The 55,411-nt window shown below is 66.1% G+C and carries 54 protein-coding genes (1 of these 54 cut by a window edge); 16 read left to right on the top strand and 38 right to left on the bottom strand.

The genetic code is table 11. The features are described from left to right. Both AC1D14_RS06625 and truB read right to left on the bottom strand, forming a co-directional pair. Nucleotides 1-180 carry the 5' portion of a hypothetical protein gene (locus AC1D14_RS06625; protein ID WP_230121431.1) on the bottom strand. 174 nt of this gene lie to the left of the window's left edge, so only the first 180 of its 354 coding nucleotides appear in the window; its start codon is at nucleotides 178-180; its stop codon lies beyond the left edge, outside the window. Nucleotides 181-182: 2 nt separating this feature from the next. Further along, nucleotides 183-1,118 carry a tRNA pseudouridine(55) synthase TruB gene (truB, locus tag AC1D14_RS06620; protein ID WP_230121432.1) on the bottom strand — a complete coding sequence of 312 codons (936 nt, stop codon included), beginning with the start codon at nucleotides 1,116-1,118 and terminating at the stop codon, nucleotides 183-185. 138 nt (nucleotides 1,119-1,256) lie between these two features. Here truB and AC1D14_RS06615 point away from each other — a divergent pair, with 138 nt between their 5' ends. Beyond that, nucleotides 1,257-2,462, top strand: a complete 1,206-nt coding sequence (locus tag AC1D14_RS06615; protein WP_230121433.1) for a pyridoxal phosphate-dependent aminotransferase — start codon at nucleotides 1,257-1,259, stop codon at nucleotides 2,460-2,462. A 14-nt stretch (nucleotides 2,463-2,476) separates the two neighbouring features. Here AC1D14_RS06615 and AC1D14_RS06610 read toward each other — a convergent pair whose 3' ends face one another. Continuing rightward, nucleotides 2,477-2,962 carry a nucleoside deaminase gene (locus AC1D14_RS06610; RefSeq protein ID WP_230121434.1) on the bottom strand — a complete coding sequence of 162 codons (486 nt, stop codon included), beginning with the start codon at nucleotides 2,960-2,962 and terminating at the stop codon, nucleotides 2,477-2,479. A 175-nt stretch (nucleotides 2,963-3,137) separates the two neighbouring features. Here AC1D14_RS06610 and AC1D14_RS06605 point away from each other — a divergent pair, with 175 nt between their 5' ends. Further along, nucleotides 3,138-4,259 carry a ScyD/ScyE family protein gene (locus tag AC1D14_RS06605; RefSeq protein ID WP_230121435.1) on the top strand — a complete coding sequence of 374 codons (1,122 nt, stop codon included), beginning with the start codon at nucleotides 3,138-3,140 and terminating at the stop codon, nucleotides 4,257-4,259. Nucleotides 4,260-4,371: 112 nt separating this feature from the next. Here AC1D14_RS06605 and rbfA read toward each other — a convergent pair whose 3' ends face one another. From rbfA to rimP, 5 genes are all read right to left on the bottom strand, one after another. Beyond that, the gene (rbfA, locus tag AC1D14_RS06600; protein WP_230121436.1) at nucleotides 4,372-4,881 is read right to left on the bottom strand and encodes a 30S ribosome-binding factor RbfA; all 510 of its coding nucleotides are present in this window, start codon (nucleotides 4,879-4,881) and stop codon (nucleotides 4,372-4,374) included. Between the two features lie 310 nt (nucleotides 4,882-5,191). Then, a complete protein-coding gene (infB, locus tag AC1D14_RS06595; RefSeq protein WP_476880891.1) occupies nucleotides 5,192-8,092 on the bottom strand; it encodes a translation initiation factor IF-2 in 2,901 nt (966 codons plus the stop codon). 152 nt (nucleotides 8,093-8,244) lie between these two features. Continuing rightward, nucleotides 8,245-8,577, bottom strand: a complete 333-nt coding sequence (locus AC1D14_RS06590) for a YlxR family protein (RefSeq protein ID WP_230120616.1) — start codon at nucleotides 8,575-8,577, stop codon at nucleotides 8,245-8,247. 227 nt (nucleotides 8,578-8,804) lie between these two features. Then, entirely contained in the window at nucleotides 8,805-9,782 is a 978-nt protein-coding gene (gene nusA / locus AC1D14_RS06585) for a transcription termination factor NusA (RefSeq protein WP_230120574.1), read from the bottom strand. After that, entirely contained in the window at nucleotides 9,782-10,399 is a 618-nt protein-coding gene (gene rimP, locus AC1D14_RS06580) for a ribosome maturation factor RimP (RefSeq protein ID WP_230120576.1), read from the bottom strand. The genes nusA and rimP overlap by 1 nt, the downstream gene beginning before the upstream one ends. Nucleotides 10,400-10,486: 87 nt before the next feature. On the opposite strand from rimP, the gene AC1D14_RS06575 reads away from it, so the two are divergent. The 3 genes from AC1D14_RS06575 to AC1D14_RS06565 are packed head-to-tail and all read left to right on the top strand — an operon-like array spanning nucleotide 10,487 to nucleotide 13,593. Further along, nucleotides 10,487-11,713 (top strand): ferritin-like domain-containing protein, encoded by a 1,227-nt coding sequence (locus AC1D14_RS06575; protein ID WP_230120578.1) that lies wholly within the window; start codon nucleotides 10,487-10,489, stop codon nucleotides 11,711-11,713. Between the two features lie 50 nt (nucleotides 11,714-11,763). Then, a complete protein-coding gene (locus tag AC1D14_RS06570) occupies nucleotides 11,764-12,507 on the top strand; it encodes a VIT1/CCC1 transporter family protein (RefSeq protein ID WP_230120580.1) in 744 nt (247 codons plus the stop codon). A gap of 45 nt (nucleotides 12,508-12,552) precedes the next feature. After that, nucleotides 12,553-13,593, top strand: a complete 1,041-nt coding sequence (locus AC1D14_RS06565) for an aminoglycoside phosphotransferase family protein (protein ID WP_230120582.1) — start codon at nucleotides 12,553-12,555, stop codon at nucleotides 13,591-13,593. A gap of 18 nt (nucleotides 13,594-13,611) precedes the next feature. Here the strand turns inward: AC1D14_RS06565 and AC1D14_RS06560 are convergent, their stop codons facing one another. The 11 genes from AC1D14_RS06560 to AC1D14_RS06510 all read right to left on the bottom strand — a co-directional run bounded on the left by AC1D14_RS06560 (nucleotide 13,612) and on the right by AC1D14_RS06510 (nucleotide 25,174). After that, on the bottom strand, nucleotides 13,612-15,021 hold the full coding sequence (locus AC1D14_RS06560; protein WP_230120584.1) for a pyridoxal phosphate-dependent decarboxylase family protein: 1,410 nt from the start codon (nucleotides 15,019-15,021) through the stop codon (nucleotides 13,612-13,614). Between the two features lie 88 nt (nucleotides 15,022-15,109). Next, on the bottom strand, nucleotides 15,110-15,904 hold the full coding sequence (locus tag AC1D14_RS06555; protein ID WP_230120586.1) for a sulfite exporter TauE/SafE family protein: 795 nt from the start codon (nucleotides 15,902-15,904) through the stop codon (nucleotides 15,110-15,112). An 18-nt stretch (nucleotides 15,905-15,922) separates the two neighbouring features. Further along, entirely contained in the window at nucleotides 15,923-17,734 is a 1,812-nt protein-coding gene (locus tag AC1D14_RS06550; RefSeq protein WP_476968205.1) for a proline--tRNA ligase, read from the bottom strand. Nucleotides 17,735-18,073: 339 nt separating this feature from the next. Next, nucleotides 18,074-18,961, bottom strand: coding sequence for a GNAT family N-acetyltransferase (locus tag AC1D14_RS06545; protein WP_230120618.1), 888 nt, complete (start codon nucleotides 18,959-18,961; stop codon nucleotides 18,074-18,076). After that, on the bottom strand, nucleotides 18,924-20,090 hold the full coding sequence (gene ispG / locus AC1D14_RS06540; protein WP_230120589.1) for a flavodoxin-dependent (E)-4-hydroxy-3-methylbut-2-enyl-diphosphate synthase: 1,167 nt from the start codon (nucleotides 20,088-20,090) through the stop codon (nucleotides 18,924-18,926). Before ispG ends, AC1D14_RS06545 begins: the two co-directional genes overlap by 38 nt. A 37-nt stretch (nucleotides 20,091-20,127) precedes the next feature. Continuing rightward, nucleotides 20,128-20,418, bottom strand: a complete 291-nt coding sequence (locus tag AC1D14_RS06535; RefSeq protein ID WP_230120591.1) for a YciI family protein — start codon at nucleotides 20,416-20,418, stop codon at nucleotides 20,128-20,130. A 25-nt stretch (nucleotides 20,419-20,443) separates the two neighbouring features. Continuing rightward, nucleotides 20,444-20,998, bottom strand: coding sequence for a hypothetical protein (locus AC1D14_RS06530; RefSeq protein WP_230120593.1), 555 nt, complete (start codon nucleotides 20,996-20,998; stop codon nucleotides 20,444-20,446). Further along, nucleotides 20,995-21,693, bottom strand: coding sequence for a MarR family transcriptional regulator (locus tag AC1D14_RS06525; RefSeq protein ID WP_230120595.1), 699 nt, complete (start codon nucleotides 21,691-21,693; stop codon nucleotides 20,995-20,997). The genes AC1D14_RS06530 and AC1D14_RS06525 overlap by 4 nt, the downstream gene beginning before the upstream one ends. A 101-nt stretch (nucleotides 21,694-21,794) precedes the next feature. Next, nucleotides 21,795-23,126 (bottom strand): M50 family metallopeptidase, encoded by a 1,332-nt coding sequence (locus AC1D14_RS06520; RefSeq protein WP_230120597.1) that lies wholly within the window; start codon nucleotides 23,124-23,126, stop codon nucleotides 21,795-21,797. 19 nt (nucleotides 23,127-23,145) lie between these two features. After that, the gene (dxr, locus tag AC1D14_RS06515; RefSeq protein WP_230120599.1) at nucleotides 23,146-24,375 is read right to left on the bottom strand and encodes a 1-deoxy-D-xylulose-5-phosphate reductoisomerase; all 1,230 of its coding nucleotides are present in this window, start codon (nucleotides 24,373-24,375) and stop codon (nucleotides 23,146-23,148) included. 55 nt (nucleotides 24,376-24,430) lie between these two features. Beyond that, nucleotides 24,431-25,174 carry a TSUP family transporter gene (locus AC1D14_RS06510; RefSeq protein WP_476968204.1) on the bottom strand — a complete coding sequence of 248 codons (744 nt, stop codon included), beginning with the start codon at nucleotides 25,172-25,174 and terminating at the stop codon, nucleotides 24,431-24,433. A 113-nt stretch (nucleotides 25,175-25,287) separates the two neighbouring features. Here AC1D14_RS06510 and AC1D14_RS06505 point away from each other — a divergent pair, with 113 nt between their 5' ends. Continuing rightward, nucleotides 25,288-26,751 (top strand): lipase maturation factor family protein, encoded by a 1,464-nt coding sequence (locus AC1D14_RS06505; protein ID WP_476968203.1) that lies wholly within the window; start codon nucleotides 25,288-25,290, stop codon nucleotides 26,749-26,751. Between the two features lie 25 nt (nucleotides 26,752-26,776). On the opposite strand, the gene AC1D14_RS06500 is transcribed toward AC1D14_RS06505, so the two are convergent. From AC1D14_RS06500 to AC1D14_RS06470, 7 genes are all read right to left on the bottom strand, one after another. After that, nucleotides 26,777-27,616 (bottom strand): HpcH/HpaI aldolase/citrate lyase family protein, encoded by an 840-nt coding sequence (locus AC1D14_RS06500; protein WP_476880897.1) that lies wholly within the window; start codon nucleotides 27,614-27,616, stop codon nucleotides 26,777-26,779. 15 nt (nucleotides 27,617-27,631) lie between these two features. Then, entirely contained in the window at nucleotides 27,632-28,198 is a 567-nt protein-coding gene (locus AC1D14_RS06495) for a MaoC family dehydratase (protein ID WP_230120606.1), read from the bottom strand. Then, the gene (locus tag AC1D14_RS06490; RefSeq protein WP_230120608.1) at nucleotides 28,195-28,947 is read right to left on the bottom strand and encodes a CoA transferase subunit B; all 753 of its coding nucleotides are present in this window, start codon (nucleotides 28,945-28,947) and stop codon (nucleotides 28,195-28,197) included. Before AC1D14_RS06490 ends, AC1D14_RS06495 begins: the two co-directional genes overlap by 4 nt. Before the next feature lie 2 nt (nucleotides 28,948-28,949). Continuing rightward, on the bottom strand, nucleotides 28,950-29,741 hold the full coding sequence (locus AC1D14_RS06485; RefSeq protein ID WP_230120610.1) for a CoA transferase subunit A: 792 nt from the start codon (nucleotides 29,739-29,741) through the stop codon (nucleotides 28,950-28,952). 45 nt (nucleotides 29,742-29,786) lie between these two features. Next, nucleotides 29,787-30,950 (bottom strand): acyl-CoA dehydrogenase family protein, encoded by a 1,164-nt coding sequence (locus tag AC1D14_RS06480; RefSeq protein ID WP_230120612.1) that lies wholly within the window; start codon nucleotides 30,948-30,950, stop codon nucleotides 29,787-29,789. Between the two features lie 2 nt (nucleotides 30,951-30,952). Beyond that, on the bottom strand, nucleotides 30,953-33,139 hold the full coding sequence (locus AC1D14_RS06475; protein WP_476968234.1) for an acetyl/propionyl/methylcrotonyl-CoA carboxylase subunit alpha: 2,187 nt from the start codon (nucleotides 33,137-33,139) through the stop codon (nucleotides 30,953-30,955). Nucleotides 33,140-33,233: 94 nt separating this feature from the next. Further along, nucleotides 33,234-34,841, bottom strand: coding sequence for a carboxyl transferase domain-containing protein (locus tag AC1D14_RS06470; protein ID WP_476968202.1), 1,608 nt, complete (start codon nucleotides 34,839-34,841; stop codon nucleotides 33,234-33,236). A 208-nt stretch (nucleotides 34,842-35,049) separates the two neighbouring features. Between AC1D14_RS06470 and AC1D14_RS06465 the strand changes: the two genes are divergently transcribed. Then, a complete protein-coding gene (locus tag AC1D14_RS06465; RefSeq protein WP_476968233.1) occupies nucleotides 35,050-35,694 on the top strand; it encodes an SACE_7040 family transcriptional regulator in 645 nt (214 codons plus the stop codon). 76 nt (nucleotides 35,695-35,770) lie between these two features. On the opposite strand, the gene AC1D14_RS06460 is transcribed toward AC1D14_RS06465, so the two are convergent. The 3 genes from AC1D14_RS06460 to pdhA are packed head-to-tail and all read right to left on the bottom strand — an operon-like array spanning nucleotide 35,771 to nucleotide 39,371. Beyond that, complete coding sequence (locus tag AC1D14_RS06460) at nucleotides 35,771-37,174, bottom strand: dihydrolipoamide acetyltransferase family protein (protein WP_476968201.1); 1,404 nt, start codon at nucleotides 37,172-37,174, stop codon at nucleotides 35,771-35,773. Between the two features lie 8 nt (nucleotides 37,175-37,182). After that, nucleotides 37,183-38,193, bottom strand: a complete 1,011-nt coding sequence (locus AC1D14_RS06455; protein ID WP_476968200.1) for an alpha-ketoacid dehydrogenase subunit beta — start codon at nucleotides 38,191-38,193, stop codon at nucleotides 37,183-37,185. Beyond that, nucleotides 38,193-39,371: a pyruvate dehydrogenase (acetyl-transferring) E1 component subunit alpha gene (gene pdhA / locus AC1D14_RS06450; protein WP_230119038.1), complete on the bottom strand. Its 1,179-nt coding sequence runs from the start codon at nucleotides 39,369-39,371 to the stop codon at nucleotides 38,193-38,195. Before pdhA ends, AC1D14_RS06455 begins: the two co-directional genes overlap by 1 nt. Before the next feature lie 195 nt (nucleotides 39,372-39,566). Here pdhA and AC1D14_RS06445 point away from each other — a divergent pair, with 195 nt between their 5' ends. The 4 genes from AC1D14_RS06445 to AC1D14_RS06430 all read left to right on the top strand — a co-directional run bounded on the left by AC1D14_RS06445 (nucleotide 39,567) and on the right by AC1D14_RS06430 (nucleotide 41,890). Beyond that, on the top strand, nucleotides 39,567-40,046 hold the full coding sequence (locus AC1D14_RS06445) for an Lrp/AsnC family transcriptional regulator (RefSeq protein ID WP_230119037.1): 480 nt from the start codon (nucleotides 39,567-39,569) through the stop codon (nucleotides 40,044-40,046). Between the two features lie 126 nt (nucleotides 40,047-40,172). Further along, complete coding sequence (locus AC1D14_RS06440) at nucleotides 40,173-40,757, top strand: hypothetical protein (RefSeq protein WP_230119036.1); 585 nt, start codon at nucleotides 40,173-40,175, stop codon at nucleotides 40,755-40,757. Nucleotides 40,758-40,868: 111 nt separating this feature from the next. After that, nucleotides 40,869-41,273 carry a DUF4383 domain-containing protein gene (locus AC1D14_RS06435; protein WP_230119035.1) on the top strand — a complete coding sequence of 135 codons (405 nt, stop codon included), beginning with the start codon at nucleotides 40,869-40,871 and terminating at the stop codon, nucleotides 41,271-41,273. Further along, nucleotides 41,273-41,890, top strand: a complete 618-nt coding sequence (locus AC1D14_RS06430; protein WP_230119034.1) for a hypothetical protein — start codon at nucleotides 41,273-41,275, stop codon at nucleotides 41,888-41,890. Before AC1D14_RS06435 ends, AC1D14_RS06430 begins: the two co-directional genes overlap by 1 nt. Nucleotides 41,891-42,032: 142 nt before the next feature. Here the strand turns inward: AC1D14_RS06430 and AC1D14_RS06425 are convergent, their stop codons facing one another. Both AC1D14_RS06425 and AC1D14_RS06420 read right to left on the bottom strand, forming a co-directional pair. After that, nucleotides 42,033-43,649 carry a solute symporter family protein gene (locus AC1D14_RS06425; protein ID WP_230119033.1) on the bottom strand — a complete coding sequence of 539 codons (1,617 nt, stop codon included), beginning with the start codon at nucleotides 43,647-43,649 and terminating at the stop codon, nucleotides 42,033-42,035. Next, the gene (locus AC1D14_RS06420) at nucleotides 43,646-44,026 is read right to left on the bottom strand and encodes a DUF485 domain-containing protein (protein WP_230119032.1); all 381 of its coding nucleotides are present in this window, start codon (nucleotides 44,024-44,026) and stop codon (nucleotides 43,646-43,648) included. Before AC1D14_RS06420 ends, AC1D14_RS06425 begins: the two co-directional genes overlap by 4 nt. Nucleotides 44,027-44,194: 168 nt before the next feature. Between AC1D14_RS06420 and AC1D14_RS06415 the strand changes: the two genes are divergently transcribed. The 4 genes from AC1D14_RS06415 to AC1D14_RS06400 are packed head-to-tail and all read left to right on the top strand — an operon-like array spanning nucleotide 44,195 to nucleotide 47,957. Next, on the top strand, nucleotides 44,195-45,385 hold the full coding sequence (locus AC1D14_RS06415; RefSeq protein ID WP_230119031.1) for a sensor histidine kinase: 1,191 nt from the start codon (nucleotides 44,195-44,197) through the stop codon (nucleotides 45,383-45,385). A 31-nt stretch (nucleotides 45,386-45,416) separates the two neighbouring features. Continuing rightward, nucleotides 45,417-46,136: a LytR/AlgR family response regulator transcription factor gene (locus tag AC1D14_RS06410; protein WP_230119030.1), complete on the top strand. Its 720-nt coding sequence runs from the start codon at nucleotides 45,417-45,419 to the stop codon at nucleotides 46,134-46,136. Next, entirely contained in the window at nucleotides 46,133-46,483 is a 351-nt protein-coding gene (locus AC1D14_RS06405; protein WP_230119029.1) for a DUF485 domain-containing protein, read from the top strand. The genes AC1D14_RS06410 and AC1D14_RS06405 overlap by 4 nt, the downstream gene beginning before the upstream one ends. 7 nt (nucleotides 46,484-46,490) lie before the next feature. After that, entirely contained in the window at nucleotides 46,491-47,957 is a 1,467-nt protein-coding gene (locus AC1D14_RS06400) for a sodium/solute symporter (RefSeq protein WP_476880899.1), read from the top strand. A gap of 45 nt (nucleotides 47,958-48,002) precedes the next feature. Here AC1D14_RS06400 and AC1D14_RS06395 read toward each other — a convergent pair whose 3' ends face one another. The 6 genes from AC1D14_RS06395 to rpsB all read right to left on the bottom strand — a co-directional run bounded on the left by AC1D14_RS06395 (nucleotide 48,003) and on the right by rpsB (nucleotide 52,991). Then, complete coding sequence (locus AC1D14_RS06395; RefSeq protein WP_230119027.1) at nucleotides 48,003-48,590, bottom strand: DivIVA domain-containing protein; 588 nt, start codon at nucleotides 48,588-48,590, stop codon at nucleotides 48,003-48,005. Nucleotides 48,591-48,671: 81 nt separating this feature from the next. Beyond that, nucleotides 48,672-49,595: a phosphatidate cytidylyltransferase gene (locus tag AC1D14_RS06390; protein ID WP_230119026.1), complete on the bottom strand. Its 924-nt coding sequence runs from the start codon at nucleotides 49,593-49,595 to the stop codon at nucleotides 48,672-48,674. Next, a complete protein-coding gene (frr, locus tag AC1D14_RS06385) occupies nucleotides 49,595-50,152 on the bottom strand; it encodes a ribosome recycling factor (protein ID WP_230119025.1) in 558 nt (185 codons plus the stop codon). Before frr ends, AC1D14_RS06390 begins: the two co-directional genes overlap by 1 nt. A 98-nt stretch (nucleotides 50,153-50,250) precedes the next feature. After that, a complete protein-coding gene (gene pyrH, locus AC1D14_RS06380) occupies nucleotides 50,251-50,988 on the bottom strand; it encodes a UMP kinase (RefSeq protein WP_230119024.1) in 738 nt (245 codons plus the stop codon). A gap of 126 nt (nucleotides 50,989-51,114) precedes the next feature. Beyond that, nucleotides 51,115-51,951, bottom strand: a complete 837-nt coding sequence (tsf, locus tag AC1D14_RS06375; protein WP_230119023.1) for a translation elongation factor Ts — start codon at nucleotides 51,949-51,951, stop codon at nucleotides 51,115-51,117. Nucleotides 51,952-52,079: 128 nt separating this feature from the next. Next, nucleotides 52,080-52,991: a 30S ribosomal protein S2 gene (rpsB, locus tag AC1D14_RS06370; RefSeq protein ID WP_230119022.1), complete on the bottom strand. Its 912-nt coding sequence runs from the start codon at nucleotides 52,989-52,991 to the stop codon at nucleotides 52,080-52,082. A 422-nt stretch (nucleotides 52,992-53,413) separates the two neighbouring features. On the opposite strand from rpsB, the gene AC1D14_RS06365 reads away from it, so the two are divergent. After that, nucleotides 53,414-53,962 (top strand): M23 family metallopeptidase, encoded by a 549-nt coding sequence (locus AC1D14_RS06365; RefSeq protein ID WP_230119021.1) that lies wholly within the window; start codon nucleotides 53,414-53,416, stop codon nucleotides 53,960-53,962. A gap of 62 nt (nucleotides 53,963-54,024) precedes the next feature. Here AC1D14_RS06365 and AC1D14_RS06360 read toward each other — a convergent pair whose 3' ends face one another. Next, a complete protein-coding gene (locus tag AC1D14_RS06360) occupies nucleotides 54,025-55,215 on the bottom strand; it encodes an acyl-CoA dehydrogenase family protein (protein WP_230119020.1) in 1,191 nt (396 codons plus the stop codon). Between the last annotated feature and the right edge of the window lie 196 nt (nucleotides 55,216-55,411).

The raw sequence follows: 55,411 nt of genomic DNA, 5'->3' as shown, positions 1-55,411 counted from the left end.
CTGTTCCCCCGCAATAACCCGGACGATCGAACCGACGAGGTACACCAGCAGCGACAACTCCACGGCGCCCACCGACAGAATAGTGACATCGTTGGGGGCTTTCTTCAGGATTCCCGCCACCGCGCAGGTGACGGTGGAGAGGAGTCCGACGCCCAGGATGATGTAGAAATATGCGTCCAAGGCTAACCGGCCTGCTCTCTGGTGGGCGAACCGCCGGTTCCGGGCGCGAATACGAGCACCGGCTTGGCGAAGCTGCCGGTGTCAGCAAGCAAGGCCACGAGTGATCCGTCGGGGGCGAACGCGGCCGCCGGACGGTCCGCGGTGGCCGCTTCCGCGGAGCCCGCAGGGGCTCCCGCAGCGATCCGGCGGCCGAACGATATCTCGGTGGTTTCCTCCGCGCTCAGTTCCCGGTTGGGCATGAGGGCCCTGGCCGCTTCGGACATTTCCAGGATTTCGAGTTCCTCGGCGAGCTGCTCGAGCGTCCGGGCCTGGTCCAGCGAGTACGGCCCCACGTGGGTCCGGCGCAGCGCCGTCAGATGGCCGCCGACGCCCAGTGAACCGCCCAGGTCGCGGGCCAGGGCACGGATATACGTCCCGGACGAGCATTCGACGGTGACGTCAATGTCCACCACGTCCCCGCCCCGCTCGCGGCGCATTCCGTGCACCTCGAAGCGGTGGATGGTCACGGCCCTGGCGGCGAGCTTTACGTCTTCACCCGACCTGACGCGGGCATAGGCGCGCTCTCCGTTGACCTTGATGGCGCTGACGCTGCTGGGCACCTGCTGGATCTCGCCGGTCAGCGATGCGATCCCGGCCCGGATGGCGTCCTCCGTGGCAGCAGCGGCACTCACAGTGGCCACGACCTCGCCCTCGGCGTCGTCCGTGACGGTGGATTCGCCGAGCCGGATGGTTGCCGTGTAGGTCTTGGAGGTTCCCACGATGTAGGTAAGGAGCCGCGTGGCCTTGTTGATTCCGACCACGAGCACGCCGGTGGCCATGGGATCCAGCGTTCCGGCGTGGCCCACTTTCCGGGTACCGGCGATCCGCCGCATCCGTCCAACCACATCGTGGCTGGTCCATCCCTGCGGCTTGTCCACTATTACCAGTCCAGAAAGCACGCCTCCCAGTATATCGGGGCGGCCGGCCAGCCCGGTCCGGCCCCGCCCTGCCGACCTTCCGGCCAGCCTGCCAGCCGGTGTGCCGGCCGGTGTGCCGGCCGGTGCGCCAGCCGACAGGCCGGGGCTAGGATGGCAGTCATGCCTGAGCTTGCGCCGCACATCAGCGATGTCCCCGTCAACCAGATCCGCGAAATCACCGAGGCGGCCTGGCGCACCCCCGGCGCTGTGGTGCTGAGCATCGGCGAACCCGGTTTCCCGCTTCCCCGGCATGTCCTGGACGCCGGAATCGCCTGCCTGGACCGGGACGAAACGAACTACACTCCCAACGCCGGGATCCCGGCTCTCCGGGAAGCCTTCGCTGACAGATTCCGCGAGCAGTCCGGCACCGGCATCGAAGCCGACCGGGTATACGTGGTTGACGGCGCCCAGCAGGGTCTGCACCTGGCCATGAGCCTCCTCCTCGGCCCGGGCGACGAAATCCTGATCCCCAATCCCGGCTATCCCACCTTCGCCATGACCAGCCGGCTGGTCAATGCCGTCCCTGTCAGGTATCCCCTCTACCCCGAGCACGACTTCCAGCCCCGGATCGAGAATGTGGAAGCGCTCATCACGGACCGGACACGCGTTCTCATGCTCAATTCGCCGTCGAATCCCCTCGGTGCGGTGCTGGGCGAGGATCTGACCCGCGAGCTCGTGGAATTGGCCCGAAGGCATGACCTCTGGATCATTTCGGACGAATGCTATGAGGCCTTCACCTACGATGTCCCCCACGTCAGCCCGGCGCGCTTTGACAGCAGTGTTCCCGGCGAAGCGAGAGTATTCACGTCCCTTACGCTGTCCAAAACCTACGGCCTGACCGGACTCCGGATAGGGGCCCTCGTCTGCCCGCCCGGTCTGGAGCAGCGGATGAACAACGTGATGGAGGCCATCGTCTCCTGCGTTGCCTCGCCGTCGCAGTATGCGGCCCTGGCCGCACTCACCGGCCCGCAGGACTACGTGGCGCACGCGCGGGAGCACTACCGTGCCAACCGGGACGCGGCCTCCGCCATCCTGCGCTCCAAAGGCATCCGGTTCCTCAATGCGCAGGGGGCCTTCTACCTGTGGGCGGATGTGTCACATCTAAGCGGCGGCGATGTCCGGGGCTGGGTCCGGCGCTTCCTCGCCGATTCCGGCGTCTCGTTTGCGCCCGGAACCGCCTTCGGGTCTATTGGCGAGGGCTGGATCCGGATCGCGCTGTGCGGCAGCCAGGCTGAACTCGTGGAGGGCGTCACCCGGCTTCCGGAACGGGAGCACGACGGCGGCAACAGGCATCCCGCGCGGGGACAAGAACCCATCAGCAGTTAGGCCGGTCACCAGCGTCAGTAATCGGTGCGTTCAGTGTTGTTGCGCCAAGCGTCGAAGGGGACGCCCGACGTCGGAACGGGCGTGTGGCTGACCGGCAGCAGTTCCGGGCGTGTACCGGCGAAATACTCGTAGAAAACTGCATCGTCGAACCCCGCGGCCGCCGCGCCGTGTCGGTCTGCGGCGTAGTACACACGGTCGATTCGCGCCCACAGCGCAGCAGCGAGGCAGAGCGGGCACGGTTCACAGCTGGCGTAGAGGACCGCACCGCCGAGATCGAAATTGCCTGACTCCGCCGCCGCGGTCCGGATGGCCACCACTTCAGCGTGGGCGGTGGGATCGTTGTCCCGGGTGACCCGGTTTACTCCTTCATGGACCGTCCCGTCAGGGGTGACCACCAGCGCGCCGAAGGGTCCGCCCCCGGCGGCCACGTTCCGTTCGGCGAGGGCTACCGCCTGAGTCAGGTACTCACGGACATCTGCCGCTGAAGGTTGCGCAAGCATGATCTGATCATAGCCAGATGCGCCCAATTTCCCCCCGCCTGCAGGGATGGTTTCCCGCGCCCGTCGACAGCTCCGGACCAGCGGGACTAGACTGCGCGCGTCAGGGGGAACGGGTCTTTCCGGCCCACTAACGGTCTCAATGCTCTGGATGATCACCATTGACGTTGGAGACAGCATGAAAAAGCAAAGATCACGTACGGCAGCCTTCGCCGCCGCCTCGCTCCTTCTGTCCTTCGCTCCGGCAGCACAGGCTGTCCCGGACCCGAAGACGCCGGCACCCGCCGTGCTGGCCAAGGGCCTGCTGAGCCCCCTCCACATCAGCGACGGACATGACGGCTCCGTCCTGGTCAGCGAAGAATTCGCCGGCAGACTAACGCGGATCGGCCGGAACGGAAGCGTCACCACAGTCTACGAAAAGAGCGCCTGGGATGTCGCGGGCAGCGACCGCCGCGGCAAGACCGTCTATTTCGCTGAAAGCCAAGGGGCCGGCACCGGAGGAAAAATTGCGCTGGCCGGTCACCTCCGCAGCATAGATGCGGACGGCAAGCAGCGTACCGTAGGCGATCTGGCCGCCCTCGAAACGAAAGAAAACGCCGACGCCGGCAACTCCTACGGGTTCCGGAGCCTTCCCACCGCCTGCGCGGCACAGCTGCCACCGCAAGTGGAAGCTTCCTACAAGGGACATGTGGACTCCCATCCCTACGGAATCGAAGTCTATGGGGACACCATCTACGTGGCCGATGCCGGCGCCAACAGCATCGTCTCGGTTGATGTGAGGACCGGCGAGACCGAAACAGTGGCTGTCCTGCCGCCCCGGCCGCACCGCTTCACCGCCGCGGAGGCAAAGGCTGTGGGCTTGCCCGGCTGCGTGTCCGGCCAAACCTACAACTTCGAGCCGGTACCCACCGACGTCAAACGGGGACCGGACGGCTGGCTGTACGTGACATCGCTCCCCGGCGGACCGGAGGACCCGGCCCTTGGCGCCCGCGGCGCAGTGTTCAAGATCAACCCGCACAGCGGCCGCGTCAAGATGTTTGCCGACGACGTGATGTCCCCCACCGGGCTGGACATGGACGATGAGGGCAACGTCTATGTGGCGTCTCTGTTTGGCGCGGGCGTGCTCCGGCTTTCTGCCCACTCCGGCAAGGAACACGTGGTGCTGCCGGCAACGCTCGCCGCAGACGTGGATGTCAGGGGTGACACCCTCTACGCCACCGTCAATTCCCTCCCGGAACCTAACAAGGCACCCGAAGGGCGGGTCGTGTCCGTGCCCCTGGAGCACGATTCAGACGACTGAAACCGGCGCCAGGCAAACGCCGGGGAACCCCTGGCGGGCACACAACATCCATATGACAAAAATGGTGCGGCCGGATCCCCAGGGATCCGGCCGCACGACTTCTGCACGCTGGTTACTTGCTCTGGTCCTCGTCAATTTCGACATCGCCGCTGAGGTCAATGTCCTCTTCGTCGAAGTCGTCCTCGTCGATCTCCACGTCAACCGGGACGTCGCTCTTGTACGGGTCGGCGTCGCCTGCGTGCTTGGCGTTTTCGGCCAAAGCGGCAACCTCGGCGTCGCGTTTCTTCGCGGCGCGGAGCAGTTCCTCAAGGTTGGAGGCGTTCACGGGGATCTGGTCCGCGACGAACTCGAGCGTAGGCGTCAGCCGGACGGTGATGTTCCGGCCCACTTCCTGCCGCAGCACGCCCTTGGCCTTCTCCAGCCCCTTGGCCGCATCCGCCTGCACGGCCTGGTCACCGAACACCGTGTAGTAGACGGTGGCATGCTGCAGGTCATTGGTCACACGCGCATCGGTAACAGTAATGCCCTCAAGCCGCGGATCCTTCACCTTCCGGCCCAAAGCCTCTGCAACAACAACCTTAATCCGCTGCGCCAACTTGGCAGCGCGTGCCGGATCAGCCATTTCCACTCCTAAATATTTGGATGTACGACGGCGCGATAGCAGCTGACGTACTCTCGTTGGTTTATTGCCACGCACCTAGGGCGAGTCTACGACGGACTCCCGTTGGAGTTTTTCCGGCGGCTTGGGAGTGGCATCCAAGGTGGCAGCCGAGGGCCCCGATGCGAGCTTGCGAGCATTGGGAAGGCTGACGCCGCTGTCGGAGCCGGACGGGTTGCGATCGCAGATCGCAACCCGTCCGGCGAAGGGGCGGGGCCGCCGGAAAAATCCAACGGCCCCGACCAGTACTGCTCTAGTTCGTCAAACGAACAACTTAGACGCGCGGCTTCTCGCGCATCTCGAAGGTCTCGATGATGTCGCCCTCGGTGATGTCGTTGAACGAGCCAAGACCGATACCACACTCGAAGTCCGTGCGGACCTCAGTGGCGTCGTCCTTGAAGCGCTTGAGCGTCTCAACGGTGAGGTTGTCGCCGATGATCTTGCCGGCGCGGCTGATGCGGGCCTTCGAGTTGCGTCGGATAATGCCCGAGCGAACGATGGAACCGGCAATGTTGCCGAACTTGGAAGAACGGAACACCTCGCGGACCTCGGCGGTGCCAAGCTGGACCTCTTCGTACTCCGGCTTGAGCATGCCCTTAAGAGCCAGCTCAATGTCATCAATTGCTGCGTAGATGACTGAGTAGAAGCGCATGTCCACGCCTTCACGGTCTGCCAGTTCGGCAACCCGTTCTGCGGGCTTGACGTTGAAGCCGATGATGACGGCGCTGTCGACCGTTGCCAGGTTGACGTCGTTCTGCGTGATCGCACCGACACCGCGGTGGATAACGCGGAGCTGGACGCCCTCGCCGACGTCGATCTTGAGCAGCGCGTCTTCGAGGGCTTCCACGGCACCGGACACGTCACCCTTGAGGATGAGGTTGAGGGTGTCGATCTTGCCTTCGGCGACGGCCTGGTCGAAGTCTTCCAGGCTGATGCGCTTGCGGCGCTTGGCCAAGGCAGCGTTGCGGTCGGCAGCTTCACGCTTCTCGGCGATCTGGCGGGCGGTGCGCTCGTCAGCTGTCACGAAGAAGGTGTCACCGGCGCGCGGCACGTTGGACAGACCCAGCACCTGGACGGGGCGGGACGGGCCGGCCTCGGTCAGGGCGCTGCCGTCGTCGTCGAACATCGCACGGACACGGCCGTGGGCCGTACCGGCCACGATCGTGTCGCCGACGCGCAGGCTACCGGACTGCACCAGGACAGTTGCCACGGAACCGCGGCCCTTGTCGAGGTTGGCTTCGATCGCGATGCCGCGGGCGTCCTTGTTCGGGTTGGCGCGCATGTCCAGGGCTGCGTCTGCGGTCAGCAGGACAGCCTCGAGCAGCTCGTCGATGTTGAGGTTCTGGCGGGCAGAGACCTCAACGAACATGGTGTCGCCACCGTATTCTTCCGGAACCAGGCCGTATTCGGTCAGCTGGCCACGGACCTTGTCCGGGTTGGCGCCTTCCTTATCGATCTTGTTCACAGCCACAACGATCGGCACGTTGGCTGCCTGCGCGTGGTTGAGGGCTTCAACGGTCTGCGGCATAACGCCGTCGTCCGCTGCGACCACCAGGATGGCGATGTCGGTGACCTTCGCACCACGGGCACGCATGGCGGTGAACGCCTCGTGGCCGGGGGTATCGATGAAGGTGATCTTGCGGTCTTCGCCTTCGTGGGTGTGCGTGACCTGGTAGGCACCAATGTGCTGCGTAATGCCGCCGTGCTCGCCCGCCATAACGTCGGACTTGCGGATGGCATCGAGCAGCCGGGTTTTACCGTGGTCGACGTGGCCCATGACAGTGACAACCGGAGGACGTGCCTCGAGGTCTTCGTCGCCTTCGGCTTCCAGCTCGGCGTCGAAGTCGATGTCAAAGGTGGAGAGCAGCTCGCGCTCCTCATCCTCCGGCGAAACGACCTGGAGCTTGTAGCCAAGCTCCTCGCCAAGCAGGGCAAAGGTTTCCTCATCCAGCGACTGGGTTGCCGTTGCCATTTCACCGAGGTGGAAGAGCACGGTCACCAGTGCGGCGGGGTTCGCCTCGATCTTGTCAGCGAAGTCCGTGATGGACGAGCCACGGCGAAGCCGCACTACGGTGTTGCCGTCGCCGCGGGGTACGCTCACGCCACCCAGCGACGGAGCGCTCATCTGCTCAAGTTCCTGGCGCTTTGCACGCTTCGACTTGCGCTGTTTGCCGCGGCCTGCGCCGCCCTTACCGAAGGCACCCTGGGTTCCGCCGCGACCGCGGCCACCCTTGCCGAAGCCACCGCCGGCCGGAGCGCCGCCGCCGGCACCGGGAGCACCGGTTCCGGGAGCGCCGCCTGGACGGCCCGGACCGCGGCCGCCGCCACCGGGACGTCCTGCACCAGCCGGTGCCGGACGCTCAGTGCGGTTGGGCATCATGCCCGGAGTAGGACGGTTTCCACCGGCACCTGCGGGGCGGGGGCTGCCCGGAGCGCCACCGGTACGCGGAGCACCGGGACGGGGACCGCCCGGAGCACCACCGGTACGCGGAGCGCCCGGACGGGGACCGCCGGCACCTGCCGCGGGACGCGGACCGCCGGGGCGGTCGCCGTCAGTGCGGCTGCCACCGGGACGCGGCATGCCCTGCGAAGGTGCGAACGGGTTGTTGCCCGGGCGCGACGGACGGTCTCCGTCGCCGCCACGGCCGCGGGGCATGCCCTGGGACGTCGCGAACGGGTTGTTGCCGGGACGGGGACCGCCCGGTCGAGGTGCCGAGCCGCCCTGTCGTGCTGCGGGCGCAGCCGGCGCTTCAGCCTTGGGTGCCGGGCGCGCTCCGGGCTTGGCGCCCGTCGAGGGAGCTGCGGGGGCGGCGGCCGAAGGTGCTGCGGCAGCGGGAGCAGCGGGCGCTGCAGGCGCCGCCGGAGCTTCCGCCTGAGGTGCCTGTGCGGGGGCCGGTGCCGGGGCAGGTGCCTGAGCCTTGGGGGCAGCGGGGCCGGGAGCCGGGGCGGGGCGTGATTCTCCTGCCGCGGCGGGAGCTTTGGGAGCGGTTGCGGGTGCTTCGGTCTTGGAAGCGGCCGCAGCCGGGAAGGCGTTGCGGAGTTTCCGCACGACGGGGGCCTCAATGGTGGAAGAGGCGGAGCGAACGAATTCGCCCAGTTCCTGCAGTTTGGTTACTGCATCTTTGGAAGTAATACCGAGCTCTTTAGCAAGCTCATGTACGCGGACCTTGGCCACATTTCTCCTGTCTCGGTCCGCACCGAGCCAGGCACGAACCGTCTACTTCTTACTGCGGACCTCCGCCGCGAGTGCAGCTGAAAGGTCCATTGCAGAGCGCAACAAAGTTGTCATCGTTGCGCACTCATCGCTGGGAACTCATCGGGTTTCCATCAGTTTTCTGACCCGCTTTCAGGTTGGACGGTTGTTGCTGCAGCCGCCGGGGCGTCCGCAACTAGCGTTCCTGCCGTTATCCGGCGTTCGACGGCGGCGGTTCCGGTCGCGCCGTTAAGGGCCCTTCCGAACGCACGCCGCTTGACCGCCAGGGCCAGGCACGCTTCGCTGGGGTGCAGCCATGCACCCCTGCCAGCCATCCGGCGTCGTTCATCCACAGCGACGGCGGATGATCCGCCGGCGTCGGAGACGAGCCGGAGTAACTCAGACCGCGACCCTTTTTTCCGGCATCCGATGCAGGTACGTTGCGGCTGATTCCCGAGGTGTTGCACTGCTGCCACTGTCGAGTATCTTCCTGCCTGTATTTATCTGCCTGCCCGGGGGCCAGTTGCTGCCATCGGGCAGAAACGTGGGCACACACAGACACACTGATGCCGGCTGCTAGGCGCGGTCATGTTCTATTCTAGCCCCTTGGGGGCCAATGACCCGAAACTGCCCGCCGCCATGGCAGGCAGTTCGGGTGCCGGTTCAGCCTGGGCCGAACTGCGAAAACGTTCTTCTAGCCGCGCGGCGCCGCGGCGTCAGAAACGATGTCGATCCGCCAGCCCGTCAGCTTGGCGGCGAGGCGGGCGTTCTGGCCCTCCTTGCCGATGGCCAGCGACAGCTGGTAGTCCGGCACCACGACGCGGGCGGAGCGGGTGGTTTCGTCGGTGATGGTGACGGAATTCACACGCGACGGTGACAGGGCGCTGGCGATGAACGTTGCCGGATCCTCGCTGAAGTCGACGATGTCGATCTTTTCGTCATTCAGCTCGGTCATGACTGCCCGGACGCGGGAACCCATTTCGCCGATGCAGGCGCCCTTGGCATTGATGCCGGGGGTGTTGGCCTTAACTGCGATCTTGGTGCGGTGTCCGGCCTCACGGGCCAGGGCAACGATCTCCACCGAGTGGTCGGCGATCTCCGGAACCTCGAGTTCGAAGAGCTTCCGCACGAGGCCCGGGTGGGAACGGGACAGCGTGATGGACGGGCCCTTGGTGCCGCGGTGGACGTCAATGACGAAGGCACGGAGTCGGTTTCCGTGGATGTACTTCTCCCCCGGAACCTGCTCGGGCGGCGGAAGCAGAGCCTCGACCGTTCCAAGGTTGACCTGGATCATGTGCGGGTTGTTGCCCTGCTGGATCAGCCCGGCCACGAGCTCTCCTTCGCGGCCCTTGAACTCGCCCAGGACGTTGTCGTCCTCGACGTCGCGCAGGCGCTGGAGGATGATCTGGCGGGCGGTACTTGCCGCGATGCGGCCGAAGCCCGCAGGAGTGTCCTCGAACTCGCCGATGGGCATGCCGTCGTCATCGATCTCGGTGGCCCAGATGGTCACGTGGCCGCTCTTGCGGTCGAGTTCAGCGCGGGCCTTCTCGAAGGCCCCGGGAGACTTGTGGTAGGCAACCAGCAGTGCCTGCTCGATCGTGGGGATGAGGAGATCCAGCGGGATTTCGCGCTCACGCTCCAGGAGTCTCAGTGCGCTCATGTCAATATCCATCAGGCCTCCTCAGAAGGTCCATTGTGCTCATTTTCCAGACCGGCCTCGTCGAGGTGGCTGAACTCAATTTCGACTTTTCCGCTGCGGATCTTGTCGAAAGGAAGTTTTACGGGATCGCCTTGCTTCGGCTTCATGCCCTTTTTCACGGCAATTTCGGGGACCAGGGTCACGCCGGAGTCGTCCACTGACTGGATCCTGCCCGTGACGTTTTCGCCCTGGATGACGTTGACGTTCACCATCCGGCCGCGGGCGCGGTGCCAGTGCCGGGGCTCTGTCAGGGGACGCCCCACGCCGGGCGACGAAACTTCAAGGTCGTACGGGCGGCTGTCCGTGCTGGGATCGTTGTCCAGGATGTCGGAGAGTTCCCTGGAGATGTCTGCAATGACGTCCAGGCTGACCCCGCCCGTTTCTTCCTGCGGCAGGTCCACCACTACGTGGACAACGCGGTTGGAGCCTGCGATGTTGATGGCAACATCCTCCAAGTACAGCCTGTGTGCCTGGACCGCGGGCTCAAGCAAAGACCGGAGGCGTTCAGCCTCGGGATTGTGGACAGCCGCGGGCTCAGACTTTCCCGCGTCGGTCCGGTCTGATGAAGTCGTGGCTTCTGCATTGCTCACGATGCCGGCCGCCTCCCGATAGATGATGTTGTGAGTACTAGCGTAGCCATTTTCCGGCCGCCTTGGTGCACGGAGTTCCCTGCGGCCGTGACAACATGGTCTGTTGTGAAAGACGACACCAGGGAAAGAAGCCGGCCGGCCAGCTATTTCCGGTTCGCCCTGGCCGCCTTCACCGCGTTCCTGGTCCTCAGCCTCGGATTTGCCCTGATTCCACGGGAAGCCCAGCGCCCGGCCGCACCCCCTTTTTCCGAGCAGGCACGGGCCTCCGCCCTGGCTGAAACCATGCGGTTGCGGGCAGTCAGCTTGCAGCTCGCGGTGGACGCTTCCGGCGCCCAGCGCCAGATTTATTCGCGGACTGTGACTTTGCTGACTACCCAGGCCCGCGCACTGATTCTGCCCTCCGACGAGGCCACCGCCGCCGCTTCCGCCGCGCCTTCGGCGTCTGGATCCGGAACTGCAGCTGCGGCTGCCGCGGCGCCCGCGACAGTCCCCGCACTGGTGGCCGGGCTCTCTGCCAGTGGGCGGAAGCGCCTCACCCATGCGGAAACGGCCGACGGCGGGATGGCCCGCCTTTTGTCCGCGGTCGGCACCGCACAGCTGCTCCAGGCGGCGGCTCTTGCCCAGGCCTCCGGAACGCCAGCGCCTGCACTTCCTGCCGCGCCCGCTCGGTTGGCCAATTCCACGGTCACGTGCCCGGGCCCAGGCCCAGGTGACAGTGCGCCGGGTTCGCCAGGTACGGCCTCTGCGGAATTGGGGACGGCCTCCGGGGCGCCGGCCGCCACCTCGGCGCCGGCCCCAGGCGCCGCGCCAGTGTCCGGCCCCGCGACGGCGTCCGGCGCAGCGAGCCTGACGGCTGCGCTGCAAAGGACTGTCCGCACCGAGGTAGAGACCGTCTACGGCTACCAGGTTGCGCTCACTCGACTCGCTGGCCAGGCGACACAACGGGCCAAGGTCCTGTTGACCAGCCACGAGGCACGCGCGGACGAAGCAGAGACGCACAGCCGCCTGCACTGTGCCCAGATCCCGCCCCGGGAGCCGGGCTACACGCTCGATGCCTCCTTCCTGAAAAACCCCGCCGCCGGACTGGCCAGCCTGGAAGCGGGAACGCTCCCTGTCTACGGCGATCTCGTCGCACTGAGTGAAGGCCCCACCAGAAAATGGGCCATTGCCTCGCTCCTTGCGGCCACGCAGAGTTCCATCGGCTGGGGGTCCGATCCCGGCCCCGTACCCGGCCTCGTGCTGGACACCTCCCAGCTCCCCGTGCTGCCGGAAGCTGCGCCCTCGCCGCATGCGGACCTGTCCTCACCTCCTTAATATCCGGCTGGACTCTGGCAGCGGGGACGCCCTGGTGGTTTGCTGGAGAGATGGAGTCAGCGGACGTTGCAGGATTGCCCCACGACGGACACCACCAAAGCGAGCCCCACAACAACGACATTGTCCACCGGCTGAACTGGCTTCGCGCCGGTGTCCTCGGCGCGAACGACGGCATCGTGTCGGTCGCCGCGATTGTGGTGGGCGTAGCCGGTGCGACCAGCGAGCACGGCCCCATTCTTGCGGCCGGTGCCGCGGGGCTGGTGGGCGGCGCGGTGTCCATGGCGCTTGGCGAATACGTATCTGTCAGCAGCCAAAGCGACAGCCAGAAGGCGCTGATCGAAAAGGAGCGCCGGGAGCTTGCCGAAGAGCCCGAGGAAGAGCTGCTCGAACTGGCGGCCATCTACCGGAGCAAGGGCCTCAGTGAGGAAACGGCGCAGAACGTCGCCCGGGAGCTCACCGCACATGATGCGCTGGCAGCGCACCTGTCCGCGGAACTGAATATCGATGAACAGGACATTGTGAGCCCGTGGCACGCAGCGTTTGCCTCGGCCATAGCATTCACCCTGGGCGCGATCCTGCCGATGCTCGCCATCCTGCTGCCGCCCGAAAACATCCGCGTTGCCGTGACCTTCGGCGCCGTACTGGTGGCTCTGGCCCTGACCGGCGCCCTCGGAGCCTGGATCGGCGGCGGATCCAGGATGCGCGCCGCTGTGCGCGTGGTGGTGGGCGGCGGACTTGCCCTGGCGGCGACATTCGCCCTGGGCAACCTGCTCGGAGCCAGCGGGATCGTCTAGCGCAATTCCAGGGCTGCGACAGCCCGGTCAACTACGCTGGAACCGATGAGCCAGCCACCAGCCGTTCCCGTTCCGCCCGATTTGGCGCGCCGCTACTCCAGCAGCAGTGCCGGCCGGGCATGGCTTGCTTCCCTCCCCGACCTGATCCGCAGCCGCATGGAGCAGTGGGAGCTCGACCTTGACCTTATGCCGGGAACGTTCCCATGGAGCGGCCACGGCGGGATTGTGGTGCCGGTGCTTGCGGGCGGAACACGTGCAGCCCTGAAGGTTGCCTTCCCCCACGACGAGGCGGTCGTGGAACGGCATGCCCTGGCCCTGTGGAACGGGCGGGGGGCCGTCCGCCTGCTCGCTTCCGATGCAGGAACCTGCTCCATGCTGCTGGAGCGCCTGGACTCCGGCCGGTCGCTCCAGACCCAGCCCATGGACGTCGCCGCCGAGGTGTGGGGCGGGCTCATGCGGGAACTGAGCCTCGTTCCGGACGGTCAGCCGCAATGGCGGGAGTTTCTGCACGTGGCCGCCCGGGCCGAGCAATGGAGCGACGATCTGCCGGCCGAGTGGGAGCAGCTGGGAAAGCCTTTTCCCCGTTGGCTCCTTGAGGCTGCGCTGGAGGTGTGCCAGACCAGGGGTGCCGTGGGCCGCCGCTCAGGAGCCGACGTGCTGGTCAACACCGACTTCCACTTCCTCAACATCCTGGCCCGCCCCGGCGCCACGGAGAAGCCTGGACACCGTAATTTCGCGGCCATCGATCCGCAGCCGATGGTGGGCGAGGCTGAGTTCGCGGTGGCCCCCGTGCTGTGGAACCGGATGGCTGACCTGCCCGCCGCGGATCCCGCGGCAGGCCTGCGGGCACGATGCCGCGATTTCAGCAGGGCGGCCGGGCTTGACGACGAAGCAGCCCGGCAGTGGAGCCTCGCGCGGGAGGTCGACAACGCCCTCCACTACGCCTCGAAGCGGGACCACGGCGGAGATCTGGCCCGGTCGCTGTGGGTTGCCAGCACGCTGGCGGGACGCACCCTGGACGGGCTCCCGGACCCGCGAACGCTGCCTGAACCCGGGCGGGCAGCCGGGCGGACGACTCCGGCATAAGGGCCTTCGGCCTGGCGGTCAGCGGGCGCCGGTCCGGACGCCTTCGAGGGCAGTCCGGACCGCCTCGGCTGCCGTGGTAACGTCGGCGGCGTCGGTGGTCCAGTTACTGACGGAGATCCGCAGCACGTCCCTGCCGTGCCAGCGCGAACCGGACATCCACACCGTGCCGTCGGCTATGAGCCTCGCCGCCACCTCACGGGTGGTGGCGTCGTCACCGAAAGCGACGGAAATCTGCGTATAGCCGACGTCGTTCAGCACTTCCACGCCGTCAAGCACCGCAAGCTTTTCCGCGAGCCGGGCCGCGGAGGCCGCGAGGCGGCGGATCTGTTCGGCCACGCCATCCCGGCCGAGTGACTTCAGCGCGGCCCACACCGGCACACCCCTGGCCCTGCGCGAAAGTTCCGGAACCTTCTGGCTGGGATCACCCGCACCATCCGCATCCTGGATGAGGTAGCTCGCGTTCAGCCCCATGGCGCTGCGCAGGGCCTGCGCGTCCTTGACGACGGCGACGCCGCAGTCGTACGGGACATTGAGGCTCTTGTGGGCATCGGTGGCCCACGAGTCGGCCCGTCCGAGCCCTGCCGTCAGCCCGGCGAACTCGGGGACGGCTGCCGCCCAAAGTCCGAATGCCCCGTCCACGTGCACCCACGCGCGGTGTGCCTTGGACACTGCGATCGCCGCGGCGAAGGGGTCGAAGGCGCCCGAGTGCAGGTTGCCGGCCTGCAGGCACACCAGCACCGGAGCCGGGCCCGAGCTCAGCGCACGGTCAAGGGCACAGTCCAGCTCCGCGGCATCGATGCGCCCCTGGTCGTCGGACGCCACCACGGTGGGACTGCCCAGGCCCAGGTAGCGCAGGGCGAGGTCGATCGTCTCGTGCCGCTCCTCCCCCACGATGCAGTGGATCCGCGGCGCGCCGAAGAGCCCATCGCGGTCCAGGTTCCAGCCGGCGTCTTTGAGCAGCCGCCAGCGTGCGGCCGCCAGACCCGTGAAGTTGGCCATGGTGGCTCCGGTGACGAAGCCGACGTCGGAGTCCTCCGGCAGGCCCAGCAACTGCAGCAGCCAGCCGCCTGCTGCTTCCTCGATGGCCGCCATGGCGGGGGTGGCATAGCGGAGGACCGCGTTTTGGTCCCATGAGCTGACAAGCCAGTCCGCCGCCATGGCGGCCGGCAGGGTGCCACCGATGACCCAGCCGAAGAAGCGGCCCGACGGCATGGCCATGAGCCCGGGTTCCGCATGGCTGGCGAGGTAGTCCACCACGTCCGCCGGAGGCATGCCGGACTGCGGCAGCTCGCCGCCGAATGCTGCGGCCAACTCCCGGGCCGCCTGCCGCGGACCCACGGGGCGGGTCGGCTGGCTTGCGAGCCACTGGGTGGCATGGCGCACGGCCGCCGCAAGGGCTTCCTTGTAGGGCTCCGCACCCGCTGACATAGATGCATGCTACGCCGACCCCGGGGGTTGTTACGAGGGGGATCCCACCAGATTCTGTCGGGCCGGGAACTCCCGGTCAAGCGAAGGGTCAGGCAAAGTTTTCCTGCCACACGTCGAAGCCGAGTTTGATGATCAGGGCGCCCACCACCGCGAGGAAGACGAGGCGCACGAACCGGCTCCCCTGTTTCACCGCCGTGCGCGCCCCCAAATAGCCGCCGGCCATGTTTGCCAGACCCAGCACCAGGCCGACCCCCCAGAGCAGGGAGCCGTGCGGCAGGAAGAACAACAGCGCACCGGCGTTCGTGGCCAGGTTGACGATCTTCGCCTTGGCGCTTGCCTCAAGGAACGCGTATCCCATCGCCGAGACCAGTGCGATCACCAGGAACGAGCCCGTGCCCGGGCCGATCAATCCGTCATAGAAGCCGATCACGGCACCGATGGTGCAGGCCACCACATAGTGGGTGCCGCCGTCGTGCCTGAGGACCGTCAGGTGCCCGGCGTCGGGTTTGAGGGCAGTGAAAAGCGCGACGGCAACCAGCGCCACTACGATGATCGGCTTGAACACCTCGGCCGGCAGCCGGGCAGCCAGCAAGGCCCCGCCGAAGCTGCCGGCCAGCGCAATGGCCGCCATGGGCAGCGCAGTCCTCAGGTCAGGCCGGACCCGGCCGTAGTAGGTGACGGCGCTGGTGCTGGTGCCGAAGATGGAACCCATCTTGTTGGTGGCGAGGGCCTGCACCGGGGTGATCCCCGGAACGAGCAGCAGCGCAGGAAGCTGCAGCAGCCCGCCGCCGCCCACCACCGCGTCCACCCAGCCGGCAGCGAAGCCGGCCACCACTATCAGGATCACAGTGGCGAGCTGGATCGATTCGAAACCCGAGACCACCTTGGCGGCTGCGGGCAGTCAGTTGTTGCGGACGGCGTTGACCACGAAGTCAACAGCCTTGTCCACTGCAACGTTTTCGGCCTCACCGCTGCGGCGGTCCTTGATCTCTACGACGCCGTCCACAAGTCCCTTGCCGACGGCGAGGATGGTGGGCACGCCAATGAGCTCAGCGTCGCCGAACTTGACGCCCGGGGAGACCTTGGGGCGGTCATCGTAAATAACCTCGAGGCCGGCGGCCTCGAGTTCCGAGGCGAGCTGCTCCGCCGCGGCGAAGATCTCCTCGCCGCGACCCACGGCCACGACATGGACGTCGGCCGGAGCCACTGCCCGCGGCCAGACCAGGCCCCGGGCATCATGGTTGGATTCCGCGAGGGCAGCCACGGCACGGGTCACGCCCACGCCGTAGGAACCCATGGTCACCACCACCTGCTTGCCATTCTGATCCAGGACCTTCAGCTCAAGCGCTTCCGCGTACTTGCGGCCGAGCTGGAAAATGTGCCCCATCTCGATGCCACGGGCGGTCTCAAGCGGGCCCGAGCCGTCCGGGGCTTCGTCGCCTGCGCGAACTTCGGTGCACTCAATCACACCGTCCCAGCCGAAGTCCCTGCCAGCCACGAGGCCGAACACGTGCTTGCCGGCCATGTTGGCACCGGTCACCCATGACGTGCCGCCGACGATGCGCGGGTCCACGAGGTAGAGGAGCCTGGATGCGCCCTCCGTGCCGAGCAGCGGCGTGTCCAGGGACATCCCCGGGCCAAGGTAGCCCCTGACGATGAGCGGGTTCTTGGCGAGGTCTTCTTCGCCCGCGGCCTCCACCGTAATTTCGCCGGCCACTGGCAGGAAAGCGCCGATGTTCGCCTCAACGCGCTTCAGGTCGACGCCACGGTCGCCGGGGACGCCGATGACCACGATCTGGCGCTCACCCGTCGGCAGCGTCACGGCGAGGACCACGTTCTTCAACGTGTCAGCGGCCGTCCAATCGCCGCCGTCGGCCTCGCTCCGGGGAGCGAGCTCGTTGGCAGCGGCCACGAGGGTGTCGATGGTCGGGGTATTCGGCGTGTCCCTTATGACGGCCGCCGGAGCGTTGGTGAAGTCGATCTCGGCGGGAACCACGGTGGTCACGGCCTCCACGTTCGCTGCATAGCCGCCGGCGGAGCGCACGAACGTGTCTTCGCCGATCTCGGTGGGGTGCAGGAACTCCTCGCTCCGGGAACCGCCCATGGCACCTGCCGTGGCTGCCACCGGAACAACCTCGAGGCCAAGGCGCTCGAAGATCTTCAGGTAGGCGCCGCGGTGCGCGTTGTAGCTCGCGTCCAGGCCGGCGTCGTCGACGTCGAAGGAGTACGAATCCTTCATGATGAACTCGCGGCCGCGCAGCAGGCCGGCACGGGGACGTGCTTCGTCGCGGTACTTGTTCTGGATCTGGTAGATGCTCAGCGGAAGGTCCTTGTACGAGGAGTACAAATCCTTGACCAGCAGGGTGAACATCTCCTCATGGGTGGGAGCCAGCAGGTAGTCCCCGCCCTTGCGGTCCTTGAGCCGGAAGATGCCCTCGCCGTACTCGGTCCAGCGGTTCGTGGCCTCGTAGGGTTCCTTGGGGAGCAGGGCCGGGAAGTGGACTTCCTGGGCGCCGATGGCGGTCATCTCCTCGCGGATTACCTGTTCCACCCTGCGCAGCACGCTCAGCCCCAGGGGCAGCCACGTGTAGATACCCGGCGCGGCACGGCGGATGTATCCGGCGCGCACGAGCAGCCTGTGGCTGGCCACCTCGGCGTCGGCGGGATCTTCACGCAGCGTGCGCAGGAATAGCTTGGAGAGTCTAAGGACCACGGGTCAGTATCCGTTTCTGGGGGAAAGTGCTGATTGTCTGGGTACTAATCTACCGGCAAGGCGGCGCCGGGGCTTCCGCGCGCTCCGGCAACAGACGCTTCCCGGCGGGGGCTGCCGCAGAAGAGCCACGCCCCACAGCGGAAGCCCCTGGCCGTCTCCGGCTGGTCATCCCTGTGGCGGCGTGGCTCCGCGGCCGGTCATGCCGCCAATTCTCTGAGACCATCCGCGCCCGAAGGCACGGTCAGTTAGAACCTATGTGATGGCAGTCACCCATTTCAAGCCCGGTCTCAGAAAAAGCACCGGCCTCGGAAAAGCACCGGGCTCAGAAATGCACTGGCCTTAGAAAAGCACCGTGGCAAAAGTCCCGACCTGGCGGAAGCCTACTCGCTCGTAGGTGGCGCGGGCGCGGGAGTTGTAGTCGTTGACATAGAGGCTGGTGACCGGCGCCATTTTCTGGGCGAGCAGCACCACGGCAGCCATGTAGCCGGCGCTCAGGCCCAGTCCGCGGTAGCTGGGGTTCATCCACACGCCCTGCACCTGCGTCACTTCGGTGGTCACGGCGCCAAGCTCGGCTTTGAACACCACTTCGCCGTCGCTGAGGTGAACCAGGGAGTGCCCCTGTCGGATCAGTCCCGCGACCCGGCGGCTATAGAAGTCCCGGCCGCCCAGATACGGCGAATAGCCCACTTCCTCCTCGAACATCGCCGCGCAGGCCGGGAGAATGGTGTCGAAGTCAGCGTATTGGCCGAACCCCAGCTGCCAGTTGGGTTCTACGGCTGGCGGACCGGCAATGGTCATGAGGGGCTGGTCCGGGCGCACTTCGTGCGCCACATGTCCCAATTGCTCCAGGTGATTGTGCAAGGCAAGCACTGTGTGCGCCGGACCGAAGATGGACGCAAACCTCCGGCCGGAGCGGTGCGCCGCGGCAGCCACCGCCCCGGTGAGCGCGGGCGCGAGCTGGACCGGCACCAGGTTGGCGCCCGCCCAGCAGGCACCAACCAGCAAACCGTCGTCGAAAACGCCCAGAACACTGGCGCCCCCTGGAGTCGGGGCGGCCGTGCCCGTAGATTCCAGGTGCGCCAGGATGAAGACATTCGCCACGGGATCAGCAGCGGCCAACTCGCGCAGCCCGGCCGTATCCGCAGCACCCAGTGCCCGCACGGTCACACGGTCCGGAGCGGCTCCGTCTTTATGAGACGCTAACCACGGGGCCACCCTTGACAGCATCTTCGCCATCGGCCTCCCCCATCTCTTCCGCGATACGCATGGCCTCTTCGATCAGTGTCTCAACAATCTGGCTCTCAGGGACAGTCTTGATGACCTCACCCTTCACAAAAATCTGGCCCTTGCCGTTGCCGGACGCAACTCCCAGGTCAGCTTCGCGTGCTTCGCCCGGTCCGTTGACCACGCAGCCCATGACAGCTACGCGCAGCGGGATTTCCATGCCTTCAAGTCCGGCGGTCACCTGTTCGGCCAGGGTGTAGACGTCCACCTGGGCACGGCCGCAGGACGGGCATGACACAATTTCCAGCTTGCGCGGACGCAGGTTCAAGGACTGCAGAATCTGGTTGCCCACCTTGATCTCCTCGACCGGCGGGGCGGACAGGGAGACACGGATGGTGTCGCCGATGCCGCGCGAGAGCAGGGCCCCAAAGGCCGTGGCCGACTTGATGGTGCCCTGGAACGCGGGGCCCGCCTCGGTCACGCCAAGGTGCAGCGGCCAGTCCCCCTTCTCGGCGAGCATCTCGTACGCCGCCACCATGATGACCGGGTCGTTGTGCTTGACCGAGATCTTGAAGTCGTGGAAACCGTGCTCCTCGAACAGGGACGCTTCCCAGACCGCGGACTCAACCAGGGCTTCCGGGGTGGCTTTGCCGTACTTCTTCAGGATGCCCGGCTCCAGGGATCCGGCGTTGACACCGATGCGGATGGAAGTGCCGTGATCCTTGGCTGCCTTGGCGATTTCCTTGATCTGGTCATCGAACTTCCGGATGTTGCCGGGGTTGACGCGCACGGCGGCGCAGCCGGCTTCGATGGCCGCAAAGACGTACTTCGGCTGGAAGTGGATGTCGGCGATGACCGGTATCTGGGACTTCCTGGCGATGATCGGGAGGGCCTCGGCGTCATCCGCGGAGGGACAGGCGACCCGGACGATGTCGCAGCCGGACGCCGTCAGCTCGGCGATCTGCTGCAGGGTGGCGTTGATGTCCGTGGTGGGCGTGGTGGTCATCGACTGCACACTGACGGGCGAATCGGACCCGACGCCCACCGAGCCGACTTTGATCTGCCGTGTCTTGCGGCGGGGAGCAAGGACGGGGGGCGGTGCGGATGGCATTCCCAGGCTGACCGAGGTCACGTGGACTCCTTGTATCGAAGAAAATTAGCGGGAAGGGCTAGGCGTGGTCGGCCAGGAGGCCGGTCACCGGAGCCCATTCCGTGGTGCGTGTGCCGGAGATGACGCCGGCGGCGGCGAAGGGGTCCTGCTTGAGGATGTCGTTCAGCGCGTTCTCGTCGGCGGCTTTGAAGATGAGCAGGGCACCGGCGCCGTCACCGTAAGGGCCGCTCGCGAGGAGCACGCCCTCCTCGGCCAGCCCTGCGGTCCATTCGCGGTGCGACGGGCGGGTGGCGGCACGGACATCCGCGGACTCGGCATCGTATACGTACTCAACAGCGAAAACAGTCATACAGATACCCTATCCCGCGGCCGCCCTACCCGAGGAGCACCACCTTCGTAAAGGCCGCGACACCCGCTGCCCAGAGCATGGAGGTGAGGGTCCCGATGATGAAGCGCTCCGCGGCCACGGGGGTCTCCTTGAGTTCAGCGAAGCGCCCCAGGCCCTTGATGGCCACCACGTAGGCAATGGCCACGGGCTGACCCGTCAGGATGGCCAGGCAGACGGCCAGCCGCTCAAGCACTCCGATGATGGCTCCGCCGCGCAGGATCCGCGTTGCGGGCGGCTCCGGCGATGTTTCCCGGGTGACCGTAATGTCGCCGTCCACCGTGTTGCCGGCGCCCGTGCCTTTGGAATCTGCCGTGCTTTTGGAATCCACCGTGCTCTTGGAATCCGCGGCGTCCTGGGGATCCCCGGTGGTCCCGGAGTCCACGGTGACATCGGCCGAAGGATCGTCGGCGTTCTCTGCCGTGCCGGCGGTGGCATCCGCCTTGTCGTCGATAGTCCGGGCGAGCCTGAACACCAGTGCGGTCACAGGCCAGCCCACGAACCCTGCGGCCACCAGGGCCAGTGTGATCCAGAGTGCGTTCACCGTTCTCCTCGGTTGGGTGCTTCCGGGCCGGACGCGTCAAGGATCAGCCCATGGGCGGTGGCCAGCAGCATTTCAACCGCCGGTCTCGCCGCCCATTCTTCCTGCCATCCGGACCTGATGATGGCCCGGCTCACCGACTGTTCGCTGATTCCCAGTTCCTGGGCAACCTGCTTTTGCTGTCCGTGGCGACCGGGATCGCGTCCGTTTCTGGCCCGGAGCGCGTCTACCACCCGCCACTGGGCCTCAGTCCGTTCCCTGATGAGCCTCCCCACGAGGCGCAAAACAGCTTCTGCATTGGCGCACGCCCTGACTCCGTCTTCCGCATCGCCCGCGGCCGCCGTACCGCGCCGGACACCGCCCGACACCACCGCCACCGGAACGTGGCTGGCGGCAGCCTTGGCACGGTCCACGGCCTGTCGTGCCGCCACGAAGGCGGCCCCCGATCCCTCCCGGGGACTGACCGGCTGCGGCTCATTCACTGGGCCGATGCCGATCCCCACATACCAGCGGCCGCTGCGGAGCGCGTGGATGGCCACCTCCACCACGTCGGCCGGCATGTCGAGGACGCCCTGGATCTCATCCCCCACTGAACGTTCAAAGCGGCCCCGGGAAAGCCGCCGCAGTCCGTCCAGCAGCTCGGGCACCCGGTCAATATCGGTGCGGCTGCCCCGCTGGTCGATTGTCATGACGTACATTGCTCAACCGTAAGCGGCATATCGCTCAATATCAATCACTTCAGACTGATTATGATAAATCATCCAAAATCGGCTGATTACTCGATATCAGCTGTTTGGGGTTATCCGAAGAGATTTACCGGTTTCACGATGTCCGCATAAATCAGCAGCGCACCCATCCCCATCAGCAGGGCTGCCACGACGTAGGTCACGGGAAGCAGCTTGGCAATGTCGAAGGCACCCGGGTCGGGCTTGCCGAAGAGCTTTGCAACGCGCCGCCGGGCCGCTTCATACAGAGCCCCAGCCACATGGCCGCCGTCGAGCGGCAGCAACGGCACCAAGTTGAACACCGCAAGCGCGAAGTTCAGGCCCGCCAGCAGGCCCACCAGGGCGGCGAGCCTGGACTGCACCGGCACGTCTTCCATTGCGGCAACTTCGCCGGCCACCCGGCCCACACCAACCACACTGATGGGACCGTTCGGGTCCCGCGGCTCTTCGCTGAAGGCGGCTTTCGCCACTCCGGCAACACGGGCAGGAAGATTGAGGATGACGCCGGCAACCTGCCGGATGTTCTCCCCCGCCATGGGCAGGACGGACGACGCCGGTTGGGCAACGAGCGCTGTCTGCGCACCAATGCCGAGGAAGCCGACGTCCTGGTACCGGAGTTTGCCCTGGGAGTCCTTCGCCTGCCGGCCGTCTTCGCCGATGACCGGCCGCGCCGACAGCACGGGCGTGACGGTCGTGGTCACCGGTGCGCCGTTCCGCTCCACGGTGATGCTGACTTTGCGTCCCGCGGACGCGCGGATCCAGCCGGTGAGCTCATCCCAGCCGGTGACGGCTTTGCCGTCAAAGGACGTGATGACGTCGTTCGGCTTGATACCGGCGGAGGCGGCAGGCGTCAGCTTGCAGGCGGCGGAGTTCGGATCGACGGTCTCCCCCGCCTTGACCTGGCACTTCGAGACGTCGGCGATGGTCGTCGTCGGCGTGGCGACACCAAACCCCATGAGCAGCACGGCGGTGAGCACGACGCCGATCAGCAGGTTCATCGCGGGTCCGCCCAGCATCACGATGATCTTTTTCCACACCGGAAGCCGGTAGAACACGCGGTTTTCGTCCCCGGGCCCCACCTCTTCGTGGGCCATGGACCGGGCTTCGGTGGCGAGCGTCTGGAACATCCCGGTGCTGGAGGGACGCACCGAGCCGTCGACCTTGTTGGGCGGGTACATGCCGATCATCGACACATAGCCGCCCAGCGGAAGGGCCTTGAAACCGTATTCCGTCTCGCCCTTTTTGGTGGACCAGACAGTGGGGCCAAAGCCGATCATGTACTTGGTGACGCGCACCTTGAACAGCTTGGCGGGAAGCAGGTGCCCCACCTCGTGCAGGGCAATGGACACCGCGATGCCGACGGCAACGAAGACGACACCGAGGATGAAGAGGATAACGGGACTCATGCTTTCGATCTGCTGCTTCCTAGAGACTGCTCACTGCTAAACGTTCGTGGGCGCGGGCTCGTGCCCACTTTTCAGCATCCAGCACGGACTCGACCGTTAACCGGGAGGAACCCGGGTGTTCGCTGAGGACCGCTTCGATGGTATCCACAATGTCCGTGAACCGGATGCGGCCCTCATGGAAGGCCACCACAGCCTCCTCGTTGGCTGCGTTGAATACAGCCGGATAAGTGCTCCCCTGCTTGGCGGCGTCCTTGGCAAGCCCGACGGCCGGGAAGGCGCTCACATCGAGCGGCTCGAAGGTCCAGCTGGTGGCCTGCGTCCAGTCGCAGGGCGTGGCCGCCTGCGGAACACGGTCAGGCCAACCCAGACCGAGCGCGATGGGCAGGCGCATGTCCGGCGGCGAGGCCTGGGCGATGATGGAGCCGTCCACGAACTGCACCATGGAATGGACCACTGACTGCGGGTGGACCACGACGTCGATCCGGTCCAGCGGGATGTCGAACAGCAGGTGCGCCTCGATCACTTCCAATCCCTTGTTGACCAGGCTGGCGGAGTTGGTGGTGACCATCAGGCCCATGTCCCAGGTGGGGTGGGCCAAAGCTTCTTCCGGGGTGACGTCCGCCAGCTGCTCACGGGTGCGGCCGCGGAACGGGCCGCCGGACGCCGTCAGGATGAGCTTGTCCACCTCGGCGGCAGAGCCGGAGCGCAGGCACTGGGCAATGGCGGAGTGTTCGGAGTCCACCGGCACGATCTGGCCCTCCCCGGCGGCGGCTTTGACGAGGGAGCCGCCCACAATCAGCGACTCCTTGTTGGCCAGCGCGAGTGTTGCTCCGGCCTCGAGGGCGGCAAGCGTGGGCGCCAGGCCGATGGAGCCGGTGATGCCGTTGAGCACCACATCCGCTTCCACGGCGGCGATCCTTGTGGAGGCGTCCGGGCCGGCGATGATCTCCGGACGGTACCGCGCGAGCCCGGCCGCCCGGGCGGCGTCATCGATCAGGTCCTGCAGGCGGCGGGGATCGCCGGAGGCGACGCCCACCGCGCGCGCCCTCGTATGCACGGCCTGCCGTGCGAGGAGTTCCAGGTTGCCGCCGCCGGCGCTGAGCGCCACGACCTCGAAAAGGTGCGGGGCGCCGTCGACGACGTCAATTGCCTGGGTGCCGATCGAACCGGTGGATCCGAGAAGGACGATTCTGCGCGGCTGGCCCGTTGCTGGTCGGCTGGCTGAACGGCTGGCGCCCGAAGTCTGCATGACTTAAGTATCCCGCACAGCGGACGCCTGCCGCATGCCGCGACGTGGCAGGAGGCTAGCCCAATGCCATCTCCACCACGCCCTTGGCCATCGTGGACACAGCTCCGGCGTAGGCGATCGCCACAACAATCCTGCGGACGACCCCGGGCCGGACTCTGCCGGAGAGGAGGTCGCCGGCCACGATCCCCAAGACCATTGCGGCCAGGATGCCCAGCCACTGCCAGCCTTCCAGGGCCGGAAGGTGGCCCCCGGAAAACAGGTATTTGCTCAGCAGCGAGGACAGCCCGGTCGTCACAAAGTACGGCTGCAGGGTGGCTCCGAAGCTCTTCTGCTCCCAGCGCGTCACGATGGCGTAGGCCGTAATGGCCGGGCCTCCCACTCCCGCCGCCGCGTTCATGAGTCCGCTGGTAAATCCCAGCGAGACCATCGGTACCGGGCCCGAGACCCGCCAGTCGCTGCGGTTCAGCCGCTGAGAAGCCAACAGCCCCAGGATCAACAGGGCTCCGATGCAGACCTCCAGCGGCGCCTCCGGGGCGTGGCTGGCCAGCCAGGCGCCGGGCACTACGCCGGTCAGCGCCGAAGCCGCGAGGCCAAGGTAGCGCCGCCAGCTGACGTGCCGCCACACCCTGGACAGGATCAGCAGTGACGAGGCCGCGCCGCAGAGGTTGATGATCATCACGCCGTCGAACGGACCCAGGAGCACCACGAGGACCGGCGAGACCAGGAGCCCGAAGCCCAGGCCGGCAAGCCGTTGCGCCAAGGCCCCCGCAACGACCGCGATGAGCACCAGTGCAAACATGTTCCGATCCTAATGCCGCGACTGGTTGTCCCCGTCGGGCACTCCTCAACGATCGAGAGTGCCGCCGCCCGGAAGTGCCTTGACGCCCTCCGCGGCGGGCGTAACGTGGAAGGGTGGACTGGGCCTCCTGGTTCGACGCGCGGGACTTCGAATTCGCCCGGCAGGTGCTGCAGCGTGGCATCGCCGCGCTCTACTTCGTTGCGTTCCTTTCGTCCCTAAACCAGTTCCCTGCGTTGCTCGGCGAGCGCGGACTCCTGCCCGTACCCGACTATCTGGAGGGGTTCAGCAGGCTGCGGAGGCCCACGCTGTTCCGCTGGCGCTACTCCGACCGGCTGCTGCGTTCGGTGTGCTGCACGGGACTGGCCGTTGCAGCCACCCTGGTTGCCGGGCTTCCGCAGCTGGGGCCGCCGTGGCTGCCGCTGATCGCCTTCCTTGCGCTGTGGCTGCTGTACATGTCGATCGTCAACGTGGGACAAACGTTTTACGGCTTCGGCTGGGAGATGCTGCTCCTTGAGGCCGGGTTCACGGTGGCCTTTCTCGGCTCCGACCAGACGGATCCGCCCCGGACCATCCTGATCCTCGTGGCCTGGCTGGTGTTCCGGCTGGAATTCGGCGCGGGCATGATCAAGATCCGCGGCGGCCGGGAGTGGCGCGACCTCACGGCGCTGTACTACCACCATGAGACGCAGCCCATGCCGGGACCGCTTAGCCGGCAGGCGCATCTCCTGCCCCGGCCGTTCCACCGGCTGGAGGTGGTGGGCAACCACTTCGCCCAGCTTGTGGTGCCTTTCTTCCTCTTCGCCCCGCAGCCGGTCGCGAGTATCGCGGCCGGCATCATCATCTTTACGCAGCTGTGGCTCGTGGCCAGCGGCAACTTCGCGTGGCTGAACTGGATCGCCATAGTGCTGGCCTTCGCGGCAGTCAGCGATCCCGTGGCGCATGCGGTGCTGCCGGTGATTCCGCTGGACCGGCACACGGCTGGTGACGGCCGGCAAACGCCGCTGTGGTGGCTCGTCATCACCCTCGCAGTGACACTATTGCTCGCGGCACTCAGCTACTGGCCCGTCCGCAACCTGTTTTCGCGCCACCAGCTGATGAACGCCAGTTTCAACCGCTGGCAGCTGGTGAACACCTACGGCGCGTTCGGCACGGTGACGAAGCAACGGATTGAGGTGGCTGTCGAGGGCACCATGGAGGAGGAGCCCGACTCGGAGGACTGGCGGGAGTACGGCTTCAAGGGCAAACCCGGCGATGTCCGCAGGTTGCCGCGCCAGTGGGCCCCTTACCACCTGCGGCTCGACTGGCTCATGTGGTTCCTTCCCCTGCGCACCGTGCACGAGGAATGGTTCTACACCTTCCTGGCCAAGCTGCTGGAGGCCGACCATGCGGTGCTGCGCCTGCTGCGCAATGATCCGTTCGACGGCGAACGCCCGCGCTGGGTGCGCGCCCGCACCTACCTGTACCGCTTCTCCAACCGGGCCGAGTTCCGCGAGACCGGCCAGCGCTGGATCCGGACTCCGCTGTATGAAGCCATCCCGCCGCTCTCCCTAAGGCACGCTCCGGGACGGCGGCAGTAAGGAACGGCTCCTGCTGGGGCTCCCGCTAGGCAGAGACCCCGGCCCGCCGAATCGTGGACTGGGCGTGCTTGAGGATGGGCCCGTCGATCATCTTGCCCTTGAACTGGAACACCCCGGTTCCTGCCGTACGTGCAGCCTCCAGCAGCTCCCGGGCGGCGGCGACGTCCTCGTCGGCCGGTGCGTAGGCCGCGCGGACCGCAGCGACCTGGTTCGGATGGATGCAGGCCTTTGAGCTGAAGCCGGACGCCGCGGCGTCCCGGGCCTCCTCGGTCAGCCCCTCGAGATCCGGGATGTTGACGTAGACCGCGTCCACTGTTTCCTTGCCGAAGGCCCCTGCCGCGAGCAGCACCGATGACCGGGCATGCAGCGCAACGGCGCGGTAGCCGCCGTCGTCCTTCCTGCTGGACGTCCCGCCGAGGGACGCGAGGAGGTCCTCTGCCCCCCACATCAGCGCCACCACGTTGGGTGCGGCGGCAATGGCCGGCGCGTTCACGATCCCGGCGGCCGTTTCGCACAGCGCGATTACGTGGAAGCCCTCGAGGGCCCGCAGCTGCTCCGCGCTTTCGGTCTTGGCCAGCATCACCGTCCGGTATGGCGTGTGCGCCAGGCAATGGAGGTCCTTCTCGAAGTCCTCCGTGCCGGCCGGGTTGATCCGGATGATGGTCCGGCTGGGGTCGAGCTCCGGCCCTTCGCCGGAACTGCCGAGCTGGGCCAGGATCGCCCCCCGGGCCCGTTGCTTGTCCGGCGCCGCCACCGCGTCCTCGAGGTCAATGATGACGGCATCGGAGCGCTCGGCGGCCTTCTGGAAGCGTTCGGGGCGGTCAGCAGGGCAGAACAGCAGGGCGGGGCCCATCACGAAAGTCATACAGTCATTGTCCGATTATTTTTCCTTCTGCGCTTCCGTCTCCGCCTTCAGGTGTGCCTCCCGGGTCCACATCAGGCAGCTGCGTGTCGCCAAGGCAACCACCGCGCCGTCCTGGTTGCGGCCGGTGTGCTTCATGGTGACGATCCCCTGGCCCGGGCGCGATCCGGAGAGCCGCTTTCCGGTGATGACGGTCTCGGTGTACAAAGTGTCGCCGTGGTAGAGCGGGCCGGGGAAGGACACATCGGTCAGGCCAAGCTGCGCGATGATGGTCCCCTGCGTGAGTTGGGTGACGGACTGCCCAACGACGGTAGCCAGGGTGAACATCGAGTTCACCAGCCGCTGGCCGAACGGCTGCCCCGCGCTCCACGCCGCGTCAAGGTGCAGTCCCTGCGTGTTCATGGTCATGGTGGTGAACAGGACGTTGTCGGTCTCGGTGACCGTCCGGCCCGGCCGGTGGGCGTAGACCACTCCTTCTTCCAATTCGTCGAAGTAGAGGCCCCGCTGTTCAACAACGCGGGGGCTGACGCTGGTGGAGCCGGTCGAATCCCCGTCGGCCTTCTGTTCCTGGCGGCCCGCCGTCATACAGTCAGTTCCTGGTCTTCTTCGAACAGCTCGGCGCCGGTGGCCGCAGCCACATCGTCCACAGACACGTTGGGAGCCAGCTCGCGCAGGACCAGCCTGGATGACCTGCCGTCGGCGACCACGTCAATCACGGCGAGGTCCGTGATGATCCGGTCCACGCAGGCCTGGCCCGTGAGCGGCAGCGTGCACCGCTCCACGATCTTGGGTTTGCCGTTGCGGTCCAGGTGCTCCATCATCACGATCACCTTTTTGGCGCCGAAGACCAGGTCCATGGCGCCGCCCATGCCCTTGACCATCTTGCCCGGGATCATCCAGTTGGCCAGATCGCCGTTGGCGGCGACCTCCATGGCGCCGAGCACTGCCACGTCCACGTGCCCACCGCGGATCATGCCGAACGACAGCGAGGAGTCAAAGAAGGCTGCCCCCTTGTTGACGGTGACGGTTTCCTTGCCGGCATTGATCAGGTCGGGGTCGACCTCGTCCTCGCCTGGATAGGGGCCGACGCCCAGGATGCCGTTCTCCGAATGCAGGACCACCTCCACACCGGCGGGGATGTAGTTGGGGATCAGCGTGGGCATCCCGATGCCAAGGTTGACGTACTGCCCATTCGTGAGCTCCTGCGCCACCCGCGCAGCGAGCTCGTTCCGTGTCCAGCCCTTGCCTTCCGGGTGCGACGTTGCGGCACGCCGGTATTCGTGGCGGACGGCCTCGGGACGGGGCGGCGCCCCCTGTGAGCTGATCGACTCCATGGCTACGCTCCTGCCTGGTCGGTGGTACCGGCTGCGGAAGGTGCCGAGAGTGCCACCGTCCGCTTTTCGATGCGCTTTTCGCCCTGCGACGCCACGACGACCCGTTGGACGAAGATGCCGGGGAGGTGGACGTGTTCGGGGTCCAGCTCCCCCGGTTCCACCAGCTCTTCAACCTCGGCAATGGTGGTCCGGCCGGCCATGGCGCACAGCGGGTTGAAGTTCATGGCCGTGGCGTGGAAGACGAGATTCCCGTGCCGGTCGCCCTTCCAGGCGTGGACCAGGCCGAAGTCAGGGGCGAGGGACTCTTCCAGGACGTAGTCCACGCCGTTGAAGGTCCGCACCTCCTTCGGTTCGGAGGCGATCGCGATGCCGCCGTCGGCGTCGTACTTTTGTGGCAGCCCGCCTTCGGACACTTGGGTGCCCACGCCTGCTTTCGTGTAGAACGCGGGGATGCCGGCACCGCCGGCGCGCAGCTTCTCGGCGAGCGTGCCCTGCGGTGTCAGCACAACCTCAAGTTCCCCGGAAAGGTACTGCCGGGCGAACTCCTTGTTCTCCCCGACGTACGAGCTGATGGTCCGGCGGATGCGCCCGTCCCTGAGCAGGATCCCGAGACCCCAGTCGTCGACGCCGCAGTTGTTGCTCACCGTCTCCAGATCCTTGGTGCCGTGCTCATGCAGGGCATCTATCAGGGCCACCGGGATCCCGCAGAGACCGAACCCCCCGACGGCGAGCGACGCGCCGTCGGGAATATCCGCAACGGCCTCCGCAGCGCTGGCAACAACCTTGTCAATCATCGTTGATCCTTTCAGGTGTCTCGTCAGGCTCGGCCCCCGGGCCGTTCAGAGCCCGAGTTCGCGGGCGATCAGCATCAGCTGGACCTCCGTGGTGCCTTCCCCGACCTCAAGGATCTTGGAGTCGCGGTAGTGGCGTGCCACGGTGAATTCGTTGATGAAGCCATAGCCGCCGAACACCTGGGTGGCATCCCGCGCGTTGTCCATGGCCGCCTCGCCTGCGACCATCTTAGCGATGGCCGCCTGGGTCTTGAACGGCTTGCCGGCGAGCATCCTGGCGGCCGCGTCGTAGTACGCCAGCCGGGCTGTGTGGGCGCGTGCCTGCATGCGGGCAATCTTGAAGGAGATGGCCTGGTACTTGCCGATGTTGTTGCCGAACGCCCTGCGGTCCTTGGCATACCTGACCGAGAGATCCACGCACCCCTGGGCCGCCCCGGTGGCCAGTGCCGCGATGGCGATGCGGCCTTCGTCGAGGATGGACAGGAAGTTCGCGTAGCCACGGCCCCGTTCGCCGAGCAGGTTGGCCTCCGGAACACGGACGTCCTTCAGCGTCAGCGGATGGGTGTCCGAGGCATTCCAGCCCACTTTGTTGTAGGCCTTCTCCGCCTTGAACCCCGGCGTGTTGGTGGGCACCAGGATGGTGGAGATCTCCTTCTTGATGCTGCCGTCCTTGCGCTCATGCTGCCCGGTCACGGCGGTGACGGTCACCAGCCTGGTGATGTCCGTGCCGGAGTTGGTGATGAATTCCTTGTTGCCGTTGATGACCCACTGCCCGTCCTCCAGCCTCGCGGAGGTCTTCGTGCCGCCGGCGTCGGAGCCGGCCTCCGGTTCGGTCAGCCCGAACCCTGCGAGCGCCTTTCCGGAGGCGAGCAGCGGCAGCCACTCCTGCTTCTGGGCTTCGGTCCCGAAGCGGTGGACGGGCATTGCGCCGAGTGAAACGCCTGCTTCAAGGGTGATGGCCACGGACTGGTCCACGCGGCCCAGCTGTTCCAGCGCGAGGGCCAGCGCGAAGTAGTCTCCGCCCATGCCCCCGGACTCTTCCGGAAACGGCAAACCGAACAGCCCCATGTCCGCCATTTGCGAGACAATCTCGTACGGGAAGCTGTGTTCTTCGTCGTGCTTGGCCGAGACCGGCGCCACTACCTCATCGGCAAACTCGCGGACGGTGTTGCTGAGGTCCTGGTATTCCTCGCTGAGCTCAAAATCGGCCATAGCTAGGCTCCCTTACGTTCATGTGTTGGATCTTGAATTGTTGGTTCTGATTTGTCGGCGGCAGGGTCCTGGGCATTGTCGGCCGCCGGGTCCGCGTGGATCGTGGCGAGCACCTGGTCGGCCTTCACCAGGTCCCCGGTCCTGACCGTGATGTGCACCGTCCCGGCGACTTCTGCCACGAGCTGGTGTTCCATCTTCATGGCCTCCACCGAGAGCAGCACCTCACCGGCTTCCACCGTGTCGCCGTCGTGCACGGACACCGAAACGACGGTCCCGGGCATGGGAGAGCGGACTTCCGGGTCCGCCGCGCCCACTTCACGCTCGATGGCGGCCAGCACCCTCGCAAGCCGAGACTCGCGGTTGAGCACTTCGAGTCCGCAGGACCAGCCGCCGCTGCCCACGTAGACGTTCTGCGGGCGCCCTTCCCGGGGGTAGTCCTCCCAGAACGATCCCAGCGCGAACGTGAACTCCTGCCCGTCAACGTCCAAGTCGATGGAACTGCTGGCCAGCCCCAGGACCATGACCTTGTACTCAGGGCCGTCATTGACCCGGACCAGGGCGTGTCCCAGGTCCAGGTTGCTCTGCCAGGTGACGGCCACCGTGGCAAGGTCACCGCCGGGAAGGCCAAAGCTCATCCTCCAGGGCGCGGGGCGGCCCAGCCGCCAGCCGCGGACGGTGTCCCACGGGGATGCGACGCCGTCAGGACCTTCGTCCATGACCCAGAACTGCAAGGCTGCTGCCATGAGCTCCGCGTCCCCTGCGCTCCGGAACGTCAGGCTCGGCATCTTGCGGTCAATCAGCGTGGTGTCCAGGCGGCCGGCGCGGACGTCGTCATCGTTGATCAGGAGCCGCAGGTATTCCACATTGGTCCCGACACCGAGAACGGTGTACCGCCCCAAGGCCGTGTCCAGCTTGTCCAGCGCCGACTGGCGGTCGGGGCCCCAGGCGATGACCTTGGCCAGCATGGGGTCGTAGTCGCTGGAAATCTCCAGCCCGGTCTGCAGGGAGGAGTCGATGCGGATGTGCGGGTCCGCTGACGCCGGGCTCGCGGAGTCAAGGTCTGCCAGGGCGGTAAAGATGATCCCGCGTTCATCGAGCAGCACCACTTCGCCGGAGGACGGCAGGAAGTTCCGCTCAGGAACCTCCGCGTACACGCGCCCCTCAACGGCGTGGCCTTCAAGCACGACGTCGTCCTGTGCCACCGTGAGCACCTCACCGGCGGCGATGCGCACCTGCCACTCCACGAGGTCCACGCCCGTGACCATTTCGGTGACCGGGTGCTCCACCTGCAGGCGGGTGTTCATCTCCATGAAGAAGAACTCGTCCGGGGCGTTGTCCGAGACGAGGAACTCCACGGTTCCTGCTCCGCTGTAGTGCACGCTGCGGGCCGCCTGGCAGGCGGCCTCCCCGATGCGCGCGCGGGTCACGCCGCCGTCGTTCATGGATTCCAGCAGCGGCGACGGCGCTTCCTCGATCACCTTCTGGTGCCGGCGCTGCAGGGAGCACTCGCGCTCCCCCAGATGGATCACGTTGCCGTGGCCGTCGGCCAGCACCTGCACTTCAATGTGCCGCGGAGCCATGACCAGCCGCTCCAGGAACAGGGTGTCGTCGCCGAATGCGCTCGCGGCAACGCGGCGGGCTGTGGCCAGGGTGGCAGGAAGGTCCTCCGGGCGTTCAACAACATGCATGCCCTTGCCGCCGCCGCCCGCGGACGGCTTGATGAGCAACGGATATCCCACGGCCGCGGCGGCGCTGATCAGATCCTCGTCCGTCAGGCCGGGCTCGGCGATGCCGGGAACCACCGGAACGCCATAACCGGCCACATGATTCTTGGAACGGATCTTGTCCCCCATGACCTCCAGGGATTCGATGCCGGGGCCAATAAAGGCGATGCCGGCCGCCGCGAGTGCCCGCGCAAACTCGACGTTCTCGCTGAGGAAGCCGTACCCCGGGTGCACCGCCTGCGCGCCGGTGTCCTTGCACGCCCGGATGATCGCCTCGATCTTGAGGTAACTTTCGGCCGCGGCAGCGGGCCCGATCCGCACGGCAGTGTCCGCTTCCCGCACGTGGCGGGCGCCGTCGTCGGCATCGCTGTAGACGGCCACCGACCGGATACCCATGGCATGCAGCGTCCGGATCACCCGGCAGGCGATCTCGCCGCGGTTGGCGACCAGGACAGTCTGGAACATGGCCGGTTCGGTCCCCGCATCGGAAGCGGATACCGCCGGACGGGTCACTGCTGTCACTGCTGGATTCGTCACTGCTGGATTCGTCACTGCTTGCTCACATCCGGAAGAGGCCGAAGGATGTCTCCGGCAGCGGGGCGCGGGAGACGACGTCAAGGGCAAGGCCCAGTACGGTGCGCGTTTCCGCGGGGTCGATCACGCCGTCGTCCCAGATGCGCGCGGTGGAGTAGTAGGGGCTGCCCTGGTCCTCGTACTGCTGCCTGATGGGGGCTTTGAAGGCTTCCTCGTCCTCGGCCGACCATTCGCGCCCGGCGGCCTCATACTGGTCGCGCTTGACGGTGGCCAGCACGCTCGAGGCCTGGTTGCCGCCCATCACGGAGATGCGGCTCGCAGGCCACATCCAGAGGAAACGCGGGGAATAGGCCCGGCCGCACATCGAGTAGTTGCCGGCGCCGAAGGATCCGCCGATCACCACTGTCAGCTTAGGCACGCGGGCGGTGGCCACGGCGGTGACCATTTTGGCGCCGTTCTTGGCGATGCCGCCCTGTTCATAGTCCTTGCCCACCATGAAGCCTGAGAGGTTCTGCAGGAAGACCAGCGGGATGCCGCGCTGGTCGCACAGCTCGATGAAGTGCGCGCCCTTGAGCGATGACTCGCTGAAGAGCACGCCGTTGTTGGCCACGATCCCGACGGGGTGGCCGTGCACCTTCGCGAAGCCGGTCACGAGGGTGGTGCCGTAATTCTTCTTGAACTCATGGAACCTGCTGCCGTCCACCAGCCGGGCGATGACCTCGCGGACGTCATACTGCGCGTTGACGTCCGTGGGGACAGCGCCGTAGAGCTCGGCAGTGTCCGCTACAGGCTCGACGGCGGTGTCCACGTCCCAGGCGGGCGCGGCCGGCCGCGGCAGGGTGGAGACGATGTCCCGGACGATCTGCAGGGCGTGCTCATCGTTTTCGGCCAAGTGGTCCGTGACGCCGGAGATCCTGGAGTGGACGTCTCCGCCGCCGAGTTCCTCGGCCGTGACGATCTCGCCGATGGCGGCCTTTACCAGGGGCGGGCCGCCCAGGAAGATCGTTCCCTGGTTGCGGACGATGACCGTTTCGTCGCTCATGGCAGGAACGTAGGCGCCCCCGGCGGTGCAGGAGCCCATCACGCTGGCAATCTGCGGGATCTTGGCCGCGGACATCCGGGCCTGGTTGTAGAAGATCCGCCCGAAGTGCTCCTTGTCCGGGAAGACCTCGTCCTGCTTCGGCAGGAAGGCGCCGCCGGAGTCCACGAGGTAGATGCAGGGCAGCTTGTTTTCCAGCGCGATTTCCTGGGCCCGGAGGTGCTTTTTGACCGTCATCGGGTAGTACGTGCCGCCCTTGACGGTGGCGTCGTTGGAGATGACCAGGACCTGGCGGCCATGGACCAGCCCGATGCCGGCGATCACCCCGGCACCCGGCGAATCGTCGTTGTACATGCCGTTTGCTGCGAGCGGGGCAATCTCCAGGAAGGGGCTGCCGTCGTCGAGGAGCTGGTCGATCCGTTCGCGCGGAAGGAGTTTTCCGCGGGCCATGTGGCGCTCGCGGGATTTCTCCGGACCGCCCATGGCTGCCGTGGCGAGCCGCTTGCGCAGCTCGCCTGCGAGCGCCTGCTGCGCAAGGCTGTTGGCCGCGAAGGCCTCGCTGGTGGGATCCAGCCGGCTGGCGAGTGTCTCCATTGACTACTTCCATTCCTTGACCGGCCCGACTGCCCGGCCTGGCTGCTTTCGGTTAGTGCCGTGTAACTGAGATTTAGGTTAGTCTCTATTAACTGTGATGTCCAACACAGCCGCGGGTTGCTAGAGTTTGCAGTTGCGAGGAGGAAATGTGCCGATCACGGAGCAGGGCCGGCTTGCCGGCGGCGGCCACGGCTCACAGCCGGACGCCCTGGCCGAGGGTGCCCAGCCGACCCGTGCCACCCAGCGCAGCCGAGCCAAGGAAACCCGACGGCAGGCTCTGCTGTCCGCCGCCGCGTCGCTCTTCGCCGTCAACGGCTTCAACCGCGTCTCCCTGGAGGACCTCGGGGCCGCCGCCGGCGTCAGCGGGCCGGCCGTCTACCGCCACTTTCCGGGGAAACAGGCCGTGCTGGGTGCCCTGCTGCTGAGCGTCAGCCAGGACCTGCTCGACGGCGGACAGCGCGTGGTGGCCGATGCCGGGGACCCTGCAGCGGCCCTGGGCAGGCTAGTGCAGTTCCATGTGGACTTCGCGCTGAGCAACCCCGATGTGATCCGTGTCCAGGACCGGGACTTCAGCAACCTTTCCGACGAGGACCAGGCGGAGGTCCGGGCACTGCAGCGCAGCTACGTGGAGCTCTGGGTTGACGTGCTGGCGGGAATCCACACCGAGACGGAAACGGCAGACCTCCGGATGCGTGCCCATGCGACCTTCGGGCTGATCAACTCCACTCCCCACTCGGTGAGGAACCATGGCCGGCGAATGGCCATCAAGTCGGCCAGGCCTCTGCTGGAGAACATGGCACTCGCGGCACTGACTGCCCCCGCCGTTCCCCCGGCCCCCGTTCCCCCGGCTTAGCGCGCATGAGCGGCCCTTGCCCGCATGACCGTTGCTGCCAGTCAACGGTTATGCGGGCCAGGGCAGCTTCTGCGTTCTAGCCCATCGCGAGCGCCATGCCGGGATCGGCGAGGAGGGCACCGAGGTCCGCCAGGAACCTTGAACCCTGCTCGCCGTCCACCAGCCGGTGGTCGAAGGAGAGGCTCAGGGTCATGACCTGGCGGAGGGCGATCTGGTCCTGGTATTCCCACGGCATCTTCCGCACCGCGCCCATGGCCAGGATCGCGGCCTCGCCCGGGTTCAGGATGGGCGTGCCGGCGTCGATGCCGAAGACCCCGATGTTGGTGATGGAGATGGTGCCGCCGGAAAGGTCCGACGGGCTGGTCTTGCCGGCCCTGGCCGTCTCGGTCAGTTCGGCGAGTGCCGTGGACAGCCCGGACAGCGTCATCCGGTCCGCGTCCTTGATGTTGGGAACGGTGAGGCCGCGGGGTGTGGCCGCCGCAATCCCGAGGTTCACATAGTTGAACTGCACGATCTCCTGGTTGGCTTCGTCCCACCGGGAATTCAGGGTGGGATTGCGCCGCAGGGCAATCAGCGCTGCCTTGGCCACGAGCGTCAGCGGCGTCAGCTTGAGCCCCGCAAAGGCCTTGCCGGACTTGAGCCGGGCCAGCAGCTCCATCGCAGGCGTGACGTCAACGGTGAGGAACTCCGTGACGTGCGGCGCTGTGAAAGCACTGGACACCATGGCTGCCGCCGTGAACTTGCGGACTCCCTTGATAGGCGTGCGCGCTTCGCGCTCGCCCTGGCCGTACCCACCGCGCCCCTGGGGCTGCCCGGCCCCTGCCGCCGCGAGCTCCTGGGCCGCGGCCGGGAGGTCCCCGCCGCCCACGAAATTCCGGACGTCATCCCGGGTTATGAGACCGCCCGGGCCGCTGCCCAGAACTTCCCCCAAAGCCACCCCGAGGTCCTTGGCCAGCTTACGAACCGGCGGCGTGGACCGGGGACGTTCGGCAGGCGTGGATTCGACGGGCGGGGTTTGCACAGGCGTGGATTCGACAGGCGGGGTTTGCACAGGTCTAGTTTCGACGGGCGGGGTTTGCACAGGCTCAACCAGCGGCATCGACGCTGCCGCGAAGTTGCGCTGCCTGCGCACCGGGCGGCCGGAGCTTTCGACGACGGCACCATACCCCACGAGGTTCGGTTCCCTCTTGGCGGGGGCCGCCTCGGTCTCCCCGCCATCGGCGGGCTGGCCGCCGGCGTCGCCCTCCACCTCGAAGGAGACGATCGGCTTGCCGACTTCCACCACGGTGCCGGGCTGCTCATGCAGGGCAGTAATCACTCCCGCGAAGGGCGACGGAAGCTCCACCACAGCCTTGGCGGTTTCCACCTCGGCGATGATCTGGTTCAGGGTGACGGTGTCTCCGACGTTCACCTTCCAGCTGACGATTTCGGATTCGGTCAGGCCTTCGCCGAGATCGGGGAGCCGGAATTCCTTGATCATGGTGGCGGTCATCCTTCCAGCCCGCTCAGCGAATTCGGGCGGCCGAGCGCGCGGTCCACGCCGTCGAGAATCCTGTCGAGGCTGGGAAGATGGTGCATCTCGAGCTTGGAGTAGGGGTACGGCACGTCGAAGCCTGTGATGCGGACGGGTGCCGCCTCGAGATGGTAAAAACAGCGTTCGGTGATGCTGGCGGCAAGCTCGGCGCCCAGGCCGCCTGACTGTCCGGCCTCATGGGTGATCACCATCCTGCCGGTCTTACGCACGGACGCCTCCACGGTGGCAAAATCCACCGGAGCCAGCGAGCGGAGATCGATGACTTCCACGGACACGCCTTCATCAGCGGCTGCCATGGCGGCGTCGCGGGCGGTCTTCACGAGCGGCCCGTAGGCCACGAGCGTGACGTCGTGGCCCTCCGTGATCACCCGGGCCTTTTCTATTGACAGAGAACCGGCAGCGTCAAGGGACTCATCCACTTCGCCTTTGTCGTGGTAGCGGCGCTTGGGCTCGAAGTAGAGCACCGGGTCATCGCAGGAGATGGCCTGCTGGATCATGGTGTGCGCATCCTGCGGGCTGGACGGGCTGACCACGCGGAGGCCCGAGGTGTGCGTGAAGTAGGCCTCGGGAGATTCGGAGTGGTGCTCGGGCGAACCGATTCCTCCGCCGAACGGAACGCGGATCGTGATGGGCATTTTCACCGCGCCTTGCGTGCGGTAGTGAAGCTTGGCCACCTGGCACACAATTTGATCGAAGGCAGGGTAAATGAACCCGTCGAACTGAATCTCCACCACCGGACGGTAGCCGCGGTAGGCAAGCCCAACCGCGGTGCCCATGATTCCGGACTCGGCCAGCGGGGTGTCCACCACGCGGTGTTTGCCGAAGTCCTTCTGCAGCCCGTCCGTCACACGGAAGACGCCGCCAAGGGTTCCGATGTCCTCGCCCATGAGGATGACCTTGGGATCGTTTTCAAGGGACTTGCGAAGCCCGGAGTTTATTGCCCGGGCAAAGGTCATCTGGGTCATCAGCGTGCACCTTCTTCTGAATGGGCTCCTGCGGGATCACCGAAGGATGCCAGGTAACGGGAATAATGGTCCTGCTGGCGGTCCAGCCACGAGTTCGGCGTGCTGTAGACGTGTTTGAAAATGTCCAGCGGCTCCGGTTCGGGCATATTGATGCAGCCTGCACGCATCTCGCGGGCCACGGCATCGGCCTTCTGCTGCACGGCGGCTTCAAATTCCTCGGTCAGCAGGCCCTTTCGGTCCAGCAGCGCCTTGACGCGGCGGATCGGATCCTTCGCGGCCCAGTCCTCCAGTTCGTTGGCGTCGCGGTACCGGGTGGGGTCGTCCGCCGTCGTGTGCGGGCCCATCCGGTAGGTGACGGCCTCAATGAAGGTCGGGCCGCCGCCGCGCCGGGCGCGGTCCAGGGCAACCCGGGTGGCTGCCATGACGGCCAGGACGTCGTTGCCGTCCACGCGCATGCTGGGGATGCCAAAGCCTGCCGCGCGGTCCGCGATCTGGATGTGGGACTGGAGCCGCACCGGTTCGGAGATGGCCCAGTGGTTGTTCTGGCAGAAGAACACAACCGGCGCCTGGAAGCTGGCTGCAAAGACCAAGGCCTCGTTGACGTCGCCCTCGCTCGTGGCGCCGTCGCCGAAATAGGTGATGGCCACGGAATCTACGCCGTCGTTCTGGATGCCCATGGCGTAGCCGGTGGCGTGCAGGGTCTGGGCGCCAATGATTATTTGGGGCGTCGCCATGTTGACCGTGTAGGGGTCCCAGCCCGAGGAGGCGTTGCCCCGCCAGACACGCACAATGTCGGTCAGATCCACTCCGCGGCAGTAGGCAACTCCGTTGTCGCGGTAACTGGAAAAAACAAAATCGTCGGCCCGGAGCGCCCTGGCAGAACCGATCTGCGACGCTTCCTGGCCCAACAGCGGCGGCCAGAGGGCAAGCTCGCCCTGCCTCTGCAGCGCCGTGGCTTCCGTATCGATCCGCCGGATGGCCACCAGGTCCTCGTACAGGGTGCCCAGCTGCTCGTCTGAAATGTCCTGGACCCAGGGGTCGAACTCCGGGTGGCTGACGCGTTCCCCTGTGGGGGTGATCAGCTGGACCAGGTTCTGGCCGGCCCCGCCTTGATGTCCTGCCCTGTTGCCCGGGCCCCCGGCGGCTGTACCGCCCTGGCCCAACTCGTCTGTCAACACAGTTGTGCAACCTTCTGACGTCGTGTCACCGTCCCGCGGAAGGACTCGTGATCCCGCCGCATTCCGGCCTTCCGGGCGCCGTTGCTCCGGATAATTGTGACCATACTCACAATGCTCAGGCGGTACAACCACCGCCGCAAAAACTGAGCACAATGCATCATATGAACGGCCCAGACCGTGCTAGCCTTGCGCATTATGCAAGCTTTGGATGGCACTGACACCCGGCTCCTTTCGGCCTTGGCGCGCGATCCCCGGCGGACTGTTGTGGCACTGGCCCAGAAGCTCGGCCTGTCGCGGAACACGGTCCAGGCCAGGATGGCCCAGCTCGAAAAGAAACACGTCTTCCTTTCGTTTGAACGGCGCATCAACCCGGTCTCCCTCGGCTACCCCCTAATGGCCTTCATCTCGGTGCACGTCCAGCAGCAGAAGCTCGGAAGCCTGGCAGAGGAACTGGCCAGCGTGCCGGAAATCCTGGAAGGCTACGGGCTCACAGGCTCGGCAGACCTCCTGTTGCGCGTTGTGGCCCTCGACGCCGAAGACCTCTTCCGGATCAACGGAAAAATCCTCGCCTGCGACGGCGTGGACAGGACGGATACGGCGCTGGCCATGGGCGAGCTGATCCCTTTCCGGATCCAGCCGCTCCTGGACCGTGGCTCAGCGACCGACCAGAGCTAAACCCGTTGTCCCGTTCCCGTGCTGCCGGGACCGGGCTATAGGCTAATCCCACGTGAAGTGACCGGGCGCCGGCAGCGGGCCCAGCAACCAGGCGCGCCGGTGCAGCGGCTGCCGGAAAGGCCCACCTTGAGCAACACCCCGGACCCGCATGAACCAGGGCCGACGCCGCCCAACGGGCCGGGCGGCCAGCAGCCGACCAGCCAGCAGCCGTATACCCGGCAGCGGTTCGGCAGGAACACCCTGCCCCCTACTCCTTTCAGCCTGCCGGGCCAGCCTCCGGCAAAGAGCCGGAAAGGCCTCTGGATCGTTTTGGGGATCGTGGGCGGCGTCCTGCTCCTGGTTGCCGTGGGAGTCACCCTTCTGGTGAATCTCGTGGGCGGGGCAACACGCCATGCCTCGGATCTCGCCGATGATTTCACCAGGCTCGTCATTTCAGGCGAAACCAACAAGGCCTACAACGACTTTATGGACCCTGCCCTGAAGCAGCGGTTGTCCCTGGAAGACTTCGCCTCGGGGGTCCGCAGCCTGAACCTGGACCCGTCGTGCACCACGTCCTACGACGACCTAAAAGTCAGTGCCCAGAACGGCACCAACATCGCCGACGTGGCGGGCCTCATTCAGTGCAACGGGCGGGACATCGAACTCGTCTACCGCTTCGCCGGGACGGACGAGCTCAAGATGGTCACCATCCGGCTCAAGCCCAAGACCTGACCGTCACCCATCCACCGGCCGGTGTGGTCCGAATTGCTTCCGAGAGTCCCGTCCGGGGCTCCGCAACCCGGCCGGGACGCGTGTCCCGGCCCTACCGGAAGGATTCGGGCCATGCGCAATTCACCGAACCGCCTCATTGCCACCGCCTTCGGAGCCGTCTACCTCCTCGTGGGGCTTGTCGGATTCGCCGTGACCTCGGGAATCGGTTTCTTCTCCACCGAAGGCGCCAACCTCATCATTTTCGAAGTCAATCCCCTGCACAACGTCATTCACCTCGCCATCGGCGCGGCACTGCTGTATGCGGGCCTTAAAAACGTCCCGGCAGCCCGGACCATCAACGCAGGCGTAGGCGCCGTGTACCTCCTGGTGGGCATCCTTGGCCTGTTCCTGCTCAGCTCGCCGCTGAACATCATCGCCCTCAACGGTGCCGACAACGTGCTGCACCTGGCAAGCGCCGTTCTGCTGCTGGGCGTCGGCCTGTCCGTCGAGAAAACCCCCGCCGCAGTCCGCGTCTAATGAACGGCGGCCAGGCAGTCCTGCCTCTGGAGAACCCACGGGAAACGGCCGTCCGGCTGCTCGCCGGCTTTGCAGGCTTCGGCACGGCGGCGGTCAACCTCGCGATTTCCTCCAGCCTGTTCGCGGCCGGAGGCCTGCCCGGCCACCCATGGCCAATGCCCCTTGCCACAGCTGCGGCCATATGGGGAGTCGCCCTGTTGGGCTGGACTGTGGCGGCCCTTAGAAACAGCAGCTTTCCGCTGCCAGGCTGGTCCGCCGTCCTGCTGCCGGCCGCCGCTGCCGTCCACTTGCTGGCAATTGTCACCGGCGGCAGCGGCAACATGGCTGGCCTCAACGTCAGCCACCTCGCCGCCCTGCTGCTGACCCTCACTATCATCGCCGCCCAAGGCTGGCTGCGCCGCCAGGCCCTTGGGAGGACGGACGACGGCGGACTCCCCGGCACTGACAGCCCGGCCGGCGCTTCCGGTGCAGGACGGATGCTCGCAGCGGCCTTCGCGGGAGCTGTCGCCGTGGCTGCCATAGCGACGCCGGGACTCGCGGCCTCCGCCGCCGGACAGTTCGCCGTCCCGCACGGAAGCCATTTCGACAGCGGCGCGGGAGGACACCACGGTCCCTGACCGCCGCGGTCAGAGCACTGCGACAAAGCAGCCCTGAAGACGGGAGGCCCCCGCGCGGCTCCAACTTTCGGAGGTGCAGTTCAGCCGCGCGGGAGCTTCCGTCATGCCGCCATGTCAGCGGCCCGGATCATCGCTCACGGGGCTAGTGGTCAACGGCCTTCTCGGCGCCCACGCCGGTCAGTGAACGGACCTCCATCTCGGCCTGCTTGGTGGTGTCCTCCCTCTTCTTGTCCAGGACCGTGCCAAGCCAGCCCAAAAAGAATGCCAGCGGGATGGACACGATGCCCGGGTTGCTCAACGGGAAGACGGCGAAGTTGGCGCCCGGAAGCATGGACGTCTTCGCTCCGGAGACCACCGGCGACAACGCGATCAGGATGATCGCCGAGGCGAGGCCGCCGTACATGCTCCAGACGGCGCCCTGGGTGGTGAATCTGCGCCAGAACAGCGAGTAGATGATGGTCGGCAAGTTGGCGGAGGCCGCGACGGCAAACGCGAGCGCCACCAGGAAGGCCACGTTCTGCCCGTTGGCGAAGATGCCGCCGAGAATCGCCATGATGCCGATGACCACCACAGTGCGTCGCGCCACCTTGACCTCTGTGTCGGCGTCGGCCTTTCCCTTGGCGATGACGCTGGCATAGATGTCATGGGCGAAGGACGCCGCAGCTGTGATGGTGAGCCCGGCCACCACGGCGAGGATGGTGGCGAAGGCCACCGCCGAGATGAATCCCAGGAGCAGCGGTCCGCCCAGGTAGAAGGCAAGCAGCGGAGCTGCGGAGTTGACCCCGCCCGGGGCTGCCTTGATGGTGTCGGCACCGACCAGCGCGGCAGCGCCATAGCCCAGGACCAGGGTGAAGAGGTAGAACAGGCCGATCAGCCCGATGGACCACACAACGGACTTCCGGGCTTCCTTGGCCGTGGGCACGGTGTAGAAGCGCATCAGCACGTGCGGCAGGGCTGCCGTGCCGAGGACCAGGGCAAGGCCCAGGGACATGAAGTCCAGCTTGGAGGTTTCGGTCTTGCCGTACTGCAGTCCGGGGTTCAGCACTGCCGGGTTCTTCGCGGTTTCCACCGCGCCGCCCAGCAGGTCGGAGAGGTTGAAGCCGTAGATCGCCAGGACCCAGAAGGTCATGACGGCGGCACCTGCGATGAGCAGCATCGCCTTGATGATCTGCACCCACGTGGTTCCCTTCATGCCGCCGATGAGGACGTACATGATCATGAGGGCGCCCACGACGATGATCACCAGGGCCTGGCCGCCCCAGTCGCTGATGCCCAGCAGCAGGGAGATCAGGCTGCCCGCGCCGGCCATCTGGGCGAGGAGGTAGAAGAAGCAGACGGCCAGCGTGGAGATGGCTGCCGCGATGCGGACCGGGCGCTGTTTGAGGCGGAAGGAGAGGACATCGGCCATGGTGAACTTACCGGTGTTGCGGAGCAGTTCCGCCACCAGTAGGAGCGCCACGAGCCACGCGACCAGGAAACCGATGGAGTACATGAAGCCGTCATAGCCGTTGACGGCGATGGCGCCCGTGATGCCCAGGAACGAGGCCGCGGACAGGTAGTCGCCCGCGATGGCCGTTCCGTTCTGCGATCCGGTGAAGGACCGGCCGGCGGCGTAGTAATCAGCCGCGGTCTTGTTGTTCCGGCTCGCCCGCAGGACGATCACCATGGTGACCGCGACAAACAGGCCGAAGATCCCCATGTTCAGGAGGGTTGTGTCCTTGAGCGCGGCGACGTCGACCGCCGCTGGAATGCTGATCATGGAGTTTCCCCGCCCACGCGGTTGCCCGCTTTGTCGAATTCGTGTCCTTCAATACCGTGGCGGATCTCCGCTGCGATGGGGTCCAGCCTCCTGTTGCAGTAGCTGACGTACCAGCCGGTGATGGCAAATGTGGTGACGAACTGCAGCAGGCCCATGATCAGCCCGACGTTGATGTTCCCCCACACCTTGGTGGACATGAAGTCCGCGGCGTAGTCGGCCAGCAGCACATAGGCGAAGTACCACAGCAGGAATGCAATGGCCATGGGAAACACAAAGCTGCGGTGGCGCTTACGCAGTTCCCTGAACTGCTCGGTGGCTTGGACTTCCTTGAAGTCCGCGGACGCCGCTACGTCCGGAGTTCGGGCGTCATTACCCATCATTCCTCCTCATTGAGACTGCCTCCCACACCGCCGGCCGCACAATCCTCCGCCGATGTGACTCCCATCACTGTGCTCCCTTCCTGTGCGGCGTGACCAGTGGTCGCGGAAAACCGGTCGCCTAGCGGTCGCGATGCTGCGGCAAACGGCACGCGCTACGCTGGCTGCATGCCCGACTCTCCCCTCTATTCCGCGGCGGCCGTTGCGGTCATCGCCTTGGCGATCGCCGTCGTCGTCGGCGTTGGACTCAAGGTGCTCCGTTCCTTCCGCGAGCTGGGCACCGATGCCGAGCGGGCCACCTACAACACGCTGCACGCGGCGTCGAAAGCCGGCCAGCACTTGCGGACGGGACTGAATCCCGCGGGGGCCTCAAAAGCCAGCAAACAGTTGCGGGCCCTGCTGGGCTGCGACGCACTGGCCATCACGGACGTGTCCGGGGTGCTGGCATGGGACGGTGCCGCCGATGAGCTCAGGCCGCGGCTGATGGGCCTCGCCGCGGATGTGCTCACGGGCGGACGGACCCAAGTGATCAATGCCGGGGAATATCCCGTCCTGTCCGTCGGGCGCATTGCGTCCGCCGTCATTGCGCCGATCAGGGCCGGGTCCCGCGTGGTGGGCGTAGTTGCGGCCTTTGCCCCGTCCGCCGGCGCCGGCCTGGTGCGCGCCACGAGCGAAGTGGCGGACTGGGTGGCAGCGCAGGTGGAGCTGGCCGAACTTGATGCTTCGCGGACGCTGCTGATGGAGGCGGAGGTGCGGGCCCTGCGGGCGCAGATCAGTCCGCACTTCATCTACAACTCCCTGAACGCGATCGCATCCTTCATCAATACCGACCCCACGCGGGCGCGCGAGCTTGTGGTGGAGTTCGCGGACTTCACCCGGTACTCGTTCCGCCGGCACGGCGATTTCACCACCCTGGCCGAGGAACTGCGGTGCATCGACCGGTACCTCCTGCTGGAACGGGCACGGTTCGGCGATCGGGTCCAGGTGAGCCTGCGGATCGCCCCCGAAGTGCTGAGCACGGTCATTCCCTTCCTGAGCCTGCAGCCACTGGTGGAAAACGCCGTCCGGCACGGCCTGGAAGCGAAGGAGGGGCCCGGACACATCACCATCGCGGCGAACGATTCCGGCGCATTCGCGGAAGTCACCATCGAGGACGACGGCGTGGGGATGGATCCGGTGCAGCTCCAGTCCATGCTCGCGGGGCATACGGACGGCGAACACGTTGGCCTGCGGAACGTGGACGCACGCCTTCGCCAGGTCTACGGTGACGACCACGGACTGGTGATCGAGACGGCTCCAGGGGAAGGGACGCTGATCACCATGCGGGTTCCGAAGTCCCAGCCTGGCCATGACGCCTGAACCCTCCCGGACCGGAAGATAACCTAGAACCATGATTAACGTCCTCGTCGCCGACGACGAGCTGCCCGCCGTTGAAGAACTCGCCTTCCTGCTGGGCAAGGATGACCGTATCGGCACAATCCACCGCGCATCATCCGGGGCCGAGGCGCTGCGGGCTCTGGAAGCGGAGTCCGTGGATGCTGTCTTCCTCGATATCCACATGCCGGCGGTGTCCGGCCTGGACATCGCACGGGTGATTTCCCGCAGCGCCCGGCCGCCGGCCGTCGTATTTGTCACCGCCGACGAGGACTGCGCGCTCGAGGCGTTCGAGCTGGCGGCGGTGGACTACCTGCTGAAGCCGGTGCGTGCCGAGCGGCTCGCCCGTTCTGTGGGGCGGATCAGCGAACTGATCCGCGACGGCGGCGCGGTGCCGGAGATGATCACGGTTGACCAGGGCGGCACCACCAGGATGATCCGGCGCGACGACGTCATGTATGTCCAGGCGCAGGGCGACTACGCCAGGCTCCACACCGCCGATGCCAGCTATCTGATCCGGGTCCCACTGGCGGACCTTGAGCAGCAGTGGGCGGACGCCGGCTTCATCAGGACGCACCGTTCCTACCTCATTGCACTGTCCCACGTCACGCACCTGAAGCTGACCGCAGCCCGCCCCAGTGTCACCGTGGAGGCCGCCGAACTGCCGATCAGCCGGCGGCTTCTGCCGGCTGTCAGGGAGAAGCTCGAAGCGACCCGCATCCGGCCGCAGGCATGACGCGGATCAGGGTGACGGCGCCGCGCTCCGCGGCCAGGCCTGTCCTCCAGTCGCGGGAAGCGGCAGAGGAATCAGCGGTGGGGCAGGTCTTCGTCCGGTCCCTGATCCGTTCGCAGCTGCGGCTTGCCCTCGTGGTGGCGGGCGGCTTCCTCCTGATCCTTGGCGCCTTTCCGCTCCTGCTGGCAGCCATCCCCGGACTGGCGGAGTCACGGGTTGCCGGCATCCCCTTCGACTGGCTGCTTTTGGGCGCAGGCATCTACCCTGTGACGGGGCTCAGCGCCTGGCTGTACATCCGCAGCGCCGCGCGGAACGAGGCCCGTTACCGCGACCTCGCCGAGGACAGGTGATGGCCCGGTGAACCCCGCCGTGGGGATCCTTGCCATCGCAGCCGTCTCCGTCGCCACGGCCGTCATCGGCTTCTACGGGCTCCGGATTTCCCGGACCACCGGCGACTTCTACGTCGCGTCCCGCACCGTCCGGCCTTGGTGGAATGCATCCGCGATCGGCGGCGAGTATCTGTCCGCCGCGAGCTTCCTGGGCGTGGCCGGACTGATTCTGCTGTCCGGCACCGATGCCCTGTGGTTCCCCGTGGGCTACACGGCCGGGTACCTGATGCTCCTGCTGTTCGTGGCCGCCCCGCTCCGCCGCTCGGGGGCCTACACGATTCCCGATTTCACCGAGGCCCGGCTGGATTCCCGGGCCGTGCGGCGGGTGACAAGCCTCGCCGTGGTTATCGTGGGCTGGCTGTACATCGTCCCCCAGCTCCATGGCGCTGCCCTCACGATCCGGACCACGACGGGCCTGCCGGCATGGGTGGGGTCCACGGCCGTCGTGGTGGTCGTGTGCCTGACGGTCGTGGCCGGAGGGATGCGCTCCATCACCTTCGTGCAGGCCTTCCAATACTGGCTCAAGCTCACCGCGCTGGCCGTACCGTTTGTTTTCATCGTCCTGGCCCTGACAGACAACGGCACCCCCGCGGTGGCCGCTGCTGCCACGAACCCCACGGGGCTGGCCCCCGCCGGTCCGTACCAGAACATCTCGCTGCTGGTCGCCCTGCTGTTCGGAACGCTGGGACTGCCGCATGTGCTGGTTCGGTTCTACACCAACCCGGACGGGCATTCAGCCCGGCGGACCACCCTGATCGTGCTGGGGCTGCTGTCCGTGTTCTATCTGTTCCCCACGGCCTACGGGCTCGCCGGCCGGGTGTTCGCGCCGGGACTTGCCCAGGCGGGGCAGGCCGACGCACTCGTCCTGCTGCTGCCCGGGCGCCTCATCGGCGGACCGGCCGGCGAACTGCTGTCCGCGCTGGTCGTGGCGGGCGCCTTTGCCGCTTTCCTCTCCACAACGTCGGGACTCGTGGTTTCCCTCGCCGGCGTGATCAGCCAGGATGTGCTCGGCGGCAGCGTCCGCGGATTCAGGCTGGCCGCGCTCATTTCCGCGACGGTTCCGCTGGGCTTGGCGTTCATGACGGATTCCCTGGCTTTGGCCGGCAGCGTGGGACTGGTGTTCGCCTTCACGGCCTCGACCATCTGCCCGGTGCTGTTGCTGGGCATCTGGTGGCGGGGCCTTACCGACGCCGGCGCCATCGCAGGCATGGCGACAGGCGGCCTGCTCTGCGGCGGAGCCATGGTGGCCGGCGGTGCACTCGGCGCTGGCGGCACACCCTTCTGGCTGGCGCAACCCGCGGCGTGGACAGTGCCCGCCGCCTTCGCCGTCATGATCCTGACGTCCAGGGCCACGAAAAAACGGGTCCCGCGAACGATCACCAAGGTGATGACCAGGCTCCATACGCCCGAACGGCCCCTCGCCACAGAGCGTTAAATCACACGCGTTCCACGGCGGTCGGAGTGCTGCGTCATGTTGGGGTCAGTCGATGGCAGCCATGAGTTCGACCACCCGGTCCAGGAAGGCGTCCACCTGGGTTTCCTCGTAGCCGGCCTGGCCCACGGCCGGGCGGAACACGGCGCGGCGGACGTTATCGACGCTGAGCGGCTTGTCCTCTTCGAGGTAGCCGATCAGGTCCATGCACAGCCGGTCCACGTCCTTGGTGCTGTAGCTGCGCGCCTTCTTCTTGGCCGGGCGGCGGAACCGCTCGCCGTCGGGCCGGTGGAGCCGGCCCCTCAGAGTTCCGGAAAGCTGCCCGATCTGCCGCAGCCAGGCCTCTTCTCCCTGCTCGGCTATGAGTTCGTCGCGTTCACGCCGGGCGAAGGCATCCTCCAGCCGGTCCAGCGCCGCGTCCACGTTGGTGGCCGCGTATCCGCCCTTGACGGGGTCGAAGGACACGGCCCGGACGTCGGCGCTTCGGATGGGGTGGACGGCCGTCTCGGGTGTCTCGAGTGAAACGCGGGCCCGCTGCAGGAACTGGTCCACCTGCTTGGCGTTATAACCGTATACGGTGCGGGCCACGCGTTCGAAAGACGCGGGAATCTGCCGTTTGCTGTCCACTCTTACCATGTTTCCTTCAATGCTTTTCAGCTAAGTCGTAACCGCACCATTTTAGGGCGTTGCGGTGTGCCGCCCCGTGCCGGGTAGCTGTCAGGCCCCGGAGACGAGGACGAACAGCAGGAAGGCCACCGGGGACGCGAAGACGATGGAATCCAGCCGGTCCATGACCCCGCCGTGGCCGGGAAGGATGCTGCTCATGTCCTTAATGCCGAGTTCGCGCTTGACCATGGATTCCGCAAGATCGCCGGCGGTAGAGGATGCCACCATTCCCACGGCGAGAATCACTCCCACCCACCACGGTTTCCCGAGTACGAAGACACAGGCCAGGATGCCAATCACCATCGCCCCCGCAATGGATCCGGCAAAGCCTTCCCACGATTTCTTGGGACTGATCTTGGGAGCCATCGGGTGCTTGCCCAGTGAAGCGCCCACCAAGTAGCCGAAGGTGTCGTTGGAGACCACCAGCAGAAGCAGAATGACCACCTGCCAGGCACCCTCAGGCACCGCTCCGCCGGGCCACAGTCCTATGGGGGTCACGCCCACCGCAACGTGGAGCGGCAGTGCGGCGAAACTGATCAGGAAGGGAACCCACGCCAAGGTAAAGACACCGGCGAAAATGCTGCGTGATGAGCCGACGGCGCTTTCGACCGAGCGCCACAGGAGAACAGCCACGCTGCTGGCCAGCAAGGCGAACAACAGGCTTTCCAGCCCACCGAAGTAGGCCGAAAACGGCATGGCCACGGTGCCTACCATCACCGGGACAATGGGCAGCCGCGTGCCGTTGGCCTCCAGTGCGCGGAAGATTTCCCACACTCCAAAGACGGCGAACGTGGTGGTCACTGCGACGAAACCCAGCGGCAGGAACAGCAGCCCGCCCAGCACTGCGAAGAGCATGGCCAGTCCGACGGCGGTTGCCGCCGGCAGGTTGCGCCCGGCTCCGGGAGTCGGATTAGGCCTCGGCTGCCGGGTCCGCGATCGCGCCCGCGCTCCGGGGGCCTGCTGTGCTTGGCCCATCAGACTTCGAGCAGCTCTGCTTCCTTGCGCTTCAGCAGCTCATCGATACCGTCGACATGCTGCTTGGTGATGGCGTCGAGCTCCTTTTCCCCTCGGCTGCCCTCGTCCTCGCCGGCCTCGCCGTCCTTGACCAGGCGGTCCAGGGTTTCCTTGGCCTTGCGGCGGATGTTGCGGATGGAGACCTTGGCGTCTTCGCCCTTGGACTTGACGATCTTCACGTATTCTTTGCGGCGTTCCTGAGTGAGGTCAGGAATGGTGATGCGGATAACGTTGCCGTCGTTGGACGGGTTGGCTCCGACTTCAGAGTCACTAAGGGCACGTTCAATGTCGCGCAGGGCGGTCTTGTCGTACGGGGTGATCAGGATGGTGCGCGCATCGGGAACCGCGAAGGACGCCAGCTGCTGAAGGGGCGTGGGGGTTCCGTAGTACTCCACCATCACCTTGTTGTAGAGGCCCGGGGTTGCCCGGCCCGTCCGGATCGAGGCGAAGTCTTCCTTGGCTACCTCGACTGCCTTGTCCATCTTGTCCCCGGCTTCGAGCAAGGTTTCTTCGATCACGGTCTCTCCTCAGAAATCGGTTCCCGGCGGACCGGGGCATTTCACAATCCTGGTTCCGCCCGATGGACGGAACCTTCCTAGAAATATCCTAGCTGTAACTAGGGGGTGACCAGCGTTCCCAGCTCTTCACCGCGGATGGCACGCGTGACGTTGCCTTCGCCTTCCATGCCAAAAACCACCATGGAGAGGTTGTTGTCCTTGCACATGGTCATGGCCGTCTGGTCCATGACCCGGATGTCGCGGCGAAGCGCGTCGTCGTAGCTGAGCTTTTCCAGCTTCTCGGCGGTCGGATCCTTCTTGGGGTCGGCGGTGTAGACGCCGTCCACACCGCTCTTCGCCATGAGCACCACGTCCGCGTGGACCTCGAGGGCGCGTTGTGCGGCCACCGTGTCCGTGGAAAAGTACGGCAGGCCGGCACCGGCACCGAAGATGACCACCCTGCCCTTCTCCATGTGGCGGATGGCGCGGCGTGGAATGTACGCCTCGGCGACCTGTCCCATGGTGATGGCGCTCTGGACACGGGTCCCGACGCCGGCCTGCTCAAGGAAGTCCTGGAGTGCCAGGCAGTTCATGACTGTTCCCAGCATGCCCATGTAGTCGGCACGTGAGCGGTCCATTCCGCTTTGGGACAGTTCGGCTCCGCGGAAGAAGTTGCCGCCGCCCACCACAATGGCAACCTCGACGTCGGGAACGGCTGCGGCGATCTGTTTGGCGACTCCGCGGACGGTGTCCGGGTCGACGCCGAGCTTGCCGCCTCCGAAGACCTCACCGGACAGCTTCAGGAGGACCCGGCGCCTGCTCTTCTCTGACTGGACTGAAGTATTGACGGCTTCCATGGTGCCTTCCCGTTGGTGAGTTCTGAGCTAGGTTATCGTGCTGTGCGGCCAAAGCTCATATCCCGCTGTGGCCGGTGCATGCAAAAGGGGCGGCCACCGAAGTGACCACCCCCCTTGCGTGTCTGACTAGGAACCGACGCGGAAACGCGTGAAGGCTGTTCCCTTGACGCCGGCCTCTTCGAGGATCTGCGCAACAGACTTCTTGGCATCCTTGGCGAAGGCCTGGTCGACCAGGACTTCACCCTTGTAGAAGCCCGTCACGCGGCCTTCCACAATCTTGGTCATGGCGGCTTCGGGCTTGCCCTCGGCCTTGGCAGTCTCCTCGGCGATGCGGCGCTCGGACGCGACCAGGTCAGCCGGAACATCCTCGCGGGAGAGGTAGTTCGGGGCCATGGCTGCGATGTGGACCGCGACGTCGTGGGCTGCGGTGGCAGCAGCTTCACCTTCACCATCAACGGCGAACAGAACGCCGACCTGGGCCGGAAGGTCCTTGGAGGTCTTGTGCAGGTAAGCGTCGACCGTGGCACCCTCGATGCGGGAGATGCGGCGGACTACTACCTTCTCGCCGAGGATGGCGCCCTCTTCGACAACAACCTCGGACAGCGGCTTGCCGTCCACGTCGGTGGCGAGCAGGGTCTCGAGGTCGGCTGCGCCGGACTCGACGGCGATGGCCAGGACCCTGTCGGCGAGCTGGATGAACTTGTCAGCCTTGGCCACGAAGTCGGTCTCGCAGTTGACTTCAATCATCACGCCGACCTTGCCGTCGACCTTGGCAGCAACCAGGCCTTCAGCGGTGGAACGACCTTCACGCTTGGTAGCGCCCTTCAGGCCCTTGATGCGGATGATCTCGATAGCCTTCTCGGCGTCGCCGTTGGCTTCGTCGAGAGCCTTCTTGACATCCATCATGCCGGCGCCGGTGCGCTCGCGCAGAGCCTTGATATCAGCGGCAGTGTAGTTCGCCATGTGAACCCCTCTGTCTAGAAAATTTATGTGGTGTACGGACCGACAGGACGGCAGCTCACCTGGTGAGCCGCCATCCTGTCAGTTACCCCGGCGCTGGGAACAGCGCCGGGAAATCCCGGTGGAGTTGTTTACTTCTCGGCGTCGGTGGCCTCGGCAGCAGCCGGGGCTTCCTCTGCAGCGGGGGCAGCTTCAGCAGCCGGCGCCTCAGCAGCCGGGGCTTCCTCTGCAACCGGTGCCTCAGCAGCAGGTGCCTCAGCAGCGGCGGCTTCGGCCTTGCTGCCCTCGAGGAGTTCGCGCTCCCACTCGGCCAGCGGCTCTTCCGGGGTCTCGGCAGTGCCGGTTGCACGCTGGTTGCGGGCGATCAGGCCCTCTGCAACAGCGTCAGCAACAACGCGGGTCAGGAGGTTCACGGAGCGGATGGCGTCGTCGTTGCCCGGGATCGGGAAGTCGACTTCGTCGGGATCGCAGTTGGTGTCCAGGATGGCCACAACCGGGATGTTGAGCTTCTTGGCTTCGTCAACAGCCAGGTGTTCCTTCTTGGTGTCCACGATCCAGAGCACGGAAGGTGCCTTGGTGAGGTTGCGGATACCACCGAGGTTGGACTCAAGCTTCGTGAGTTCGCGACGGAGGAGCAGCAGTTCCTTCTTGGTGTAAGCGGAACCGGCGACGTCGTCGAAGTCGATCTCTTCGAGTTCCTTCATGCGCTGGATACGCTTGGCAACCGTCTGGAAGTTGGTCAGCATGCCGCCGAGCCAACGCTGGTTGACGTACGGCTGGCCAACGCGGGTGGCCTGCTCGGCAATTGCTTCCTGGGCCTGCTTCTTGGTGCCGACGAAGAGCACGGTGCCGCCGTGTGCAACGGTGGCCTTGACGAACTCGTACGCGCGGTCGATGTAGGACAGCGACTGCTGGAGGTCAATGATGTAGATGCCGTTGCGCTCCGTGAAGATGAATCGCTTCATCTTCGGGTTCCAACGACGTGTCTGGTGTCCAAAGTGGACGCCGCTGTCAAGCAGCTGGCGCATGGTTACGACGGGCATGCCGACGCTCCTTCCGGCAGGTCATTCATGAGAGAGCCCGTAGGCCGCTCTTACCCTGCCAATAGTTGACGGTTAATTAGCTTCGCCCAAGGCAGGCGTTGCTCCTGGCATCCATTGCGCTTCTCATCAGGACCGTTGCCGGACCTGACCGCAAGAGGCACAATCCTCCGCCGGGAACCTGTGGCTTCCGGTGCTGGAGGGCTGGATACGCGTAGTCAGCTGCTGCTCCCCCGCACTCCTGAATGGGGCGTGCTGACGCTACCCAAGAGAATTGGAATACGTTGAGGGCACAGCAAACTGCTCCGTCAAGTGTACTACAGCGGTCCGCCGCCGATGCACCAACTTCCACGACTCCGCGGGCGTTTTCCACATACGGCGCGACGCCTGTTTTCACCATCCGGCATAGGCGCAAAGCTGGACAGATGAAAGCCTCCGTCCTCCTGACAGCTCTCCTGATCGCCGCTGCGGCCGCGGCGCCCTCGGCTGTTCCAGGAAACGGTCCGCCGGGCACCGGGCTCAGTCCGGCGGTTGTGCCGCCCGCTGCGCCGTCGTGGATCTGGCCGCTCACTCCCCGGCCCGCAGTGCTGCGGGCCTTCGATCCGCCGGACAAGCCGTGGCTTAGCGGGCACCGCGGCGTGGACCTCAGGTCGGCGTCCGACGGCGCCCCCGTCACCTCCCCGGAGAACGGCACCGTCAGCTTCGTGGGAGTTGTGGTGGACCGGCCCGTCATCACCGTTGACCACGGCAACGGCCTGCGCAGCAGCTTCGAACCCGTGCGCAGCACACTTTCGAAGGGCGACGCCGTGGGCAAGGGAGACCCCCTGGGCACGCTGCTCCCCGGGCACTGCGGGGCGACGCCATGCGTTCACTGGGGTGTGCGCCGGGGAGACGACTATGTGAATCCACTGCAATTCGTCCTGGATCTGAGGCCATCGATCCTTCTGCCACTGGAGCGGGATCCTCCCGGCTGACCGCACGCGTCAGGAGGGGGCAGCCGGCTGGTACCGGCGCTGACTAGACGATGGCCGGACCACTAGACGATGGCCGAAACGCCGGTGATGGCGCGCCCCGTGACCAGGGTGTTCACTTCGTGCGTCCCTTCGTAGGAGTAGACGGCCTCGGCGTCGGCGAAGATCTTGGCCATCTCGAAGTCGGTGACGATGCCGTTTCCGCCCAGCAGGCTGCGGCCCATGGCCACGCTTTCCCGCATGCGGGCGGTCGTAAAGGCCTTTGCAAGCGCTGATTGTTCGTCCTTGGCCTGCCCGGCGTCTTCCAGCTGTGACAGGCGGACCATCATGCCCATGGAGCTGACGGCATTCCCCAGGATCTGCACAAGCTGGCTTTGCACCAGCTGGAAGGAGGCCAGCGGGCGTCCGAACTGATGGCGTTCCACAGCGTAGCGGCGGGCGACGTCGAAGGCGGCCAGCTGCTGGCCCACAGCCTGCCAGGCCACGGCGAGGCGTGTGACCTTGAGGACCTTGTTGGTGTCGCGGAAACTGTCGGCGTTGGCCAGCTTGAAGAACTCCGGGACTGCCACGTTCTCGAGTGTGATGTCCGCGTTCTGGACCGTCCGGAGGGAGATCTTGTTCTCGATCTTGGTGGCGCTGAACCCGGGGAGGGTGGTGTCCACCAGAAAGCCCTTCACCTGGTTGTCGGTCACATCCCGGGCATAGATGACCACCCAGTCCGAGAATGTGGCATTGCCGATCCAGCGCTTGGCGCCATTGAGGATCCAGTGGTCGCCGTCGCGCCGTGCCGTGGTGCGGGTTCCGCCCGCAACGTCGGAGCCGCCCAGCGGTTCCGTCAGGCCGAAGGCGCCGATCTTCTTGAGGGAGTAAATGTCCGGCAGCCAGGCATCCTGCTGTTCCCGGGAGGCCAGCGCTTCTATGGATCCGGTGAAAAGGCCGTCGTGGACGCCCATGAACGTGGCGATGGACGTATCCGCCCGGGTGACTTCCGCGTGCACAATGCCGGCAAAAAGATTGGAGTAGCCCTGGCGCCGCACTGGGCTGACGAGGTCGATCTCGGCCAGCTTGGGAATCAGTTCCATGGGGAACTCGCCACGGTTCCAGCAGTCCACCGCAATGGGCTTCACCTCGCGGGCCAGGAAAGCGCGGATCTCGGCCAGCCGGTCCTGCTCCTTGCTGTTGAGCAACTGCTCGAAGGCGAAAAAGTCTCCGTCGGCATAGGGAAGGTTGTTGATGTCAATTGCGGCTTCGGACATGGTGTTCCTTCGCGGTGATCAGCAGTGACCTGAGAGACTCCGGGCATTGCACCTAAGATATGTTACTGACCAGTAACTTACCGCAGTTGCCGCGGGAAACAAAGCCCACGGAAACGACATCCTTCCCGGGGAACGAGGCAGGCCCGGAGACCGGGCCCCCCGGAAAGCAGAAAGAGCCGTGACCGACGTTGAAACG

This window comes from Arthrobacter sp. P1_B11 (assembly GCF_056406715.1).
Note: the sequence above shows the minus strand (reverse complement) of the source record. Positions and strands in the feature narration are given on the sequence as shown.

Excerpts from the sequence above, each read along its gene's own strand:
- AC1D14_RS06615 (WP_230121433.1), top strand. The coding sequence starts at position 1,257 with ATGCCTGAGCTTGCGCCGCACATCAGCGATGTCCCCGTCAACCAGATC.
- AC1D14_RS06610 (WP_230121434.1), bottom strand. The coding sequence starts at position 2,962 with ATGCTTGCGCAACCTTCAGCGGCAGATGTCCGTGAGTACCTGACTCAG.
- AC1D14_RS06605 (WP_230121435.1), top strand. The coding sequence starts at position 3,138 with ATGAAAAAGCAAAGATCACGTACGGCAGCCTTCGCCGCCGCCTCGCTC.
- rbfA (WP_230121436.1), bottom strand. The coding sequence starts at position 4,881 with ATGGCTGATCCGGCACGCGCTGCCAAGTTGGCGCAGCGGATTAAGGTT.
- nusA (WP_230120574.1), bottom strand. The coding sequence starts at position 9,782 with ATGGATATTGACATGAGCGCACTGAGACTCCTGGAGCGTGAGCGCGAA.
- AC1D14_RS06570 (WP_230120580.1), top strand. The coding sequence starts at position 11,764 with ATGGAGTCAGCGGACGTTGCAGGATTGCCCCACGACGGACACCACCAA.
- AC1D14_RS06565 (WP_230120582.1), top strand. The coding sequence starts at position 12,553 with ATGAGCCAGCCACCAGCCGTTCCCGTTCCGCCCGATTTGGCGCGCCGC.
- AC1D14_RS06560 (WP_230120584.1), bottom strand. The coding sequence starts at position 15,021 with ATGTCAGCGGGTGCGGAGCCCTACAAGGAAGCCCTTGCGGCGGCCGTG.
- AC1D14_RS06545 (WP_230120618.1), bottom strand. The coding sequence starts at position 18,961 with ATGCTGTCAAGGGTGGCCCCGTGGTTAGCGTCTCATAAAGACGGAGCC.
- AC1D14_RS06535 (WP_230120591.1), bottom strand. The coding sequence starts at position 20,418 with ATGACTGTTTTCGCTGTTGAGTACGTATACGATGCCGAGTCCGCGGAT.
- AC1D14_RS06525 (WP_230120595.1), bottom strand. The coding sequence starts at position 21,693 with ATGTACGTCATGACAATCGACCAGCGGGGCAGCCGCACCGATATTGAC.
- AC1D14_RS06520 (WP_230120597.1), bottom strand. The coding sequence starts at position 23,126 with ATGAGTCCCGTTATCCTCTTCATCCTCGGTGTCGTCTTCGTTGCCGTC.
- dxr (WP_230120599.1), bottom strand. The coding sequence starts at position 24,375 with ATGCAGACTTCGGGCGCCAGCCGTTCAGCCAGCCGACCAGCAACGGGC.
- AC1D14_RS06510 (WP_476968204.1), bottom strand. The coding sequence starts at position 25,174 with ATGTTTGCACTGGTGCTCATCGCGGTCGTTGCGGGGGCCTTGGCGCAA.
- AC1D14_RS06500 (WP_476880897.1), bottom strand. The coding sequence starts at position 27,616 with ATGACTTTCGTGATGGGCCCCGCCCTGCTGTTCTGCCCTGCTGACCGC.
- AC1D14_RS06495 (WP_230120606.1), bottom strand. The coding sequence starts at position 28,198 with ATGACGGCGGGCCGCCAGGAACAGAAGGCCGACGGGGATTCGACCGGC.
- AC1D14_RS06490 (WP_230120608.1), bottom strand. The coding sequence starts at position 28,947 with ATGGAGTCGATCAGCTCACAGGGGGCGCCGCCCCGTCCCGAGGCCGTC.
- AC1D14_RS06485 (WP_230120610.1), bottom strand. The coding sequence starts at position 29,741 with ATGATTGACAAGGTTGTTGCCAGCGCTGCGGAGGCCGTTGCGGATATT.
- AC1D14_RS06480 (WP_230120612.1), bottom strand. The coding sequence starts at position 30,950 with ATGGCCGATTTTGAGCTCAGCGAGGAATACCAGGACCTCAGCAACACC.
- AC1D14_RS06475 (WP_476968234.1), bottom strand. The coding sequence starts at position 33,139 with ATGTTCCAGACTGTCCTGGTCGCCAACCGCGGCGAGATCGCCTGCCGG.
- AC1D14_RS06470 (WP_476968202.1), bottom strand. The coding sequence starts at position 34,841 with ATGGAGACACTCGCCAGCCGGCTGGATCCCACCAGCGAGGCCTTCGCG.
- AC1D14_RS06460 (WP_476968201.1), bottom strand. The coding sequence starts at position 37,174 with ATGATCAAGGAATTCCGGCTCCCCGATCTCGGCGAAGGCCTGACCGAA.
- AC1D14_RS06455 (WP_476968200.1), bottom strand. The coding sequence starts at position 38,193 with ATGACCCAGATGACCTTTGCCCGGGCAATAAACTCCGGGCTTCGCAAG.
- AC1D14_RS06445 (WP_230119037.1), top strand. The coding sequence starts at position 39,567 with ATGCAAGCTTTGGATGGCACTGACACCCGGCTCCTTTCGGCCTTGGCG.
- AC1D14_RS06435 (WP_230119035.1), top strand. The coding sequence starts at position 40,869 with ATGCGCAATTCACCGAACCGCCTCATTGCCACCGCCTTCGGAGCCGTC.
- AC1D14_RS06430 (WP_230119034.1), top strand. The coding sequence starts at position 41,273 with ATGAACGGCGGCCAGGCAGTCCTGCCTCTGGAGAACCCACGGGAAACG.
- AC1D14_RS06425 (WP_230119033.1), bottom strand. The coding sequence starts at position 43,649 with ATGATCAGCATTCCAGCGGCGGTCGACGTCGCCGCGCTCAAGGACACA.
- AC1D14_RS06420 (WP_230119032.1), bottom strand. The coding sequence starts at position 44,026 with ATGGGTAATGACGCCCGAACTCCGGACGTAGCGGCGTCCGCGGACTTC.
- AC1D14_RS06415 (WP_230119031.1), top strand. The coding sequence starts at position 44,195 with ATGCCCGACTCTCCCCTCTATTCCGCGGCGGCCGTTGCGGTCATCGCC.
- AC1D14_RS06410 (WP_230119030.1), top strand. The coding sequence starts at position 45,417 with ATGATTAACGTCCTCGTCGCCGACGACGAGCTGCCCGCCGTTGAAGAA.
- AC1D14_RS06405 (WP_230119029.1), top strand. The coding sequence starts at position 46,133 with ATGACGCGGATCAGGGTGACGGCGCCGCGCTCCGCGGCCAGGCCTGTC.
- AC1D14_RS06395 (WP_230119027.1), bottom strand. The coding sequence starts at position 48,590 with ATGGTAAGAGTGGACAGCAAACGGCAGATTCCCGCGTCTTTCGAACGC.
- AC1D14_RS06390 (WP_230119026.1), bottom strand. The coding sequence starts at position 49,595 with ATGGGCCAAGCACAGCAGGCCCCCGGAGCGCGGGCGCGATCGCGGACC.
- pyrH (WP_230119024.1), bottom strand. The coding sequence starts at position 50,988 with ATGGAAGCCGTCAATACTTCAGTCCAGTCAGAGAAGAGCAGGCGCCGG.
- tsf (WP_230119023.1), bottom strand. The coding sequence starts at position 51,951 with ATGGCGAACTACACTGCCGCTGATATCAAGGCTCTGCGCGAGCGCACC.
- rpsB (WP_230119022.1), bottom strand. The coding sequence starts at position 52,991 with ATGCCCGTCGTAACCATGCGCCAGCTGCTTGACAGCGGCGTCCACTTT.
- AC1D14_RS06365 (WP_230119021.1), top strand. The coding sequence starts at position 53,414 with ATGAAAGCCTCCGTCCTCCTGACAGCTCTCCTGATCGCCGCTGCGGCC.
- AC1D14_RS06360 (WP_230119020.1), bottom strand. The coding sequence starts at position 55,215 with ATGTCCGAAGCCGCAATTGACATCAACAACCTTCCCTATGCCGACGGA.